This window comes from Simiduia sp. (assembly GCF_058345725.1).
Genome location: NZ_JBTUOC010000007.1, coordinates 1 through 57,449, shown reverse-complemented (window position 1 = coordinate 57,449; position 57,449 = coordinate 1). Strand labels below are relative to the sequence as shown.

55 protein-coding genes and 1 pseudogene (1 of these 56 running past the window's edge) are annotated in these 57,449 nt (G+C 55.9%); 37 read left to right on the top strand and 19 right to left on the bottom strand.

Going from position 1 to position 57,449, the window contains the following annotated elements; translation table 11 throughout:
* A protein-coding gene (locus ACW8F6_RS02025; RefSeq protein ID WP_491574168.1) for an HPF/RaiA family ribosome-associated protein crosses the window boundary here: on the bottom strand, positions 1-54 show its start. It extends 336 nt beyond the left edge of the window; the window shows 54 of its 390 coding nt (coding positions 1-54); the start codon lies at positions 52-54; the stop codon falls past the left edge of the window.
* A gap of 287 nt (positions 55-341) precedes the next feature.
* On the opposite strand from ACW8F6_RS02025, the gene ACW8F6_RS02020 reads away from it, so the two are divergent.
* Both ACW8F6_RS02020 and ACW8F6_RS02015 read left to right on the top strand, forming a co-directional pair.
* On the top strand, positions 342-788 hold the full coding sequence (locus tag ACW8F6_RS02020) for an Hsp20 family protein (RefSeq protein ID WP_491574167.1): 447 nt from the start codon (positions 342-344) through the stop codon (positions 786-788).
* A 140-nt stretch (positions 789-928) separates the two neighbouring features.
* Complete coding sequence (locus tag ACW8F6_RS02015; RefSeq protein WP_491574166.1) at positions 929-1,489, top strand: class I SAM-dependent methyltransferase; 561 nt, start codon at positions 929-931, stop codon at positions 1,487-1,489.
* Here ACW8F6_RS02015 and ACW8F6_RS02010 read toward each other — a convergent pair.
* Positions 1,486-2,472 (bottom strand): GlxA family transcriptional regulator, encoded by a 987-nt coding sequence (locus ACW8F6_RS02010; protein WP_491574165.1) that lies wholly within the window; start codon positions 2,470-2,472, stop codon positions 1,486-1,488. The two genes, ACW8F6_RS02015 and ACW8F6_RS02010, sit on opposite strands and share 4 nt — an antisense overlap.
* A 281-nt stretch (positions 2,473-2,753) precedes the next feature.
* Here ACW8F6_RS02010 and ACW8F6_RS02005 point away from each other — a divergent pair, with 281 nt between their 5' ends.
* A complete protein-coding gene (locus ACW8F6_RS02005; protein WP_491574164.1) occupies positions 2,754-4,688 on the top strand; it encodes a beta-ketoacyl synthase in 1,935 nt (644 codons plus the stop codon).
* Between the two features lie 73 nt (positions 4,689-4,761).
* Here ACW8F6_RS02005 and ACW8F6_RS02000 read toward each other — a convergent pair whose 3' ends face one another.
* Positions 4,762-5,460, bottom strand: coding sequence for a TIGR04219 family outer membrane beta-barrel protein (locus ACW8F6_RS02000; protein ID WP_491574163.1), 699 nt, complete (start codon positions 5,458-5,460; stop codon positions 4,762-4,764).
* Between the two features lie 111 nt (positions 5,461-5,571).
* Positions 5,572-6,450, bottom strand: a complete 879-nt coding sequence (locus ACW8F6_RS01995; RefSeq protein WP_491574162.1) for a LysR family transcriptional regulator — start codon at positions 6,448-6,450, stop codon at positions 5,572-5,574.
* A gap of 187 nt (positions 6,451-6,637) precedes the next feature.
* Here ACW8F6_RS01995 and leuC point away from each other — a divergent pair, with 187 nt between their 5' ends.
* The 19 genes from leuC to ACW8F6_RS01900 all read left to right on the top strand — a co-directional run bounded on the left by leuC (position 6,638) and on the right by ACW8F6_RS01900 (position 29,696).
* Positions 6,638-8,068, top strand: a complete 1,431-nt coding sequence (leuC, locus tag ACW8F6_RS01990; protein ID WP_491574161.1) for a 3-isopropylmalate dehydratase large subunit — start codon at positions 6,638-6,640, stop codon at positions 8,066-8,068.
* A gap of 10 nt (positions 8,069-8,078) precedes the next feature.
* On the top strand, positions 8,079-8,735 hold the full coding sequence (gene leuD / locus ACW8F6_RS01985) for a 3-isopropylmalate dehydratase small subunit (RefSeq protein WP_491574160.1): 657 nt from the start codon (positions 8,079-8,081) through the stop codon (positions 8,733-8,735).
* 129 nt (positions 8,736-8,864) lie between these two features.
* The gene (leuB, locus tag ACW8F6_RS01980) at positions 8,865-9,938 is read left to right on the top strand and encodes a 3-isopropylmalate dehydrogenase (protein WP_491574159.1); all 1,074 of its coding nucleotides are present in this window, start codon (positions 8,865-8,867) and stop codon (positions 9,936-9,938) included.
* A gap of 27 nt (positions 9,939-9,965) precedes the next feature.
* Positions 9,966-11,075: an aspartate-semialdehyde dehydrogenase gene (asd, locus tag ACW8F6_RS01975; protein WP_491574158.1), complete on the top strand. Its 1,110-nt coding sequence runs from the start codon at positions 9,966-9,968 to the stop codon at positions 11,073-11,075.
* 494 nt (positions 11,076-11,569) lie between these two features.
* Complete coding sequence (locus ACW8F6_RS01970; protein WP_491574157.1) at positions 11,570-14,668, top strand: motility hub landmark protein FimV; 3,099 nt, start codon at positions 11,570-11,572, stop codon at positions 14,666-14,668.
* A 75-nt stretch (positions 14,669-14,743) separates the two neighbouring features.
* Positions 14,744-15,616 carry a tRNA pseudouridine(38-40) synthase TruA gene (gene truA / locus ACW8F6_RS01965; RefSeq protein ID WP_491574156.1) on the top strand — a complete coding sequence of 291 codons (873 nt, stop codon included), beginning with the start codon at positions 14,744-14,746 and terminating at the stop codon, positions 15,614-15,616.
* Positions 15,617-15,694: 78 nt separating this feature from the next.
* Positions 15,695-16,357: a phosphoribosylanthranilate isomerase gene (locus tag ACW8F6_RS01960; RefSeq protein WP_491574155.1), complete on the top strand. Its 663-nt coding sequence runs from the start codon at positions 15,695-15,697 to the stop codon at positions 16,355-16,357.
* A gap of 26 nt (positions 16,358-16,383) precedes the next feature.
* Positions 16,384-17,619: a tryptophan synthase subunit beta gene (trpB, locus tag ACW8F6_RS01955; protein ID WP_491574154.1), complete on the top strand. Its 1,236-nt coding sequence runs from the start codon at positions 16,384-16,386 to the stop codon at positions 17,617-17,619.
* Between the two features lie 28 nt (positions 17,620-17,647).
* Positions 17,648-18,457 (top strand): tryptophan synthase subunit alpha, encoded by an 810-nt coding sequence (trpA, locus tag ACW8F6_RS01950; RefSeq protein WP_491574153.1) that lies wholly within the window; start codon positions 17,648-17,650, stop codon positions 18,455-18,457.
* Between the two features lie 38 nt (positions 18,458-18,495).
* A complete protein-coding gene (gene accD, locus ACW8F6_RS01945; protein ID WP_491574152.1) occupies positions 18,496-19,359 on the top strand; it encodes an acetyl-CoA carboxylase, carboxyltransferase subunit beta in 864 nt (287 codons plus the stop codon).
* 6 nt (positions 19,360-19,365) lie between these two features.
* On the top strand, positions 19,366-20,643 hold the full coding sequence (gene folC / locus ACW8F6_RS01940; protein ID WP_491574151.1) for a bifunctional tetrahydrofolate synthase/dihydrofolate synthase: 1,278 nt from the start codon (positions 19,366-19,368) through the stop codon (positions 20,641-20,643).
* A 55-nt stretch (positions 20,644-20,698) separates the two neighbouring features.
* Complete coding sequence (locus tag ACW8F6_RS01935; RefSeq protein ID WP_491574150.1) at positions 20,699-21,253, top strand: SPOR domain-containing protein; 555 nt, start codon at positions 20,699-20,701, stop codon at positions 21,251-21,253.
* Between the two features lie 97 nt (positions 21,254-21,350).
* On the top strand, positions 21,351-21,857 hold the full coding sequence (locus ACW8F6_RS01930) for a CvpA family protein (protein ID WP_491574149.1): 507 nt from the start codon (positions 21,351-21,353) through the stop codon (positions 21,855-21,857).
* A gap of 72 nt (positions 21,858-21,929) precedes the next feature.
* A complete protein-coding gene (purF, locus tag ACW8F6_RS01925) occupies positions 21,930-23,462 on the top strand; it encodes an amidophosphoribosyltransferase (RefSeq protein WP_491574148.1) in 1,533 nt (510 codons plus the stop codon).
* A 30-nt stretch (positions 23,463-23,492) separates the two neighbouring features.
* Positions 23,493-24,731 (top strand): O-succinylhomoserine sulfhydrylase, encoded by a 1,239-nt coding sequence (locus tag ACW8F6_RS01920; protein WP_491574147.1) that lies wholly within the window; start codon positions 23,493-23,495, stop codon positions 24,729-24,731.
* Positions 24,721-25,659 carry an AAA family ATPase gene (locus ACW8F6_RS01915; protein ID WP_491574146.1) on the top strand — a complete coding sequence of 313 codons (939 nt, stop codon included), beginning with the start codon at positions 24,721-24,723 and terminating at the stop codon, positions 25,657-25,659. The genes ACW8F6_RS01920 and ACW8F6_RS01915 overlap by 11 nt, the downstream gene beginning before the upstream one ends.
* A 152-nt stretch (positions 25,660-25,811) precedes the next feature.
* Positions 25,812-26,657, top strand: a complete 846-nt coding sequence (locus tag ACW8F6_RS01910; protein ID WP_491574145.1) for a hypothetical protein — start codon at positions 25,812-25,814, stop codon at positions 26,655-26,657.
* A 62-nt stretch (positions 26,658-26,719) separates the two neighbouring features.
* A complete protein-coding gene (locus tag ACW8F6_RS01905; RefSeq protein ID WP_491574144.1) occupies positions 26,720-27,694 on the top strand; it encodes a DUF58 domain-containing protein in 975 nt (324 codons plus the stop codon).
* Entirely contained in the window at positions 27,684-29,696 is a 2,013-nt protein-coding gene (locus tag ACW8F6_RS01900; RefSeq protein ID WP_491574143.1) for a transglutaminase TgpA family protein, read from the top strand. The genes ACW8F6_RS01905 and ACW8F6_RS01900 overlap by 11 nt, the downstream gene beginning before the upstream one ends.
* Here ACW8F6_RS01900 and ACW8F6_RS01895 read toward each other — a convergent pair.
* From ACW8F6_RS01895 to ACW8F6_RS01860, 8 genes are all read right to left on the bottom strand, one after another.
* Positions 29,680-30,459: a TrmH family RNA methyltransferase gene (locus ACW8F6_RS01895; RefSeq protein WP_491574142.1), complete on the bottom strand. Its 780-nt coding sequence runs from the start codon at positions 30,457-30,459 to the stop codon at positions 29,680-29,682. The genes ACW8F6_RS01900 and ACW8F6_RS01895 overlap by 17 nt on opposite strands.
* A gap of 59 nt (positions 30,460-30,518) precedes the next feature.
* The gene (locus ACW8F6_RS01890; protein WP_491574141.1) at positions 30,519-31,436 is read right to left on the bottom strand and encodes a Rossmann-like and DUF2520 domain-containing protein; all 918 of its coding nucleotides are present in this window, start codon (positions 31,434-31,436) and stop codon (positions 30,519-30,521) included.
* Positions 31,437-31,532: 96 nt separating this feature from the next.
* A complete protein-coding gene (locus ACW8F6_RS01885; RefSeq protein ID WP_491574140.1) occupies positions 31,533-31,952 on the bottom strand; it encodes a CBS domain-containing protein in 420 nt (139 codons plus the stop codon).
* Positions 31,953-32,135: 183 nt separating this feature from the next.
* On the bottom strand, positions 32,136-32,915 hold the full coding sequence (locus ACW8F6_RS01880) for a pyridoxine 5'-phosphate synthase (RefSeq protein WP_491574175.1): 780 nt from the start codon (positions 32,913-32,915) through the stop codon (positions 32,136-32,138).
* Between the two features lie 76 nt (positions 32,916-32,991).
* Positions 32,992-33,555 carry a peptidylprolyl isomerase gene (locus ACW8F6_RS01875; RefSeq protein ID WP_491574139.1) on the bottom strand — a complete coding sequence of 188 codons (564 nt, stop codon included), beginning with the start codon at positions 33,553-33,555 and terminating at the stop codon, positions 32,992-32,994.
* A gap of 11 nt (positions 33,556-33,566) precedes the next feature.
* Complete coding sequence (locus ACW8F6_RS01870) at positions 33,567-34,256, bottom strand: TIGR04211 family SH3 domain-containing protein (RefSeq protein ID WP_491574138.1); 690 nt, start codon at positions 34,254-34,256, stop codon at positions 33,567-33,569.
* 73 nt (positions 34,257-34,329) lie between these two features.
* The gene (locus tag ACW8F6_RS01865; protein WP_491574137.1) at positions 34,330-34,629 is read right to left on the bottom strand and encodes a YciI family protein; all 300 of its coding nucleotides are present in this window, start codon (positions 34,627-34,629) and stop codon (positions 34,330-34,332) included.
* Positions 34,630-34,678: 49 nt separating this feature from the next.
* Positions 34,679-35,425 (bottom strand): VC0807 family protein, encoded by a 747-nt coding sequence (locus ACW8F6_RS01860; RefSeq protein WP_491574136.1) that lies wholly within the window; start codon positions 35,423-35,425, stop codon positions 34,679-34,681.
* A 104-nt stretch (positions 35,426-35,529) separates the two neighbouring features.
* Between ACW8F6_RS01860 and ACW8F6_RS01855 the strand changes: the two genes are divergently transcribed.
* From ACW8F6_RS01855 to ACW8F6_RS01825, 7 genes and pseudogenes are all read left to right on the top strand, one after another.
* Complete coding sequence (locus ACW8F6_RS01855; RefSeq protein WP_491574135.1) at positions 35,530-36,414, top strand: PHP domain-containing protein; 885 nt, start codon at positions 35,530-35,532, stop codon at positions 36,412-36,414.
* 23 nt (positions 36,415-36,437) lie between these two features.
* Positions 36,438-37,064, top strand: a complete 627-nt coding sequence (locus tag ACW8F6_RS01850; RefSeq protein ID WP_491574134.1) for an L-threonylcarbamoyladenylate synthase — start codon at positions 36,438-36,440, stop codon at positions 37,062-37,064.
* Between the two features lie 249 nt (positions 37,065-37,313).
* Complete coding sequence (locus tag ACW8F6_RS01845) at positions 37,314-38,150, top strand: segregation and condensation protein A (protein ID WP_491574174.1); 837 nt, start codon at positions 37,314-37,316, stop codon at positions 38,148-38,150.
* A 2-nt stretch (positions 38,151-38,152) separates the two neighbouring features.
* A complete protein-coding gene (gene scpB / locus ACW8F6_RS01840) occupies positions 38,153-39,217 on the top strand; it encodes an SMC-Scp complex subunit ScpB (RefSeq protein ID WP_491574133.1) in 1,065 nt (354 codons plus the stop codon).
* Positions 39,214-40,062: pseudogene (gene rluB, locus ACW8F6_RS01835) on the top strand (23S rRNA pseudouridine(2605) synthase RluB); the annotation flags it as partial. The gene scpB and the pseudogene rluB, both read left to right, overlap by 4 nt.
* 243 nt (positions 40,063-40,305) lie before the next feature.
* Positions 40,306-42,537 (top strand): YgiQ family radical SAM protein, encoded by a 2,232-nt coding sequence (locus ACW8F6_RS01830; protein WP_491574132.1) that lies wholly within the window; start codon positions 40,306-40,308, stop codon positions 42,535-42,537.
* 1,125 nt (positions 42,538-43,662) lie between these two features.
* Positions 43,663-44,193 (top strand): YaeQ family protein, encoded by a 531-nt coding sequence (locus tag ACW8F6_RS01825; protein WP_491574131.1) that lies wholly within the window; start codon positions 43,663-43,665, stop codon positions 44,191-44,193.
* Between the two features lie 133 nt (positions 44,194-44,326).
* Here ACW8F6_RS01825 and ACW8F6_RS01820 read toward each other — a convergent pair whose 3' ends face one another.
* On the bottom strand, positions 44,327-45,166 hold the full coding sequence (locus ACW8F6_RS01820; protein WP_491574130.1) for a LytR/AlgR family response regulator transcription factor: 840 nt from the start codon (positions 45,164-45,166) through the stop codon (positions 44,327-44,329).
* 117 nt (positions 45,167-45,283) lie between these two features.
* Here ACW8F6_RS01820 and ACW8F6_RS01815 point away from each other — a divergent pair, with 117 nt between their 5' ends.
* The 7 genes from ACW8F6_RS01815 (at position 45,284) to ACW8F6_RS01785 (ending at position 51,687) form a co-directional block, all read left to right on the top strand.
* Positions 45,284-46,510 carry an acyltransferase family protein gene (locus ACW8F6_RS01815; RefSeq protein ID WP_491574129.1) on the top strand — a complete coding sequence of 409 codons (1,227 nt, stop codon included), beginning with the start codon at positions 45,284-45,286 and terminating at the stop codon, positions 46,508-46,510.
* Between the two features lie 121 nt (positions 46,511-46,631).
* A complete protein-coding gene (locus ACW8F6_RS01810) occupies positions 46,632-47,927 on the top strand; it encodes a hypothetical protein (RefSeq protein ID WP_491574128.1) in 1,296 nt (431 codons plus the stop codon).
* A 75-nt stretch (positions 47,928-48,002) separates the two neighbouring features.
* Positions 48,003-48,758, top strand: a complete 756-nt coding sequence (locus ACW8F6_RS01805; RefSeq protein WP_491574127.1) for a hypothetical protein — start codon at positions 48,003-48,005, stop codon at positions 48,756-48,758.
* 1 nt (position 48,759) lies between these two features.
* Complete coding sequence (locus ACW8F6_RS01800) at positions 48,760-49,113, top strand: hypothetical protein (protein WP_491574126.1); 354 nt, start codon at positions 48,760-48,762, stop codon at positions 49,111-49,113.
* 573 nt (positions 49,114-49,686) lie between these two features.
* Positions 49,687-50,379 (top strand): transposase, encoded by a 693-nt coding sequence (locus tag ACW8F6_RS01795; RefSeq protein ID WP_491574125.1) that lies wholly within the window; start codon positions 49,687-49,689, stop codon positions 50,377-50,379.
* Between the two features lie 86 nt (positions 50,380-50,465).
* Positions 50,466-51,194, top strand: coding sequence for a hypothetical protein (locus tag ACW8F6_RS01790; protein ID WP_491574124.1), 729 nt, complete (start codon positions 50,466-50,468; stop codon positions 51,192-51,194).
* Positions 51,195-51,201: 7 nt separating this feature from the next.
* Positions 51,202-51,687 (top strand): hypothetical protein, encoded by a 486-nt coding sequence (locus ACW8F6_RS01785; protein WP_491574123.1) that lies wholly within the window; start codon positions 51,202-51,204, stop codon positions 51,685-51,687.
* A 52-nt stretch (positions 51,688-51,739) separates the two neighbouring features.
* On the opposite strand, the gene ACW8F6_RS01780 is transcribed toward ACW8F6_RS01785, so the two are convergent.
* The 5 genes from ACW8F6_RS01780 to ACW8F6_RS01760 all read right to left on the bottom strand — a co-directional run bounded on the left by ACW8F6_RS01780 (position 51,740) and on the right by ACW8F6_RS01760 (position 55,051).
* On the bottom strand, positions 51,740-52,936 hold the full coding sequence (locus ACW8F6_RS01780; protein ID WP_491574122.1) for a cation:proton antiporter: 1,197 nt from the start codon (positions 52,934-52,936) through the stop codon (positions 51,740-51,742).
* Positions 52,937-53,278: 342 nt separating this feature from the next.
* Positions 53,279-53,728, bottom strand: a complete 450-nt coding sequence (locus tag ACW8F6_RS01775; RefSeq protein WP_491574121.1) for a DMT family transporter — start codon at positions 53,726-53,728, stop codon at positions 53,279-53,281.
* 46 nt (positions 53,729-53,774) lie between these two features.
* On the bottom strand, positions 53,775-53,981 hold the full coding sequence (locus ACW8F6_RS01770; protein ID WP_491574120.1) for a 2-hydroxymuconate tautomerase family protein: 207 nt from the start codon (positions 53,979-53,981) through the stop codon (positions 53,775-53,777).
* 39 nt (positions 53,982-54,020) lie between these two features.
* Positions 54,021-54,410, bottom strand: coding sequence for a nuclear transport factor 2 family protein (locus ACW8F6_RS01765; RefSeq protein ID WP_491574173.1), 390 nt, complete (start codon positions 54,408-54,410; stop codon positions 54,021-54,023).
* Positions 54,410-55,051 (bottom strand): glutathione S-transferase family protein, encoded by a 642-nt coding sequence (locus ACW8F6_RS01760; RefSeq protein WP_491574119.1) that lies wholly within the window; start codon positions 55,049-55,051, stop codon positions 54,410-54,412. The genes ACW8F6_RS01765 and ACW8F6_RS01760 overlap by 1 nt, the downstream gene beginning before the upstream one ends.
* 137 nt (positions 55,052-55,188) lie before the next feature.
* Here ACW8F6_RS01760 and ACW8F6_RS01755 point away from each other — a divergent pair, with 137 nt between their 5' ends.
* Complete coding sequence (locus ACW8F6_RS01755) at positions 55,189-56,079, top strand: LysR family transcriptional regulator (protein ID WP_491574118.1); 891 nt, start codon at positions 55,189-55,191, stop codon at positions 56,077-56,079.
* 223 nt (positions 56,080-56,302) lie between these two features.
* On the opposite strand, the gene ACW8F6_RS01750 is transcribed toward ACW8F6_RS01755, so the two are convergent.
* On the bottom strand, positions 56,303-57,449 hold a 1,147-nt coding region (locus tag ACW8F6_RS01750), incomplete at its 5' end, for a peroxidase family protein (RefSeq protein ID WP_491574117.1).

The following is a 57,449-nucleotide window of genomic DNA, read 5'->3' as shown; positions in this document are numbered from 1 at the left end:
CAATGCCGGTGACGCTTCCAAATCTCTGTACACAATTGTCGCAGCTGACTTCATAGAAGTGCTCCTTGGTTTACGTGACTTTTCTGGACGTCCTGATTTACATATTGTCACTCTTATTCAGAATTACAATAGTTTTTAAAGAAATATTGCGAATATATTCTGGGAACTATTGGTCGTTCAGTAAGTCGTGGGCGGCTGAACCTAATGGGGCGTCAGGCGGGGGTTGAAATACTATTCACGGCCCATATATCTCTAGTGCGCTGCCAGAAACTGGGGCGCACCTACGGCTGGATCAGTGGATCGGCCCCCTTAAATTATTGCTCTGAATAGAGGATAACACTATGAGAAACTTTGATTTGACCCCCTTGTACCGCTCTGCCATTGGTTTTGATCGCCTTGCTGGAGTATTAGATTCTCTGAGTCGCGCTGAGCAAAGCCAGCCGGCCTATCCGCCTTACAATATCGAATTGACAGGCGAAGACGCCTACCGTATTTCTATGGCCGTTGCAGGCTTTTCTGAGCAGGAGATTGATATCCAAGTCGATCAAAATAAATTGACCGTGCTTGGGCAGAAAGCCAGTAGCGCCAAAAAAGGGCAGTATCTGCACCAAGGTATTGCAGAGCGAAATTTTGAGCGCCGCTTCCAGTTGGCAGACTATGTGAAAGTAGAGGGCGCCAGCATGGAAAGCGGGTTGCTGCACATCGATTTAGTCCGCGAAATACCGGAAGCCATGAAGCCGCGAAAGATCGTAATCAGTCAGTCTACGTCAGCTTTGAAAGTTGCGTAAAGGTCGCTGCTGAATTCAACCGGAAAATGCTAAATAGTCAAGGCCGTTGCCCGCTCTGTTATTGGTGCGGCCCTTGTAAATATTTTCAGGACAAGCGCCGAACATACTGGCAGTGTGAGCGCTGCCAGTTGGTGTTTGTCATGCCAGATCAGCAGGTCAGTTGCGATCGAGAAAAAGCCGAGTACGATTTACACGAAAATGCCGAAACCGATGCCGGCTATTTAAAATTTCTTCGCCGTTTAGGTGATCCGCTCGTCGATAAACTGGTTCCGGGTGCACGGGGATTGGATTTTGGTTGTGGGCCAGGGCCTGCGTTGCAGCAGTGGTTACTCGCTCAGGGCTTTCACGTAGCCGTATACGATAAATTTTACGCCCAAGATCCGAGAGTCCTGCAATTAAATTATGATTTTATTTGCGCTACGGAAGTGGTTGAGCACCTGGCGCAGCCAGGCCTCACACTCGTTGCACTTTGGCAGCGGTTAATGCCAGGCGGTTTAATGGCGTTAATGACCAAGCGAGTAATCGATCAACAGGCATTCAGTACTTGGCACTACAAAAATGACCCCACCCATATCGCTTTTTTCTCAGACCCAAGCTTCGCTTGGCTGGCTAAGTCGCTGGGTGCAGAATTGACGTTCGTGGATAGCGACGTGGTTTTCTTGCGTAAACCCGCCGCGCCCGCAAACAATGTCGCCCACTAAACGGCACTAAACAGCTTGGCCCTGACTGTGGTGCGGTATTCCGATGGTGTTGTCGCCAGTAACTTTTTAAATAACCCCGTGAAGTGGCCCATGTCGTGGTAGCCTACTTTAAAGGCAACCTCGCTGATGGAAAGGTTGCTGGTCTTCAGTAGGTCCTTTGCCGTTTCTATTCGAATCTCTTGTAAATACTGAAGCGGCGATTGACCGGTGGCCGCCTTAAAGCGCCGGTTAAAAGTGCGCACACTCATGTCAAAGCGCTCGGCCACTAAGCTGAGCTTTATTTCTCTGCCGTAATTGTCCTGCAACCACATTTGTGCCTGCATGATTTCTTCGTCGGGGTGATGCCGAGTGCCGCCGTCAAAGTAGCTGGTGGTTTCATAAGAGCGCCGAATTTCATGGGAAAAGTGGCGTTCTACGTGCAGCGAAACAGGCTTGCCGTACATGCGCTGAATAAAGTGCACCGTGAGATCTGCCAGCGCATTCACACTGGCCGCACAATAGAGGCTGCCGGCCTGAGATATAAAATACTGTCGCTTTAGGTGGACCTGCGGGTAATCCTTTTGAAACTGGTCGAAGTAGTACCAGTGGGTGGTCGCCGCCTTGTCATTGAGAAGTCCGGCTTCCGCTAGAAAACACACACCGGTGCCAACGGCACTGATGGTTACACCATTTTCGTATTGCGAGCGAAGCCAGGTGAGCAGCGCCTTGTTTTTGCGGATGATTGGCCGGGGATTGCGCCACAGGCTGGGAATAAAAATCATATCGGGTTGCGGCGCAGATGCGAGATCGTACTCGGGCATTAGGGCAAAACCTGCGCGGGTCACCACGGGTGCCTTGTTCACCGCTACGGTGTGAATTGCCAGGCGTTTGACCTGGCGGCTTTGGCTCAGGGCGGCACTTTCGGCGGCCTTCAGCATTTCTATGGGTAGAGTGGTACCGGTGGCGAGCATGTGCTCGCAGAGAACAAAGGCAATTTGGTGCATAAGATTTCACGCGTTGCTGTGGGCTTAGGTCAAGAATCCGGCAAACAAGCGTTTGGCTTATATGCCGGTGAGTTTTGACCGAACAGGCCGCCATCCTAGGCCCTCAAAATGGCCACGGGCAAGGGATAATCTGGTAATTTGGCTAGAAATGCAAAATTTGCGACCAAAATGCCGTAGTATACAGGGCTCTGAGTTTCTACACTCCGCTCATCGACGCGCTGCTTGGCTGAATGACACGGGCCGCCGCAGGCGATCAGTCAATTAAGGAGTTCAGGCACCCCATGGTGAAATTACCCGTTATTGTGGGCTTTGGTGGCTTTAGTGCCGCCGGGCGCAGTTCCGTGCACCACGCCTATCGGCGCACCGTTATCGATAGCCTCGATACCGCTTCGCGCGAAGAGACGCTACTGGGCTTGATAGCCATGATGAAGCTCGTGCGCTACGACGAGGACAGTGGCCTGTGGTTGGATCTTGGCGCACCGCAAGACCAGCTTTTGGACCGCGCGGCTGTGCTGGCCAAATACACCCAGGCAGCGCTAGACGGCACGTTGATTCGCAAGATAGAGCGCCGATATTTTGATGTGGACGCCACCGAGTGGCATAAAAATGTCCCCTTGGCGCCGGAGGGGCAAGTGAGTTTTATTACCCGCGAGCGGGATCTGCCCGAGCCGCTGCCGGCGGCGTGGCAAACGGAGCCCTTGGCCGATGAGCCGGGTCGAGTGCGGGTCATTATTACCGAAACCCTCGAGGCAAAAATTGATAGCACCCGCGAGATGCCTGTTAAAGCGGCGGGTCAGCTGCCTAGCGGTTACGACCCGGCTGATCACTACAATGCCCGGTTCCATCCGCGTGCCCTGCAATTTGCCATCGTTGGCGCCTCAGACGCCGTGCACTCGCTAGGGATTGACTGGGCGCAGGTGGTGGACGCCGTTAAACCCGATGAAATTGGCGTGTATGCCAGCAATGCCATGAGTCAGCTGGATGAAAATGGGTTTGGCGGCATGATGCAGCAGCGCCTGAAAGGCGGGCGGGTCAGCGCCAAGCAGTGCCCGCTGGGATTGAATACCATGCCGGCCGATTTCGTAAACGCTTACGTTTTGGGTAGCGTGGGGCACACAGGAGCCATAGTGGGCGCCTGTGCGACGTTTTTGTACAACCTGCAGGCGGCCGTGAATGACATAGTTGCCGGCCGGCGCCGGGTTGCCGTTGTGGGCAATGCCGAGGCGCCGCTGTTGCCGGAAGTTATCGATGGCTACGGCGCCATGGGCGCACTGGCCAGCGACGAGAATCTACGTAAGCTGGATGGCTTGCCCGCTGACGCAGAGCCTGATCACCGGCGCGCGAGCCGCCCATTTGGCGACAATGCTGGCTTTACCATTGCCGAGTCCACTCAGTATGTCGTGCTTATGGACGATGCACTGGCACTTGAGCTAGGTGCGGAAATACACGGCGCGGCGACAGAGGTGTTTGTGAATGCCGACGGCTACAAAAAGTCCATATCGGCGCCGGGGCCGGGCAATTACATTACCATGGCGAAGGCGGTGGCCAGTGCAGTGGATTTGCTGGGAGCTGAGCGCGTGCGCAAGCACTCCTTCATTCAGGCTCACGGCTCGAGTACCCCCGCCAACCGAGTCACAGAAAGCGAAATATTCGATCGTTTAGCTGCGGTGTTCGGAATTGAAAACTGGCCTGTGGCGGCGGTAAAAGCCTATGTGGGCCACTCACTGGCGCCTGCGAGTGCCGATCAATTGATTTCGACCTTGGGGGTTTTCAAGTACGGCATTATCCCGGGCATTAAAACCATCGCACGGGTGGCTGAGGATGTGCATGCCAAGCGCCTGCACATTCCCTTGGCGGATCTGGATTGTCGCGAGCGCGCGATGGATGTAGCGTTTTTAAACTCCAAGGGGTTTGGCGGCAACAATGCGACCGCCACGGTTGTGTCGCCGCGCATTGTGGAAACGCTGCTAAAAAACCGTTACGGTGAGGCGGCCTTTGCCGCTTATTGCGCACGTCGCGAAGGCACGCGTGCGGCCATTGCGGCCTACGATCAGCGGGCCACGCGCGGGCAGTTTGACACTATCTATCGCTTTGGCGAGGGTATGATCGATGAGGCGGCACTGGAAATTTCCGATACGCAGTTAAAGGTGCCGGGTTTTGCGCAGCCTGTGGAGTTGGTGGTGCCGAGCCCCTACAAAGATCTGCTCAACAAATAGCGGGCACTTTGGTTGCCGACATAAAAAATGGCGCCCTCGGGCGCCATTTTTGTCGCTGCGAGCTTAAAGATAATTAAAAATGAGCCTTCAGTGTAATGTAGGGGCCAGTGTACTCGGCATCGATATCGAGACCTTTTACGCTGGACAGATTCTTCTTTTTGTAGCCCAGTTCTGCACCTACTGAGGGGATACTGTCGAGCATGTAGCTGATACGCGCCGAGTATTCGGTAAATTCCGTATCGTCGTAACTGCCGCCTTGAAATTTTGCGCCCACAGAAAGGCCGGTGAAAGGTAAATCAAAATTGGCATCGCCGTACACCATTGGCAGGTAGGTGTTGACGGTATCTCTGTTAATTTCTGAGCCGCCCAGTTCTACTACGGAGCTGCCATCGTAGCGGCGCACGCCCAGGCCTAAATCCAGGCTAATCCAGTTATCCAACAGCTCGTAATAGCCGATCACGTCGGTGGAACTCAAGTCCGTAAGGCTGGCCGCGGGCACAGTCACCAAGGTGGTGTTGCCTTTGTGAGACAGTTCATCGTATTGAATTCGCACGTTGGGCAGCAGGGGAATAGGGTGTTCAAAGGCCGCGTAAAAAAAGCGGTTGTTGGCCTGCTTGTAATTCAGTTCGTCCATTGAGTAGCTGTACAGCTGGCCGTCTGGATCATTTTGCCACTGGCCAAGGCCCAGATGCAGTCCCAGGGCGTCGGCGAGTGCGACTGATGAACTCAAAGACAAAACGGCGAGCGCGGACAGTGTGCGTGTGTAATTCATGCGGGTCTCCATCAAATGGAACAGTGGGTAGCAATGCGCCAGGTTAAGGGTCGCCTGCCGGTGATAATGGGGCGCATTATAGCCATAGCTGGCGGGAAATTAGCGCGGAATTTACGATAAATGTGATCGACAAAGCGTCAAAAAGGCGCGCGCTGCGTTGCTTTGCGAGCGCTGCGTATGGCGAATGCAGCCTAGCTTGCGCACGATCGGTGTAGTCGGTGCCGGGCTTAGCACGGCCAGGTCCTGGGTGATCAGTGTTTTCGGCAGCAGGCTCCAGCCCAAGCCAATGGAGACCATCATTTTAATGGTGTCTAAGGAATGGGTGGTCATACTGATGGACAGGGTGGCGCGTGCGCGGTCAAACAAAGACTGGATCAGCGCGGTGGTATAGGTGTTGGCATCGGGCAGAATGGCCGGGTGTTGGCTGAGGGTGTTCAGTGATAATTGCGATGCGTGTTGACTTAGAAAGTGGTCTTTGGCGCAGGTAAACACCAACTCGTCTTCCCACCAGGGCTCGGCCTCTATTTGCGGCGTAGTTTCCGGGTTCAGCGTAACGATCGCGAGGTCGTGTGCACCTTGGCCAATTTCCTCATAGGCGCGCTCACTGTCCATAAAACGCAGGTTCAGATCGACCTTTGGGTAGGCGTTGGCAAAGTCCTTGAGTAGGGGGGGTAAGCGGTGCAGGCCGATGTGATGGCTGGTGGCAATGGTTAGTTGACCGCGCACCTCGCCGCCCAGGTCGTCAATCAATCGCTGGCTGTCGGCCACAGCTTGCAGAATACTGCGCGCCCTGGGCAGCAGAAGGTGGCCAGCTTCAGTGAGCTGTATTTTGCGGCCAATGCGATCAAACAGCCGACAATTGAGCTGTTGCTCTAAATTTGCCACTCGCTTGCTGACGGCCGGTTGGGTAAGAAAAAGTTGCTGGCCTGCCTTAGAAAAAGAGCCCAGCTCAGCGACGGCGCAAAATGCCTGTAAACTTTGTGTATCCACCCTGAATATTGCCTCCGTTGCGTTTTTCTTGCACAGACTGTGCGTCTTTCCGTGCATTCTAGAATGGAATTGATTACATGAAAATAATGAATTTGTGTTATTTGGTGGGCACTCTTAAACTGGCGCAAACATTAAGGGCTGTGCTGGCCGTAACGGCCTGGCAGCAAGGGAATCAGTGAGGGAAGTCATGGTAGCCAAAACCCTGTACGACAAATTGTGGGATGCCCACTTGGTCAAACAGCGCGATGATGGGTCGGCATTAATCTATATCGATCGCCATATCATTCATGAAGTCACCACGCCGCAGGCCTTCGAGGGGCTGCGCCTGGCTGGGCGCAAACCCTGGCGCGTGGACTCCATATTGGCGACCCCTGACCACAATGTCCCCACGACACCCACTGAGCGGGCCGCTGGTGTCGAAGGTATTGCCGACCCAGTGTCCAAAATTCAGGTGCAAACGCTGGATGACAACTGCGATGAATTTGGCATTGTGGAATTTAAAATCAATGACCGGCGCCAGGGCATAGTGCACGTCATTGGCCCTGAGTCGGGTGCCTGTTTGCCGGGTATGACGATTGTTTGCGGGGACTCCCACACGGCTACCAATGGTGCTTTGGGAGCGCTGGCGCACGGTATCGGCACCAGTGAGGTGGAGCACGTGATGGCGACCCAATGCCTGGTGGCCAAGAAAATGAAAAACATGTTGGTGCGCGTAGACGGCCAGTTGGGCGCTGGCGTGACCCCTAAAGATGTCGTATTGGCCATTATCGCCGAGATCGGCACCGCCGGCGGTACGGGTTACGCCATTGAATTTGGTGGCGAGGTTTTTCGGTCCATGTCGATGGAGGGCCGAATGACCGTGTGTAACATGGCCATTGAGGCAGGTGCACGCGCCGGCATGGTGGCGGTGGATCAAATTACGCTCGATTACGTCAAGGGCCGAACTTACGCCCCAAGTGCCGAGCAGTGGGATCGCGCGGTGGCGGAGTGGTCGACCTTGCACAGCGACGCGGGTGCGCATTTTGACAAGGTGGTTGAACTGGACGGCAGCAAAATTGCGCCGCAGGTCAGTTGGGGCACGTCCCCTGAGATGGTATTGCCGGTGGGTGCCTCGGTGCCCGATCCCGTCGCGGAAACTGACCCGGTCAAGCGCGAAGGCATTGAGCGCGCCCTGCGCTATATGGGCCTGCGGGCCGGTCAGCCCATTGCAGAAATTAAAGTCGACCGCGTCTTTATCGGCTCTTGCACCAATTCGCGCATTGAAGATATCCGTGCAGCTGCGGCTGTGCTGAAAGGGCGCAAGGTGGCCAGCACGGTTAAGCAGGCGATGGTTGTGCCCGGCTCGGGCGTGGTGAAAGCACAGGCGGAGGCCGAAGGGCTGGACAAAATTATCCTCGCGTCGGGCGTGGAGTGGCGAGAGCCGGGCTGTTCTATGTGCCTGGCCATGAACGCCGATAAGTTGGGCAATGGCGAGCACTGCGCCTCTACCTCAAACCGCAATTTTGAAGGTCGTCAGGGCTACGGTGGGCGCACCCATCTGGTCAGCCCCGCCATGGCTGCCGCGGCAGCAGTTGCTGGCCATTTTGTGGACGTGCGCACTTTCGATATTCAAGGCTAAGGAGTAAACCATGAAAGCATTTACCACTGTGAGCGGTGTGGTGGCGCCAATGGATCGCGCCAATGTCGATACCGACATGATTATTCCAAAGCAGTTTTTGAAATCCATTAAGCGCACGGGTTTTGGAAAAAACCTGTTCGACGAACTGCGCTATTTGGACGAGGGATTTCCCGATCAGGATTGCAGCAACCGGCCGTTAAACCCCGACTTTCCGTTGAATCAGGCGCGCTATCAGGGTGCCAGTATTTTGCTGGCGCGCAAAAATTTTGGTTGTGGTTCCAGTCGCGAGCACGCGCCCTGGGCACTGGATGACTATGGTTTCCGGGCGGTGATAGCGCCAAGTTTTGCGGACATTTTCTATAACAACTGTTTTAAAAACGGTCTCTTGCCGATCGCTTTGCCCGAGGCGGATGTAGACGCTCTGTTTGAGGCGCTCTACGCCGAGCCCGGTTTTTCGCTGACCGTTGATCTGGCCAGCCAGGAAGTGCGCGCGCCCGACGGCAAGGTTTACGCTTTTGAGGTAGATACCTTTCGCAAGCAGTGTTTGCTGCAGGGGTTAGATGATATTGGACTGACTCTGCAGGAGGCCGATGCGATTAAGGCTTACGAAGCGCAACGCAGAGTGTCGGCGCCTTGGTTATTTGATGCGATAGTGCCCGGCCGCTAGCGGAGGCTTGTTGGGCGATCGGGCGTTAAGTGATGGCGCCGTTGTCGGCAATATTGTAAGGCGCCAGCAAAGATTAATTACGCAAAATGAAGGCCCAAATCTTGTTGGGCATACAAAAGGAAATGAGTTGTGTCAAAACACATTTTAGTCTTGCCCGGTGACGGTATCGGGCCCGAAATCGTCAAGCAGGCGCGCAAGGTATTGGACCGGATCAACGGTCAGTTTGACCTGGGCTTAGAGTTCACCGAAGGCCTGCTAGGCGGCGCTGCAATTGACGCCTGCGGCGTGCCGCTGGCCGATGACACATTGGCCCAGGCGGCGGCCTCGGATGCCATTTTAATGGGCTCAGTGGGCGGCCCCAAGTGGGATAAGCTCGATCGATCCATACGTCCCGAGAAGGGCCTACTAAAATTGCGCTCTGAACTTAAATTGTTTGCCAATTTGCGCCCAGCGCTACTGTATCCGCAGTTGGCTGACGCCTCCACGTTAAAACCCGAAGTGGTTGCAGGTCTCGATATCCTGATTGTGCGCGAGCTCACCGGCGGTATTTATTTCGGAGAGCCCCGCGGTATTCGCACGCTGCCCAACGGCGAGCGGGAAGGTTTCAATACCTACAAATACTCGGAAAGCGAAATTGAACGCATTGGGCGCAATGCCTTTGAAATGGCCATGAAACGCAGCAAGCGCTTGTGCAGTGTCGACAAGGCTAACGTGCTAGAGGCGACTGTATTGTGGCGCGAAGTCATGGACCGGTTGGCGCCCGAGTACCCGGAGGTGTCACTTTCGCACATGTACGTGGACAATGCGGCCATGCAGCTGGTGAAAGCGCCTAAACAATTTGACGTAGTGGTTACGGGCAATATGTTTGGTGATATCCTCTCCGATGCTGCGGCTATGTTAACGGGCTCCATTGGTATGTTGCCGTCGGCATCGTTGGATAAAAACCGGCGGGGATTATTCGAACCCTGTCACGGATCAGCGCCGGACATCGCCGGTCAAGATCTGGCAAACCCCCTGGCGACGATCTTATCTGCGGCCATGATGTTGCGTTACTCGTTGGATCGGGAAGACGCAGCGCTGGCCATTGAGCAGGCTGTTTCAAAGGTTTTGGATCAGGGGTTGCGCACCGGCGATATTATGTCGGCGGGTATGACTCAGGTGGGCACTGAAGCTATGGGCGACGCAGTTGTCGCGGCACTTTAATTTACTATTTACAGGTTGAAAACGGAAATGCGAGTTGGATTTGTTGGTTGGCGTGGCATGGTGGGCTCGGTGCTCATGGAGCGTATGGTGGCAGAGCAGGACTTTGCCCACATTGAGCCGATATTTTTCACCACATCGAATGTGGGCGGTCAGGGACCGGATATTGGTAAATCGATCCCCAGCTTGAAAGATGCTACCGATATTGATTCGCTCAAGGCCATGGACGCCATCGTTTCCTGTCAGGGGGGCGACTACACCAACAGCGTCTTCCCCGCGTTGCGCGAAGCCGGCTGGGAAGGCTATTGGATTGATGCGGCCTCAAGTCTGCGCATGGCGGAGGACGCCATCATCGTGCTCGACCCGGTCAACCTGAATGTGATCAAAGACGGCCTAAGCCGCGGTGTGAAAAATTTCATTGGCGGTAATTGTACTGTCAGCTTAATGCTAATGGCCATCGGCGGTTTGTACCGCGAGGGGTTGGTGGAGTGGGTGAGCTCCATGACCTATCAGGCGGCCAGTGGCGCCGGAGCGCAGAACATGCGCGAGTTGATTGCGCAAATGGGGCGTATTCACCAGGATGCCCAATTGCTGCTGGATAACCCCGCCTCGGCAATCTTGGACATCGATCGCCAGGTGGCTGCCAGTATGCGTAGCGAAGATTTCCCTGTGGCGAATTTTGGCGCGCCGCTGGCGGGCAGCCTGCTGCCCTACATCGATAAGCAATTGGATAACCGCCAAAGCCGGGAAGAGTGGAAGGGGCAGGCCGAGACCAACAAGATTCTTGGTCGCTCTGCCAACCCGCTGGCGGTGGATGGCTTGTGTGTGCGCGTGGGCGCAATGCGTTGTCACAGTCAGGCATTAACTATCAAGCTGAACAAGGATGTGCCGCTGACAGACATCGAGCAGATTCTAGCCTCGGCGAACGATTGGGTCAGTGTGGTGCCCAACACGCGCGAGGCAAGTCTGGCGGGTCTAACGCCGACGGCGGTGACTGGCACACTGTCCGTGCCAGTGGGTCGCCTGCGCAAAATGAACATGGGGCCCGAGTACCTGTCGGCGTTTACAGTGGGCGATCAATTGCTGTGGGGGGCTGCGGAACCGCTGCGGCGCATGTTGCGGGTCTTGCTGGAAAAATAGCGGATTGTCGTCAAAAATGAGGAATCTAAGGGTCGCAGTTGCGGCCCTTTGGCATTTGGTGGGTAGTGAATCCCAGAGTCCCCGCCTTAGGGCGAATTTTTAGTTAAAAGCCTGTGTAATCAGCGAGTTAGCATATTGCGTCCCATTGCCACAAGGTGTGACCTCTGCCTCAGATGCCGCGAGTGCTTAGCACTATAGTGCCGGCCTGAGCCACACCGACGCCGCGTCTCTGGTAAAGCTGTGGGTGTTTCTGCGCTTGGCTATCGGGTCAAATGTTGATAAAAAGCTATTTATAATGCAGACTTACGAGCACTATTGAAGATATATTCTAGGTTTGTAGTCTAACTTCATGACCGTTTTGGCTCTCTGAGACTTAAGGCCATCGCCAGCCATGGGTTTCAAGGTGCAGTATCGCGACGTTAACCAGGTGCACTTGGCACTCAAGGTATACAGCGGTGGGGCAGGAGTCGGGGAGATAATAAAAGGATCGTCATATGCGTCTTCGTAAGTTGGCTTTATCAATTGGGGTGTCAGCCGCGCTGGTCTCCAATCTGGGTTTCGCCCTTGGACTGGGTGAGATCAAGCTCAACTCGGCATTGAATCAACCGCTCGATGCTCAAATTAAGCTCCTTCAGGTGCGCGATCTGAGTGAAGAGGAGATCATCGTAAGTTTAGCTTCGCGCGAAGCTTACGAGCGCGCCAATGTGGAGCGCTTGTTCTTCTTGAGTGGCATGAAGTTTGAGGTGGTACTCGACGATCCAAACAATCCGCATATCCGCGTCACCACCAGCGACAATGTGCGCGAGCCCTATTTGAATTTCTTGTTGGAAACCCAGTGGCCCACTGGCCGTATGCTTCGTGAATACACGGTGCTGATGGATCTCCCGACCTTTAGCGAAAAAAACCAAAAGGCCGTTGCAGCGCCTAGCCAGACGGCGCCGGCAGCTCAGCCCGTGCGTCCCCGGCCCACCGTGCGCGCGGCCCAGCCAGCACCCGAAGCGCGCCCCAGTGCTCAGCAGCCAGCGGTATCTCAGACTGCAAGTGGCGGTGACTACGCCGTGCAGGCCAACGATACCCTGTGGAATATTGCCTTGGCCGCGCGACCCGACCGCAGCTATTCAGTGCAACAAACCATGCTTGCCATTCAGCGCTTGAACCCAGACGCCTTTATCAACAACAACATTAACCTGTTGAAAAAAGGCCAGGTATTGCGCCTGCCCAGTGCCGATGAAATTAGTTCTCTGAGCACCCGCCAAGCCATTAACGAAGTGGCCTATCAAAATAGCCAGTGGAGCGGCGGTGCTGCGCTGGAAGCTAGTCGCCGAAGCGGCGCCGTGTCCGGCCGCGAAAGTGGCCGCGAAGGTCGCGTGCAGCTCAGCAGCGGCGGTGCCCGTACAGATGCAAGTACCGGTGGCGGCCGCGGTCGCAATGTCGAGGTGCTGGAAAATGAGCTAGCCATTGCGCAGGAAGAGTTGGGCGCGGCGCAGCGTCAAAATGAAGATTTGCGCACCCGTGTCACCGATCTGGAAGACCAGATCCAAACCATGGAGCGCTTGCTTGAAGTTACCAATGAAGAGTTGCGAGCGCTGCAGTTGGCAGCCGGCCAGGCCGTGGACAGCGAGCCCGCGCAGCCCGAAACCACGCCGGCACCCGTAGAGCCGACGCCTGCGGCCACCCAGGAACAGCCCAAGCCAGCGGCCAGCACCGTGGTTCGCAGCAGCCAGCCAGAGCCGTCGCTAATCGACACGCTGATGGACAATATTTTGTACATCGCCCTGGCATTGGCGGCTTTGCTGGGCGGTTTGTTCTTCTGGAAGCGCAAGCAGGCGCAAGAGGGCGAGCAGGACGACGAGCTGGATTTCTACGAAGAGCCGGAAGAAGAGCAGGAAGATGACAATCCCTTCGCGCTGCCTGATGACATGCAGGACGACGCCGAGGAAATGCCCGAAGAACCAGAGCCCGAAACCTTCGAGGAAGTGGAAACCGCAGAGGCGGAGACCGCAGATGTTGCTGCAGAGGCCGATATTTACATAGCCTACGGCAAGTACGATCAAGCCGAGGAGATGCTGTTAAAGGCGCTGGCGCGCGAGCCTGGGCGCAGCGACGTTACGCTCAAACTGCTAGAGGTTTACGCAGAAACGAAAAACCTGGAGGCCTTCGATCAACACTACGCGGGCTTGTTGGAGCACGGTGATCAGCTGAGTCAGCAGCGCGCTGAGGAATTGCGCGATTCAATACCGGGCGCCGGAGAGTTTGATCGCACACAGGTGCAACCTGTGGCCGCTGCCGCCGCCACGGCAGCAGTAGCCGGCGCGGCCATGGCCGACTCCGCTGATGAAGTCGACGACGTTGACCCGCTGCAAAGCTTGGCGCAAGAGGGTGCTGAAGACGGAGAGTTTGATGCGCTTGAAGGGCTAGAAGATTTGGACGCAGGCTTTGGTGAGCTTAGTGAGTCAGACGATGTGTCGCTGAGCCTGGACGAAGACTTAGAGGATCTGGATTTCAATCTGGATGGCTTAGATGATGCTGAGCCTGCCGAAGAGGACTCGCTGTCGCTGGATTTAGATTCGGCGCTGGAAGAGAGTGGCGACGAGGAAGCGTTCAGTTTGGATTTGGGCGACGCGGAGGATGATGAAGATTTTGCGCTTGACCTGGAGCTAGATTCCGCCGATGCAAGCGCTGAACCCACCGAAGATCTAGAGGCGCTGGCCGAATTGGATCTCGATGGAGAGGACGACTTTGCCCTGTCGTTAGATGGCGATAGTGCAGAGAGTGATGCGGGTGGTCTACAAGACGCAGCGCCCGAGTCGCAAGCCGAGGAATTTACCTTGAGCTTGGACGATGCTACCGCAGAGAATGCGGCCGTCGAGGACGAGCCTTTTGATTTAGGTGACTTGGAGGCGCTGTCCGACGAGGCGCCGGCTGATGAGGCGGACGATGATACCTTCACGCTCAGTCTGGACGGCGACGATGGGCTAGATGCCCCGCTTGCCGAATCGCCTGTTGTCGAGTCGGCGCAGGACGAGGTGTTTGATCTGGCACTGGATGACGAGTTGACCCTGACCGAGGCGACCGGGTCAGTGGCGTCCGACAGTGCGAGTGACGATGAGGAGTCAGAGACGCTGACCGTCGAGGCCGACGATTTTGACAGCGCGGGCGATTTTGGCGATGTGGATCTCGAAGCGCTGGATCAGGAAATGGAAACCCTCTCGGCGGATCTGGATTTGGATGCTGACCTGGCGGCGCTGGACGATGAGGGGCCTGAAGCCCCCGCGGAAGAGCCCGAGTTTGATATCAGTGCCGACCTTGGTATCGAAGAGGGAGCCGATGAGTTGCCGCCGTTAAATGCGGACGACGATGTGTTTGAGCAGGCCATGGCCGATACGCCGGAATCCGATGAGGATGAAGGTGTGGATGCAGAACTGGGCTTCTTGGCAGACAGCGACGAAGTGGCCACCAAGCTCGATTTGGCCCGCGCCTACATAGATATGGGCGACAGCGAAGGTGCGCGCGATATTCTGGACGAAGTGCTCGAAGAGGGCGACGATACCCAGAAAGGCGAAGCGCAGGAACTGATGTCGCGTATCGGCTGATCTCAACTTGCCAAAAGGCCCTGCAGGCGTTAGCGTGCAGGGCCTTTTTTATGGGCGCGGCGCCAGGGGTAACACGTGCAAAAACTCTATACACCTAACTGCGAAATTACCGGGGGCCTACAGCTCCCGGAGGGCGTGCGCAGGGTGGCTTTGGCGGTGGAATACCACGGCGGCGCCTTTCGCGGATTCCAGCAGCAGGAGTCGGGCGTGCCCACAGTCCAGCTGGCGCTGCAGGAAGCCCTGTCGCAAGTGGCGAATGAGCCCATTTCCCTGGTGTGCGCCGGGCGCACAGATGCCTGCGTGCATGCCACCAATCAGGTTGTGCATTTTGATACGCGCGCGACTCGCAGTGCCAAAGCCTGGACTGCCGGTGTAAATGCCAATCTGCCTGCCGGCGTGGCAATCAAATGGGCGGCCGAAGTGCCAGCCGAGTTCCACGCGCGTTTTAGCGCACGCGATCGCACCTACCGGTACATTATTTTCAACTCGCCCTTTCGGCCGGCGCTGTTTAACGATCAATTAACTTGGTGTCGCGAGCCGCTAGATGTGGGTCGAATGCGCGCCGGTGCCGCTCACCTCATCGGCGAGCACAACTTTAACGCTCTGCGGGCGGCGCAGTGCCAGGCGCGGCATCCAGTGCGTCACATCAAGCGTATAGATTTGGCCCAGCGCGGCGATCTGATTGTGATGGAGGTCAGTGCCAATGCATTCTTACACCATATGGTTCGCAATATCGCCGGTGTGCTGATGCGCGTGGGCAAGGGCTGGGCTGAACCCGAGTGGGTGGCGCAGGTTTTGGCCTCACAAGATCGCACTCAGGCGGCTGAAACGGCGCCACCTTACGGGCTTTATCTGGTGAGCGTTGCCTATCCAAGTGAGTTCGGGATTCCAGAGTTTAGCCCCGGCCCGTGTTTTCTGGCCGAAAAGCTGGGTGGTTTTAGCCGTTAACCTGCAGTGTTGGCGGGTCTTTTCTGCTAGTATTCGGCCTCGATTTCAGAGGTCTGCTCGCCGGGACGGGAAATAGCTTTGAGCCTGAGTGGAATACCCCAACAGCGCACGCGTATTAAAGTGTGCGGTTTAACTGAGCCGGCCAATGCGCGGGCCGTGGAAGCCTGTGGGGTCGATGCCATCGGCTTGGTGTTTTACGAACCCAGTCCGCGGGCGGTAACCCCCGAGCAGGCCGCCGTCATAGCGGCGCAGCTGGGTCCCTTAACTCATCGCGTAGGCCTGTTTGTAAATGCCACTGGCGCGATCGTGCGGTCCACCGTAGCGCGGGTAGGGTTAACGGTTTTGCAGTTTCACGGCGATGAAACCGAGGCATTTTGCACAAGTTTTGGACTGCCTTATTTTAAAGCTTTACGCATGAAGCCGGGGTTAGATGTGGCGGCGGCCATGGCCGGCTTTGAAAGTGCGGCGGGTTTTTTATTGGACGCCTACCGGCCCGGCGTGCCGGGTGGCACCGGCGAGCAATTTGATTGGGGCCGCGTACCGCAAGCTGCTCCACGTCCCATCCTGCTGGCCGGCGGCCTGACTGCCGAAAACGTGGCCCAGGCGATAGCGGCCACGGGTGTTTACGGGGTGGATGTCAGCGGTGGCGTAGAGTCGGCGCCCGGCGTGAAAGATATCGCCAAGGTGCAAGCATTGGTTGCCCAGGTGCAGCGGGCAGATGGACAGCGCAAGCAAATTTAGAACGTCTTTTGGCAACGGAGTTGAATGTGTCAGACCTAGAAAACAAGCAAGTGGATTTCGATGCGGTACCGGATGCTAAAGGTCGGTTCGGCGACTACGGTGGGCGCTTCGTCTCCGAAACGCTGATACATGCGCTGGATGAACTGGACGCCATGTATCGCCGCCTGAAGAATGATCCAGATTTCCAAGCGGAATTTGACCGCGACTTGGCGCACTATGTGGGCCGACCCTCGCCCTTGTATTTTGCCGAGCACCTCACCGCCAAAGTGGGCGGCGCGCGAATTTATTTAAAGCGCGAAGACCTTAATCACACGGGCGCGCACAAGGTGAACAACACCATTGGTCAGGCGCTACTGGCTAAGCACTCGGGTAAACAGCGGGTGATCGCCGAGACCGGTGCTGGCCAGCACGGCGTGGCCACTGCGACAGTTGCCGCGCGCCTCGGGCTTAAGTGTCAGGTGTACATGGGTGCCGAGGATGTGCGCCGGCAGGCGCTGAATGTTTACCGCATGAAACTGTTAGGTGCCGAGGTCATCGCCGTCGAGTCTGGCTCGCGCACGCTCAAAGATGCCATGAATGAAGCCATGCGCGATTGGGCTACCAATGTTGACGACACCTTTTATATCATCGGTACAGTGGCAGGCCCTGCGCCTTATCCGGAATTAGTGCGGGATTTTCAATGCGTGATCGGCCGCGAAGCGCGGGCGCAATCGCTCGCGCAAATTGGCAGGCTGCCGGATGCGCTGGTGGCCTGTGTCGGCGGTGGCTCTAACGCTATTGGCTTGTTTCACCCCTTCTTGAAAGACAAAGATGTCGCTATCTACGGTGTGGAAGCGGGTGGTGATGGTGTTGAAACAGGGCGCCATGCGGCGCCATTAAACGACGGAATTCCCGGTGTATTGCACGGCAATCGCACCTACCTAATGGAAGATGAAAATGGCCAGATCATCGAAACCCACTCGGTGTCGGCCGGCCTGGATTATCCGGGCGTGGGGCCAGAACATGCGTTCTTGAAAGATGCGGGGCGCGCGCAGTATGTCGCCATTAACGACGACGAGGCGCTGGCGGCATTTCGCACTTTAACGCGGGTGGAAGGCATTATGCCCGCGCTGGAGTCCAGCCACGCCGTGGCCTATGCCATGAAGTTGGCGCGCACGATGGACAAAGATCAAACCATTGTGGTCAATCTCTCTGGCCGCGGTGACAAGGACATTTTAACGGTGGCCGATATCGACGGCATCACTGTGTCAGGCGTGAAGTAGCCGCTGTTAATTTTAGATTGGAATGACTATGAACCGCATAAATGACTGCCTGCAGCGCCTCAAGGCCGACGGCAAAAAAGCCCTGGTAACCTATATTGTTAACGGAGATCCCGAGCGAGGCGCCACCTTGGCCACAATGCATCAGTTGGTGGCACAGGGCGCCGACATCATTGAATTGGGTGTGCCATTTTCAGACCCTATGGCCGATGGTCCGGTGATTCAATTGGGGCACGAGCGTGCGCTGGCCCATAACACCAGCTTGCGCGATACCCTGGCCGTGGTGGCGGAATTTCGCAAGGACAATAGCCAAACGCCGGTTGTGTTGATGGGTTATGCCAATCCCATTTTGCGCATGGGTTACGTGCAGCTAGCTGATGCCGCACAGCAGGCCGGTGTCGATGGCTTCCTGACGGTGGATTTGCCGCCCGAAGAAGCCGAAGAATTTAACGGTTTGCTCAAGGCCCGCGACCTCGAGCATATTTTCCTGCTGGCCCCCACTACCCAGGACGCACGTATTGGCAATATTGCGTCCCTGGCAGGCGGTTTTCTCTATTATGTGTCTTTAAAAGGCGTGACCGGCGCAGGCCATTTGGATATCGAATCGGTGACCGCTAAAATCAGCGACATTCGACGCCACTCGACGCTACCGCTGTGTGTAGGCTTTGGTATCAAAGATGCCGCCTCTGCCAAGGCGGTGGCCGCCGTTGCCGACGGCGTGGTAGTGGGCAGCTTGTTGGTTGCAAAGATGGGCGAGCTAGCCGGGCAGCCGGTGGACGCCATTGCCGCGCAGACGGCGGCGTTAATCGCGCCGCTGCGCGCGGCACTGGATAGCCTGTAAACATTCTGAATTTAACTTAGACAACTGGGTAAAACACAATGAGCTGGTTAGACAAAATTGTCACCAATGTGGTGCGCAAAGACAGCAAGCGTGCCGAAAGCAAAGTGCCTGAAGGCCTGTGGAAAAAATGCTTGAAATGCGCGGCCGTTTTGTACCGGCCGGAGCTGGAGCGCAATTTGGATGTTTGCCCCAAATGTGATCACCACATGCGCATTGGCGCCAGACGTCGACTGGATATATTCCTCGATCCACAGGAGCGCCACGAAATTGGCGCAGACGTGCTGCCAATCGATCGTCTGAAATTTAAAGATGTTAAAAAATACAAAGATCGCCTGACCCAGGCCCAAAAAGACACAGGTGAAAAAGACGCGCTAGTGGCCATGCAAGGCTTGCTAAAGGGTATGCCGGTAGTGGCCGTTGCCTTTGAATTTGCCTTCCACGGCGGCTCTATGGGCTATGTAGTGGGCGAGCGCTTTACCCGCGCCGCGCAACTGGCGTTAAAAGAAAAAATACCGTTGGTGTGCTTTTCGGCCACGGGCGGCGCCCGTATGCAGGAGGCGTTAATCTCGCTGATGCAAATGGCTAAAACCAGCGCCGTGATCGAGCGCATGAAGCAGGCTGGCGTCCCTTATATTTCAATTATGACCGACCCTGTCTACGGTGGTGTGTCGGCCAGTTTGGCATTGTTGGGCGATATTAATGCCGCCGAGCCAGGTTCGCGCGCCGGCTTTGCCGGGCCGAATATTATCGAGCAAACCATTCGCCAGAAACTGCCCAAAGGCTTCCAGCGCGCCGAGTTTTTGCTGGAGCACGGCGCAATCGACATGATTATTCCGCGCGACAAAATGCGCGATAAAGTGGCCGGCTTGTTGGCAAAGTTTACTAACAGCAAGGTGGCATAATTTACTGTGCGTTTCAGCTGCCTGTCCGATTGGTTGAGCTGGCAAGAACAGCATCATCCCAATGCGATCGATTTAGGGTTGGAGCGGGTGCGCACGGTGGCGTCGCGCCTTGGGTTATTGGCACCCGAGGCAAGTCGCACAGTAATTACAGTGGCAGGCACCAACGGAAAGGGCAGCACCGTTGCCACCCTGGCCAGCCTGCTGATCGACCAGCAGTGCACTGTGGGCGCGTATACCTCACCGCACCTGCTGCGCTACAACGAGCGTATTCAGGTCAACGGTGTCGAGGCCGAAGACGCGCTCATCTGCCAGGCCTTTGCCGCGATCGATGCGCAGGCGCAGGATATTAGCCTCACCTATTTCGAGTTCGGCACGCTGGCAGCCCTGTGGATCTTTCACACCCTGCAATTGGAGTACTGGCTGCTGGAAGTGGGGCTGGGTGGGCGTTTGGACGCCGTTAATATTATCGATGCAGACCTGGCCATCGTGACCAGCATTGCCCTGGACCACCAGGACTGGCTGGGCAGCGATCTGGCCGCAATCGGGCGCGAGAAAGCCGGTATTTTTCGCAGCGGTAAGCCGGCTATTTACATGGACGCCGAGCCCCAGGCCTCGGTGCTGGAGACAGCGCAAGCCCTTGGCGCGACGCTGATGCTGGCTGGCCGCGATTTCCAGTGCCGCGAGCAAGGGGCTGATTGTGAGTTGCAGATTGGCTCGGTTCGCATAGCCTTTGGTCGGCCCCAGCTGCCGCTGCCGAGTGTTTGTGCCGCCTTGGTCGCTGCCCAACAACTGGGCTTAACCCTAGCGCCAGAGTGGTTGGCAGAATTGCCTCAGTTGGGCGTGCCGGGGCGCTTTCAGCGATTACATGTAAACGGGCGGCAATGGCTGTTGGATGTTGCCCATAATCCCGCGGCGAGTGCCTATTTTGTAGCGCGCGCCAGGCCCGCAAGTGTGGGTGGCCAGGTGCATGCGGTCATTGCCATGATGGCTGACAAAGACCAGCAGGGTGTACTGGCGCCACTGCGCGATGTAGTGAATTGCTGGTATTTTGCCGACCTACCAGGCAATGCGCGAGCCGCTAGTGCGCAGGCATTGGCGGCACAGGCGGGTGCTCCCGGGAGCCAATGCTGCGATTCGGTGCCAAGCGCGCTGGCGCAAGCCATGCAGGGCAGTCGGCCCGGTGATACTATCTGGGTGCTGGGGTCATTCTTCACTGTGTCTGCGGCGCTAGCCTGGCTGGCCAATAGCGGGTCAATGGGCGAGTCAACGATAACGCCCGGGTAAGCTGACGCGTCGCATTGGCGCTGGCAAGGTACACACAAATTGAAAGGTAGTGTCTGTGGATGACAGTGTAAAACAGCGATTGGTCGGGGCCGTGGTACTGGCGTCCGTGGCCGTCATATTTTTTCCCAGCCTGTTTGATGAGCCGGACAACCGCTATATCGGCGGTCAATCACAGATACCGCCGGCACCCACCATAACTCCGCAAGTTATCCCCGAGCCCGAGCGGCCCGAGGGTATAGAGCCCGCCAAGGCACCAGAAGCCATGTACACATTGGTGGATGAGCCTGCGGCGCCTGCAGAACCGGCAGCCTCTGCCGAGCCCCCAAAGGCCACCAGCGCGCCGGCGGCTTTGAACGAGCAGGGCGTGTTGCAGGGCTGGGTACTGCAAGTGGCCAGCTTCAGTGAAGAGGCGCGTGCCAACGATTTGCGCGAGCGACTGGAGAAGGCCGGTCACACCAGTTTTACCCGTCCGCTGGTGAATAGCAAAGGCCAGCAGGTTGTGCGGGTGTTTGTGGGCCCAAAAGCCGACAAGCAGGCGATGCTCAAGGTGAAGCAGGAGCTGGATGCAAGCTTGAAGGTCAATGCGTTGCTGCGCGAGTTTAAGCCCTGAGTTGGGAAATACACCTACCGCTCACTGGTTACAGTTGTTAGAATGCGCGCCTCGAATCTCGACCGCGTACCATCGTACGACACCAAAGGAAGCTTCCATGAATTGGGCCGACTGGATGATCCTTGCGATCCTGTTTGTTTCCAGCGTCATCAGCATTTATCGAGGTTTTGTTAAAGAAGCGCTTTCTCTGGTTGTTTGGGTGCTCGCCATTAGCGTGGCGCTCTGGTTCGACGATCGCCTGGCGCCCTTGTTGGAGGGCGTGTCTGAAACCCCGTCGGTGGTTCACTCTCTCGCATTTGCGCTTCTATTTCTCGGCACTCTAGTTGTGGGTGCCATGGTCAACTACCTGATCAGTCAGCTGGTGAAAATGACCGGCCTCACCGGAACCGACCGGCTCTTCGGCATGTTTTTTGGCCTTGCCCGTGGCCTGGTGGTCATTATGGCGCTGCTTATTTGGCTGCCCCATTTTTTACCCGTCGACCAGGACCCCTGGTGGCAGGAGTCGATGTTGATCCCCCAGTTTCTGTCCTTCGAAGGTTGGGCCAAACAATTGGCCAGCGATGCGGGTGATCTGCTAAACCGTATTTTTAGCGGCTTTAGTTAGTCGCGGGTACAGCCCTGGCTCTCGGTTGGGGTAGAGATTGTTAAACTAGCGTATGCGCTAAGGTGAAAAACTATGTGCGGTATTGTAGGAATTGTCGGAAAAGGTAACGTCAACACCCAGTTGTACGATGCCCTAACGATGCTTCAGCACCGAGGCCAGGACGCCGCTGGAATTGTGACATGCCACGAGGGCCGGTTGGCACAGGTCAAGGCCAATGGCCTGGTGCGCGACGTGTTTCGCACCAGCCATATGCTGCGCCTGGTGGGCAACATGGGTATTGGCCATGTGCGCTACCCCACGGCGGGCAGCTCGGGGCCGGCACTGGCGCAGCCTTTCTACGTCAACTCTCCCTACGGCATCGCACTGGCACACAACGGTAATCTCACCAATGCCGCCGAGGTGAGCGAGCATGTGTTCCGGGCGGATCTGCGCCACATCAATACCGATTCCGATTCGGAAGTATTAATTAACGTCTTTGCCCACGAACTGCACCGGCTGAATAAGCTCACGCCCTCGGCCGATGATTTTTTCACCGCCGTAGAAGCGCTGCACGACCGCGTTAAGGGTGGCTATGCAGTGGTGGCACTGATTGCCAATTACGGCGTTGTGGCCTTTCGCGACCCCCACGGTATTCGGCCGCTGGTATACGGCAAGCGCAGCACTCCCAACGGCGACGAATACATGGTGGCATCGGAGAGCGTGGCGCTGGATACGCTGGGCTTTACCCTGGAGGGCGATGTGGCGCCGGGCGAGGCGATTTACATCAATATGCACGGCCAATTACACCGCCGCCAATGCGCCAAGGCGCCAGCCCTGCGCCCGTGTATCTTCGAGCACGTTTACTTTGCCCGTCCCGACTCCATCATGGACGGCATTTCTGTCTACAAGGCGCGTCTGCGCCAGGGCGAGAAGTTAGCCGAGAAAATTCTGCGCGAAAGGCCCGATCACGATATTGACGTGGTGGTGCCCATCCCCGATTCATCGCGCGTGGCCGGCCAGGCGCTGGCGCAAACGCTGGGCGTTAAGTTCCGCGAAGGCCTGGTAAAAAACCGCTACATCGGCCGCACATTTATTATGCCGGGCCAGCAGCAGCGCAAAAAATCGGTGCGCCAAAAATTGAATACCATTGAGCTGGAGTTCAAAGGGAAAAATGTGCTGTTGGTGGATGACTCCATCGTGCGCGGTACGACCTGTCAGCAAATTATTCAGATGGCCCGCGAAGCGGGCGCCAACAAAGTATATTTTGCCTCCGCCGCGCCGGCAGTGTCCTACCCGAATGTGTACGGTATCGACATGCCCTCTGCCAAAGAGCTGATCGCCCACAATCGCTCTACGGAAGCCATCTGCAGCGAAATCGGGGCCGACTGGCTGATCTATCAGGAGCTGGAAGATCTGATTGCCGCCTCCAGCGAAGGCAACCCCGAAGTGGGTCAGTTTGATTGCTCGGTGTTTACCGGCGAATATGTCACCGGCGACGTGGACGAGGCCTATCTGGCCAAACTCGACGCGGCGCGCAACGATGCGGCAAAGGCGGGCAAGATCAAAAAAGCAGGCGATGGCGACACCGTAATTGGCCTGCACAATGACATGCACGAACTGGGCTAATTAATTTTTTCAAGCAAAGGCGACCAACGCATGGCGAAAAAGGACTTGGGTTCTGCAGCTTATTTGGATCAGCAGCGCAACTTGTTAAACGAGGCATTGTCCGACGCCGGCTTGGATACCCTGGCCGTGCGGGCTGGCCAGCTACGCGGGCCAGAAGGCGAGCACGGCGAGGCCATGTTCCTCACCTCCAGCTATGTGTTTGACTCGGCTCAGGCGGCGGCAGCGCGTTTTTCCGGCGAAAACCCTGGCAATGTCTACTCGCGCTACACCAACCCCACCGTGCGCTATTTTCAAGAGCGCATGGCGGCCTTGGAGGGCGGTGAGGCGGCGGTGGCCACGTCGTCGGGTATGGCGGCAATTCTCAGTACCTGCATGGCACTGTTGAAGGCGGGCGACCACGTGGTGTGCTCGCGCAGCGTTTTTGGTACCACCAATGCGCTCTTTAATAAGTACCTGGCAAAGCTGGGTATTCAGACGACCTTTGTGAATTTAACGGATCTAGACAGCTGGCAGTCGGCCTTAACACCGGCCACCAAAATGTTGTTTCTGGAAACACCATCCAATCCTTTGTGTGAAGTGGCAGATCTGCCGGCCATTGCTGCACTGGCAAAAAATCACGGCGCTTTGTTGGTGGTAGACAATTGTTTTTGCTCGCCAGCATTGCAAAAACCCCTCAGTTTGGGCGCCGATATCGTGGTGCACTCGGCCACCAAGTACCTAGACGGTCAAGGTCGCTGTGTGGGCGGCGTGGCGGTGGGCAGCCAAGCCCACATGGACGAAGTGTTGGCCTTTGTGCGCACCGCGGGTCCCACCATGAGCGCCTTCAATGCCTGGGTTTTCGTCAAGGGTTTAGAGACCCTGCGTTTGCGTATGGACGCCCACTGCGCCAGTGCCCTGGCCCTGGCTGAGTGGTTGCACCAGCAGCCGCAAGTGGCGCAGGTGTATTACGCCGGATTGCCCAGTCACCCTGGCCACGAGCTGGCCAAACAGCAGCAGCGAGGCTTTGGTGGCGTGCTGTCCTTCAAGGTGCAAGGGGGGCGTGAAGCGGCGTGGCGGTGTATCGACGCTACGCGAATTTTTAGTATTACCGCAAATCTGGGTGACGCCAAAAGCACCATTGTTCACCCGGCGACCACTACCCACGGGCGTCTGTCCGAGGCCGACAAGGCCGAAGCTGGCATCACGGAAAACCTCATTCGTCTGTCGGTGGGACTTGAAAATGTCGAAGATCTCAAAGCAGACTTGCAGCGAGGCCTAAATGCCCTTTAGTAAGCTGCTGGAGCCCGTGGCTGCCGCCTGTGAACAGGTGGCCAGCGTGCTGCTGGGCAAAGACGAGCAGATCAAACTGGCGGTGACCTGCCTCATCGCGCGCGGCCACTTATTGATCGAAGACTTACCCGGCATGGGAAAAACCACCCTGGCACACGCCTTGGCCCAAGTGCTTGGACTTTCCTATCAGCGCATACAATTCACCTCCGATTTACTGCCCAGCGACATATTGGGCGTCTCTGTGTTTAATCAGACCGACGGCCAGTTCAGTTTTCATCCGGGGCCCGTGTTTTCGCAGATATTGTTGGCCGACGAAATCAATCGCTCTACGCCCAAAACCCAAAGTGCTTTGCTGGAGGCCATGGAAGAAGGGCAGGTGACTATCGACGGCGAGTCCCGTCAGCTGCCAGACCCATTTTTTGTGATCGCCACGCAAAACCCCCTCTCGCAGGCGGGAACTTTTCATCTACCCGAGTCGCAGCTGGATCGTTTTTTGATGCGCATCAGTTTGGGTTATCCCTCTGAAGCAGCCGAGCGCGCGCTGTTTCAAGGCGAGGACAGCCGCACACTGCTCACCCGTATCAAACCCGCCCTGACGCCTGCACAATTGAACAAATTGCGCGCGGCCATCGACGAGGTCAAAGTCTCGGACGCAGTGCTCGACTACCTTCAGCGGTTGGTGAACCACACGCGCACGGCCCCGCAATACAGTTATGGCTTGTCTCCACGCGGCGCTCTGGCACTGTTGAAGTCGGCCAAGACCTGGGCGCTGTTACACCGCCGTAAATACCTACTGCCAGAAGATCTGCAAACGCTGTTTGCACCGGTGGTTGCCCACCGCGTTAAAGGTACGGGCGAACAAGGTGACCACCAAGGTGACAGTCTGGTGCGCCTCACATTGGACTCTGTGGACGTTCTACAGGGCTAAATCCGGGATATTTCCTCAGGTGCCGACCGGTGGTCGCCGCGCCGCGCGTTTCTGGACTATAACTTATCATTGGCAGGCGCCGAATCTATGGCGCTGCAGTGCCTGCTAAACGATAACAGCAAGTCGACAGCAATGAGTCAGAGAGGGCACCGATGACACCGGCATTATTCGGCCAGTTTTTGCAAGAGCAAGGGCGGTTGGATGGTATGCAGCTGCGCTGTGGCATTGACCTGTTGCGGCGACGCAACAAGTCCTTGGGCGCCTTGGCGGTAGACAGTAACCTGCTAACCCGGCGCCAGGTGGCCCAGCTCAATCGGCTGCAGCGCAGTACAGACCTCATGCTGGGTGAACTAGCAGTAAAGCAAGGTTTTTTGTCGGAGGCTGATCTTGAGCGGTTGGTGATATTGCAACAGGCCACGCACGTGAGTTTGGGCAGTATCCTGGTCGAGCTGGACTATCTCAACCAGGCGGAGTTGATTGAACTCGAGACAGCTTTTACCCTTCAACAAAAGCATTACCGTGATGCCAGCCAGGCGGCCTTGGCGCAACTGCCGCAAGCTGAGCAGTTGCAGCTGTGTTTAAATGAATTGGTTAAGGGGCTACAGCGTATCTGTCGGCAAACTGTCAGCGTTCGGGCCATTCATTGTCAGCGCGAGTTGCAGCGGCGATTGCCCTATATCGTTATGCAGCGCATTTTTGGCGAGGCGCAATTCCATTTTGGCCTGGCGCTGGCGGCGCAACAGGTGCAGCACATCTCCAGTTCGCTCAGTGGCGAGCCCGCCGGAGAGGGCTATATTCCCGTTGCAGCCATGGAGCGGTTCTCCGACATTGTGGTACAAAATGCCTGTGAAAAATTCTCTCTGCAGGGGCGTCACTTTGAGGCCGATAGGCCCAAGGCCTTTTATGTGGGCGACCAAATGCCCGCCAGCAAGGATCTTATTGGCGTCCACCTGGTAACGGAAGACGGAGATTTTGACGCCGTCTTTATGGTCTCCTGAGCGCTTTCGCGTTACCCTTCCGTGCACACTTCACCACTGTTTGCCTCACCTGGGAGAAAGGGTTGAATCGCTTAATGGGATTCTGGCACCAGCGCTTTCACGCCTGGATAAAGCGCCGAATCAAACCTGCCCGCCAAATTCAACTTGGCCAGCGCAACGTGTTTATTTTTCCAAGCGTCGGTGGCCTAGCCTTTGTATGCCTGCTGCTATTGCTGTGGGTATTGGGCACCAATTATGAAAATTCGCTGATCTTGGGGCTGGCATTTTTACTGCTAAGCGCCTTTGTCGTGGCAATTTTGCACACCTACCACAATCTCGCCGGACTGGTATTGACGCTGGCGGACGTAAAACCTGTGTTCCTGGGCGAGCGGGCGGCGTTTCGCCTGCAGCTCGCGCGAAAAAGCGGTCAGCAAAAGGGGCGTATGTTAAGCCTGCAATGGCTTGGCGAGGCGCCCATAGCCGCCGATATGGACGGCGACGAAATCACCCTTACCCTGTGGGCGCAAAGTCGCGCGCGCGGCTGGCTGGTGCCGGGTCGACTAAAGGTGGAGTCGGTGTACCCCTTGGGCATTGTTCGCTGCTGGACCTGGCTCGATTTAGACGCCCGCGCGCTGGTGTACCCGCGTCCGGTGGCCTCCGATCAAGCCCCTTGGGCCGATGCCGATGGCGAGCTTGACGCCCATTTTCAGCGCACCGGTAGCGATGACTTTGTCGGGCTGGAGGCCTACCAGCCCGGCCAATCGTTGCGCCGTATCGCCTGGAAACAGTATGCGCGGGGCCAGGGGTTGATGCTCAAACAATTTGCCCAATCCGAGGGGCAAGCACAGGCCCTGGACTGGGATTTTTTTGCCGGAATGGATACGGAAAGTCGATTGAGTCGTCTGTGTTATTGGGTGCTTTATTTAGATCGGCGCGGGCTGCCTTTTTCGCTGACACTGCCCGGACAGTCGCTGGCCATGGGGCAGGGCGATGCGCACCGCGAGCGGTGTTTACAGCAGTTGGCGCTGTTTGGCCAAGAGGCTCGTCATGCTGATTGATCAGATTCCGCGCAACAGTCAGCTGTGGCTTTTCTTTGCGTTGATATGGGCGTTGGCGCCGCACCTGGGGCATTTGCCCATGTGGGTGTTGCTGGCGGGCGCAGTCACCTTTTTGTGGCGCTGGCGCATTTATTTAGGGCGCTGGGCCATGCCGGGTGCCATCATTAAAACCCTGTTGGTGGTGGTGTGCGCCTTTGGTATTTGGCGGGGCTACGGCAGCTGGCGCGGGGTCGAGCCCATGACCGGCTTGCTGCTGGTGGGAATGCTGTTGAAATTACTGGAAATGAAAACCCGCCGGGATGCGTTGCTGGTGGTGTTTTTGGGGTATTTCGCGGCGGCTGCACAACTGTTGTTTTCTCAGATGATTCTAGAGTCGGTGTACAGCTTGGTGTCTATCTGGCTGCTACTCGCCGCTCAACAGTTGTTGTTTAGCGGCACGCAGGGGGTGGTGAAACGCGCCTTAAAGCACAGCGGTTTGCTGTTGCTTCAGGCAGTGCCGCTCATGTTGGTATTGTTTATGATTCTGCCGCGTACAGGGCCGCTGTGGGCCATGCCGATGCAGAAGCACGCGGCCAAAACAGGCATTAGCGATTCGCTTTCGCCCGGCGATGTGGTGAATTTAACCAAGTCCGGCAAGCTGGCTTTTCGGGTGGATTTTGACGGCGACTTACCGCCTCCATCCGAGCGCTATTGGCGCGGATTGGTTATGAGTAAATTTGATGGCCGCACTTGGCGCGCTCGCTCCTATGATTTCAATCCGGGCGGCCGAGCCTTTGATGTGTTTAATCAGACGCCGTCGCCTTGGCGGATACAGCGCAGTGATATCCAGCCCGGAGAGCCGCTGCTCAACTACCGCATTTTGATGGAGCCCAGCCACCAGCGCTGGCTGTTTACCCTCGGGCTGCCCGTTGCCATTGACAGCACTAAGCGTTGGGCGATTACTGTGGACCAAACGGTGCAGGCCTTGACGCCTTTGTCCGAGCGCAGCCGGTTTTCGGTGACCGCAGTGGACAGACCCGTGGTCGACGAGCTGCATCCGGTTATGCGCCGGCACTACTTGGTTCTGCCCGAGGGATTCAACCCGCGCACTCAAGCGCTCGCCGACCAGTGGCGCTCGGAAGGGCTCGCCCCCGAGGCGTTGATCGAACGCTTTTTGGCCCTTGTTCAGTCGCGTTTTGTGTACACGCTGCAGCCGCCGGCGCTGGGCGAACACAGCGTGGATGACTTTTTGTTTCAAACACAGCAAGGTTTTTGCGAACACTTTGCCAGCAGTTTTGTGGTGTTTGCGCGCGCCGCTGGTATTCCTGCGCGCGTGGTGACGGGCTATCAGGGGGGCGAGCCAGGCTTGTCAGGTGATTATTTACTGGTACATCAAATGGATGCCCACGCCTGGGCCGAGGTTTGGTTAACTGATCACTGGCAGCGGGTAGACCCCACCGCGGCTGTGGCCCCCACTCGTATTCGCGACGGCCTGCGCGCAGCCATGCAAGACAGCGTCGATTTGCTGGGAGAGCCTTTATCCTTGATGCGCTACAGTCACATCAATTGGCTCAATCAGGCGCGCCTGCAGTGGGAGGAAATTAACTACCGCTGGCAAAACAGCGTGGTGGGTTTTGATACCGAACGCCAATCCTCACTGCTTAAAAATCTGTTGGGCGGCTTGGAGCCCTGGCGGCTAGGTGTGTTTTTTCTGGTGGGGGCAGTGGGGCCTGTGTTGTTGATTGCCCTGTGGTTTGCCTGGCGCAATCGCCCCCGACCGCTGCCAAAGCTTCATAAAATGTTGCGACAGTTTGAGCGCAAAGCCGGCATGGCCCGCCAGCCAGGGGAGGCAGTTGGCGATTACTTTGCTCGTGTTGTGGCGCGCTACCCAGCATATACCGGGCAAGTGCAGCGGTTGGCCAGGTTATTTGAACAGGGCTTGTACGGTGCTCAAGAGGCCGACGTCAGCGCTTTGTTAAAAACTCAGATTCGCCTGTTTAAGCCGCCTAAAGTTGATGCCTGAACGCCAATAAACTGGCGGTAATGGCGACATTCAATGACTCGACGCCGTTGGCCATAGGAATGCGCAATTGGGTGTCGCACAACGCGTTGGTAATAGCAGACACGCCGTGGGTTTCATTGCCAAGTACAAAAATTGTCGGCGCTGGCGTGTTAAACGCTTGCACAGTTTGCGAGGCATGGGAGCTTAGCGCGCAAATGCGCGCGCCTCTCGCTTTAAAAACCGTTAAGCTTTCAGCCAGATCGTCACAGCGAATAATCGGACAGCGAAATAACGCGCCCGCGCTCGCTTTAATGACCAATGGATCGATTTGCGCACAACCTTTTTTAGGCAGTAGTACGCCTGCGATGCCGCTCGCGGCAACGCTGCGTACTATCATGCCCAGGTTTTGAGGGTTGGTGATGCCATCCAGAGCGATCAACTCGTAGCGGTCTGGTGCTTCGCGCAGAAAGTCGCTATCGCTTTGATAGCCTTGCATCAATAAATCAACGGCCACGCCTTGGTCTTGTTTGCCATTGCGCGAAATGCGCGACAATGCTTGTTTGCTGTGGGTGCAAATTTCTGCGCCCTGCTGGCGGGCAATCTCAATAATTTCGTCAATAACGGCTGCCGGCTTGTTGCTGTCGGCCAGGTGCAGCCGGTGTATTTTTATACCAGGCTGTTGCAGTGCTTCCAGCACGGGTTTGCGCCCGTAAATCGTCAATAGCCGATCAAAAAACTGCTTTTTCTTTTGATACTCTTCAGAGTCTTGCGGGCCTTTGGGCATGGTGTTGTCTTCACTTCTGAGTGGGTTTGCGCGCTGCCGGATTTACGGGGGACAGCGGTTTATTCGATTTCTGGGTGTTGTTGCTGGAGTAGCTGCGTCAGCGAAGCCAACTGTGTATCGCTTGCAAGTTCCTGCTGCCGAGCGATTGCCAGAGTCGCCTCGGCCAGCGCTCGGTAGAGCCTTTGGTCGTCCGGGTGCGGTGCCAGCGCGTCCAGGTGTGCCGCGACGGTGGTTTGATCGCCGCGACTGATTGGGCCAGTTAAGGCTTGAACCGCTCCCGATCGAAATACGTTGTGCAAATTCTGCTGGGCCAGCGGTTGCAAGAGCGCGGCGGCATCCTCAGCGGCCAGCCCCGCGCGGGTGGCCAACTGCTGCGCTTGCGCCAGTAGGCTGACCAGGTGATTGCTGGCGGTAACGGTGGCCGCATGATACAGGGCTTTGGCCGCGGGTGTCGCGGTAGGCAGCGCTAACCAGCGGCCGCCCAGGGCTGTAAACAGCGGTTTGAGTACGGCTAAAGCCGTCGCCTGTCCCTCGGCGACACAGTAGCTGCCGGCAAAGTTTTTGACCGAATGCGCCGGCGACGCAAAGGCGTGCACCGGATGAATGCTGGCTAAACCTGCCGGATGCGCCGCGGCCAGCGCTTGGTGCGAGAGGCTGCCGGCACAGTGAAACACCTGCTGCGCGGCGTTTAGTTGCGTGTGGTCGCGCAGCCAGGCAGCAGCCTCGGCAATGTGGGCATCGGGGCAGGCGATGAGCCAGATGTCGCAATCTGCGGGTGGGTCTGCTGGGGTGCAAGGCTGCCCACTGCCGATAAACGCAGTGGCCGCCGCTGCGCGCGAGGGCGTGCGACAGATTACCTGCGTGATGTGCACCCGCTGGAGCTGATGCCAGAGGCGCCCTAGGCTTTGGCCAAGGCGTCCCGCGCCGTAAATGGACAGGCGTGGCAGAGGCTGTGTTGGGGGCGATGTTTGGGTCATGTGGCGTGCAGGTTGCGGGCAAAATAAAGGCGCACCCTAGTGCGCCTTGCGTTACAGGTCAATGGTGGCGTGTAACGCGATGAATATTGCGCGCTGTTAAGCGGGTTTGCGCAAGTAGCAGTCGTCGTCATTGGCGAGTAGCGCGCGCAATACGTGCTGGCGGCTAATCAAACCCACCAGCTTGCCGCCCTCGATGACCGGATAATTTTTGGGCTTGTTGGCCAGCATGGTCTGGGCAACCTCGACAATGCTGGTGGTAGGGCTCACGGTTAGCACGTTTTTATGCATGACTTTGGTGACGCTGGCGGGCTCCTCGCAGTAGAAGGCATCGTTAAGCATTTCTTTAATGCAGTCCTGTTCGGACACAAAGCCCACTAATTGGCGTTGTTGGTCGATCACGGGCGCGCCAATGACCTTGTGTTCCAGCAGTTTGGTGACGACGGTGCGGATGTTGTCGGTATCGTTGACCACCAAGGGTTGGCGGTTCATAAAATCCTGCACGAGAATCGATTGCATAATGCACTCCTTACCGGTGGCCGGGGCGGTTGCCAGAAGCCCCGACGGCGCGTTAGAAACAGCCGTCGCAGGACGCGCTGCAAGCCTGTACCTCAGGGCTTGGGTATTATTTTGTGGGCGGGTGGCAACTGCGGCCAGTCGCTGGCCCGTTAAATCCACCTTAACCCAGCCTCACCGGTAAGACTAGCCAATATTTTCGCCCGTGGGAGCGCCACAACGCTGCAAATAGGCGCGCAGTGCCGCTGGCATGCCTAGCGCAATGCAATCCACGGTAAAGGCGTGACCAATGGAGACCTCCAGCAGCGGTTGCACTGCGGTCCTAAAGTCCGCCAGGTTGTCGAGGTTCAGGTCGTGGCCGGCATTCACCCCCAGGCCCAGTTCGGTGGCCACCTGTGCGGCCTTGGCAAACTGTGCGAGCAATGCCTCCAAATTGGCGTCCTTGGCCTTGTGGGCGGCAGCGTAAGGGCCTGTATAGAGCTCAATGCGATCGGCGCCAAGCTTTGCCGCCAGTGCTATTTGGGCAGGATCTGGGTCCATAAACAGGCTAACCCGCATGCCCTGGTCTTTCAGTTGAGCAATGATGGGTGCCAGCGATTGGCCCGACTGTATTAAATCAAAGCCGTGGTCCGAGGTCAGTTGGGCGTCGCTGTCGGGTACCAATGTGCATTGGGCCGGCCGCGTGGCTGCGACTAACGCCATAAAACCTGGGTAGCTGCCCTGTGCCGGCGCAAAGGGGTTGCCCTCCACATTGAACTCCACCTGGTTGCCAATACGCTCTGCCAATTCGTGCACGTCGCGCGCGCGTATGTGCCGCTGGTCGGGGCGTGGGTGCACGGTAATGCCATTGGCGCCCAGGTCGATACACTGTTGTGCATGTGCGCAAACATCGGGGTAGTTGCCCTCCCGCGAGTTGCGAATCAGGGCAATTTTATTCAAATTGATACTCAGGGCTGTGGGGCGCAGGTTAGTCACGGCGAATCTCTAAAATTAGGAGTGAAAAATGTGCGCGGACAAGTACAGGTGTCCGCGCTGTGCGCCCTCAAAGCCGGCTGGCTTTCAGGATGCGCACCGGGTTGTTGGGCGCTTCCGGATAGGCTCGGTATTGGCCGCGCGGTTCGCGGGTAATGGCGTCCACCACGTCGATACCTTCTATAACTTTAGCGAAGACGGCATAACCCGGTTTGTTATTGCTGGCGTCCAGGTGGATGTTGCCGCGCAAGTTGACATTGATAAAAAACTGCGATGTGGCACTGTCCGGGTGGGCGGTGCGCGCCATCGACAGGGTGCCGTAATGATTTTTTAGGCCGTTGTTGGATTCATTTTTCACCGGCTCGCGGGTGGGTTTGTTGACAAAGTCGAAGGTCAAACCGCCGCCTTGCACCACAAAGCCCGGAATCACGCGATGAAAAATAGTGCCATTGTAAAACCCGTCGTCCACATAGCTCAAAAAGTTGGCGGCCGTGGCGGGCGCCTTGTCGGCAAAAACTTCCAGCACAATCACCCCCAGGTCGGTTTCCAGTTTTACCTTGGGGTTGGCGGCCAGCGCGGGCAAGCATAGGGTTAGCCAGAGGGTTGCAACAAGTACTAAGCGGCAGCTGCGCATGAATAAAACTCCTAGTTAATCCACTCGGATTTCCGCTTCCGGCCGCTTAACCCCTGAATTAATAGGGTAAAGAGCATGCCGACACCTAAGATGCTGGCGCCAAAAATCCACTGGTTATAAGCTTTGTCGCTCTGCAGGCGCTGGTTGCTGGCCTTTAGAATATCGGCTTCAGTTTGCAGCATTTGGTGTTTTTCCAACAAGCTTTGGTAGCGCTCGTTTAACTCCACGGCACCGCTGGACAATTGTTTGATATCGGCCAGCTCTTGGGCCAGCTGATCGCGTTGGGCGGTTAAGCTCGACAGGTTGTTTAGCACGCTGCTTTTATCGCCGCTCAGTTCGCGGTAGTCGTTTTGTAAATTCGCGTAATCGGTGCGCAGTTTAGCAAGTTCGGCTTGATTGCGTTCTAATTGCACCGACGCCGTGGGTGCTTCTAACAAGTATTGGTTGCGAATCCAGCCCTGGTCGCCATTTTTCACCTCTACCAGGCTCCATTCACCATCTTCACTTTGCTCGATGAATTTCACCGCCGTACCGGAGGGCAGTCCGCGGTGAATAATGCGGTATTGATTGCCCTGGCCACTGCGCAGCGGCACAAACAGTTGGTCCGATATATAGCGTGTTTCCTGACTGAAACTGCTGGGTGCCCAAAGACCGGCAGTGAACAAGGTGGCGAGCAATAGGAGCGTTGAAGTTTTAATCACGTGCATGGGTTCCGCTGTTAAATGTGTGGCAGTGTAACGGCTTCATTAATCGCGTGCTGTTGGCGACGTCACGTTAGGGTAATACTTTTTTAAAGGGTTTCACGACGACCTTTTCATAAACCCCGGCGCTGATGTAGGGGTCGGCATCGGCCCAGTGCTGCGCTGCCTCTAAATTTGCAAATTCTGCCACCACCAGGCTGCCGCTAAAACCCGCTTCGCCGGGATCATCTGCATCTATGGCCGGGCAGGGGCCCGCGATGAGCAGTCGCCCCTGTTCTTTGAGCGCCTCCAGTCTGGCCAGATGGTCTGCCCGCGCTTTTTTGCGCAGTGGCAGGGAGTTGGGTACATCCTGGCTGATAACAGCGTAATACATGGGGTTTCCTTTAATTATTGACTAACGTTGTGCGCGATTCTGCGCGGCATCAAGCGTCGTTAAGCAAATCTTCAAAGTTTAGGTGGGTCAATTTTTTAATGTTTTTGAACAAATAAAACAGTGCAAACATCATGATGGCCATGGCGGGTACAACAATTACTGGGTAGCTGAGGGCGGTCATTTTTCCCAGCTCTTCGTTAAAGGCTTCGGTGCCGGGTGCGCTAACGACAATCCATTTTGCCAGCAAGTAGTTCAACGTCGAGCTAACGAAAAAGGAACAAGCCAGCAGGTAGGTTGCATTGCGCAGCACGCGCTCAAAGGCGGCGTGGTTGTTGTAGTCATCTAAGGCTTTATCGACCACGTCTACTTTTAACAGTTGGTCGTTATAAATAAAGGTTCGCACCAGCGGAAATCGGGTTTTTAGCGATAGCAAGGTGGCAATACCCAGTAGGCCGGGAATGGCGGCCTCCTTGATAGCAATATACTTGGGGTCGAGCTCCATTAGACTGATGCCGCCCGTTAGCGTGACGCTGACAATGCCCAGGATGGAGAAAAAATTGAATTTGCCGCGTTTTCTGAAATCGCGCAGTCCGTACAGCAGTGGGAAAGACAGTGCCACCACCAGGCCTATTTTAGTGCCGAGCCAAGCGTCGTTGCTGAACTTGGTCAGAATCACGGTGGGGATGATGATGTTAAACAGCAGGTTTATCAGCAGATTTTCGCGCTCGGGTTTCTGCGGTGCGCCCAAATTATCTTTGGGGGCGATAGTGCTGGATTCGTTTTGTGCTTGGGTCATCGGCGTCTCAGTGGCAAAATGGCGGATTACATCGGCCCATTATGGGTTAATTAACATGGCTAAGGGGGCTGCGTGCTTCCCGCCTGGGGGTCCATATTACTTGCTTGTTTGATTTACATACACATACCAGCGCATCGGACGGTATTTTACGGCCTGAAGCGCTGCTGTCGAGAGCCAGTGATAAGGGCGTGCAGGTTCTGGCGGTAACCGACCACGATACCCTGGCTAGCTACCCGGAGGCGCGGGCGGCGGCTGCAACCTTTGGCATAGGGTTAGTGCCGGGGATTGAGGTGTCGAGCACTTGGCGCGGGCGCGGTGTGCATGTGGTGGGGCTTGGCCTCAACCCAGATTGCGCCACCCTGCAGCGGCAGCTGCAAACCATGGCCGAGGTGCGCGAACAGCGCTCTGTGCTGATTGCCAAGGCCTTGGCCAAAGCCGGCTTGAGTGGCGAGCAAGATATTCTGCGCCAGGCGCGGCTGGAGGCCAATGGCGGCAGCATAGGCCGGCCGCATTTTGCCCGCGCGCTGGTGGCTCTGGGCAAGGTAAAGTCTCAGGCTCAGGCCTTTAAGCGCTATTTGGGTAATGGCAAGCCCGGCGACGTTAAACAGCAATTTCCCGACTTGGCAGAGGCCATTGCACTGATTCGCGCGGCCGGCGGTGTGGCTGTGCTGGCGCATCCGCTGAAATACGATTTGACGCGCACCAAGTTGTGCGAGCTCTTGGCCGACTTTAAGGCCGAGGGCGGCGAGGCCGTTGAAGTGATCAGCGGTGCACAGGAGGCAAAAGCCACCCAGGATTTAACCCGTCTGATTCAGCAATTTGCGCTAGCGGCTTCCATCGGTAGCGATTTTCACCTGCCCGATCAGCCGTGGCAGGAGCTGGGTTGCGCGGGCCACCTGCCGGCGGCACTCACGCCGGTGTGGGAGTTGCCGGGGCTGCTACCTTGGCTCGAGAAACAGGACGGGGCTCAGTTGGGTCCAAACCGATAGCTTAATAACCGCAAGGAGGCCGTGTGGCCCAGTTTTTCCAGATACACGCAGAAAACCCCCAGCACCGATTAGTGGCACAGGCCGCCGAGATAGTGCGCAAAGGGGGAGTGATTGCCTATCCCACCGACAGTGCCTACGCCATCGGCTGCCATATCGGCGACAAAAATGCGCTGGACCGCATTCGCGCACTGCGCCAGCTCGACAAACACCACAATTTCACCCTGATGTGCCGCGATCTGTCCGAGCTGTCTACCTACGCGAAGGTGGATAACCAGGTGTATCGCATGTTGAAAAACCACACGCCCGGCCAGTACACCTTTATTCTTGAGGCAACCTCCGAAGTGCCGCGCCGGTTGATGCACCCCAAGCGCAAGACCATTGGCTTGCGCGTGCCCGACAACGCCATCGCCCTGGCGCTGCTAGAGGAGCTGGGCGAGCCGTTAATGAGCGTCACCCTGCAGATGCCGGGCGACGAATACCCCATGACCGATCCCTACGACATTCGCGACAGCTTGCAGCACCAATTGGATTTGGTGATCGACGGCGGCTATTGCGGGCTAGAGGTCACCACCGTAGTTGATTTAACGGGCGATGTGCCGGCGCTGGTGCGGCAGGGGATTGGCGATTTCAGCCCCTTTGAGGCGAGCTAGCCGGGCACCTGCGGGCCCGGCGTAGCGTCTGGGCTAAGCTGGGGCACGATTGCGATTGCAGCCACCCAGCTGGGGCCTCATAATGTGTCCCTTTGACTGCCCGATTAGCCTGCTGAGAGAGCAACCCGTGCTGAGAGTGACATTGTGAGCCCCGAAAGCCCCGATTTAGTGAGCCCCGATCTAGATACCTTGCCCGACGAGACCCAGGCAGACACCCCCGAGCCCGCTTCGCCTGCGCCCGACGCCGAATTGCAGGGTGCTCAGGAGGCGGCCGACGGGCAGGAGGCACCGGCACAGCGACCCGATCAAGCTGAAATGCCCTTCGCCATAGTGCAGGGCAAGGCGTTTACCGATCTCCCAAAAGACCTCTACATTCCGCCAGATGCCCTGGAGGTGATCCTGGAGGCCTTCGAGGGCCCGCTGGATTTGCTGTTGTACCTGATTCGACGCCAGAATTTAGACATATTGGAAATCAATGTCGCCGAAATCACGCGCCAGTACATGGCCTATGTGGAGATGATGAGCGCCATCCAGTTCGAACTGGCCGCCGAGTATCTGGTGATGGCGGCCATGTTGGCGGAAATCAAATCGCGCATGTTGTTGCCCCGCTCCAGCAATGAGGAGGAAGAGGAAGAGGACCCCCGCGCCCAGCTTATCCGCCGCTTGCAGGAATATGAGCGCTTTAAACAGGCCGCTGAAGATTTAGACGAGCTGCCGCGCGTTGGACGCGATGTGTTTCACGCCACCGCCCAGGCTCCCGATCGCAATTTAACGCGCCCAGAGCCGGATGTGGATCTCAAAGAACTGCTGCTTGCGCTATCTGAAGTGCTGCGCCGCGCCGATATGTTCGAGAGCCACCACGTGACCAAAGAAAAGTTGTCTACCCGCGAGCGCATGGGGCAGGTGCTGGACCGCTTGGCGCACAAACAATTCATGCCCTTTGTGCAGTTGTTTACCGTGGAAGAGGGCCGGTTAGGTGTGGTTGTAACCTTCCTGGCCGTGTTGGAATTGATTAAAGAATCCCTGGTGGAAATTGTGCAAAACGACAGTTTTGGCGCAATCCACGTGAGAGCGAGAACGCAGTAGCCATGGCTGATACCCCAGAACACACATCCCCCGAGCTTACCGAAGTTGCTGCGGCAGACGACGCAGCGCCCGAGGTGCAACCGGCTGTCGTCGATACCGAAGACGCCGCTGAGGCCGAGGCGGCCGAAGAGACAGCGGCACCCATGGATCGCACGCTGTTGCGCAAAATTGTAGAGGGCGCGCTGCTGGCCGCCGGGCAGCCGCTCACAGTGGCAAAACTGTCCGAGCTGTTTGTGAGCGAGGAGGGCGCAGAGCCGGTACCCAAAGACGAAATTAAAGCGGCCCTGGAAGATATTCAGGCCGACTGCGACGGGCGAGGCTTCGAATTAAAAGAAGTGGGCTCCGGCTGGCGCTTTCAGGTGCGCGCAGAGACGGCCCCCTGGGTCAATCGCTTGTGGGATGAAAAGCCGCAGAAGTATTCGCGGGCGCTGTTGGAAACTCTGTCGCTGATTGCCTATCGTCAACCCATCACCCGCGGCGACATCGAAGAAATTCGCGGTGTGGCCGTAAGCTCACACATTATTAAAACCCTGTCTGAGCGCGAGTGGATCAAAGTGGTGGGGCACCGCGATGTGCCGGGGCGCCCGTCGCTGTACGCTACAACTCGACAGTTTTTAGATTATTTCAACCTGAAAAGTTTGGACGAGCTGCCCTCGCTGAGCGAGCTGCGCGACCTGGATGAATTAAACAAAGAGCTGGATCTGGTGGATGATCCCGACACAGAAGAGCGTGAAGGCATCGAAGAAGCCATGGCCGAAGTGGCCGGTATAGACCCGGAGGCTGCTTTGGCTGAGGCAGCAGCGCAGGAAAGCGCGCCCACGGACGGCGAGAGTCATGCAGAGGCGGATTTACTGGCGGCAGGTGCCCCCGCGCCAGCCGACGGTGGCGCAGAAGAAACTCACGCCGACGCACCAGCCGACGAATCGGCCGGTGAGCACGAGGCGAGCTTTGCCGAAGTGGATATGCTGGCCGCCGAGGCCGAGCCACAGCAAACAGATCCAGCCATTTCAACCGCCTCTGAATCAGACGCGGCCGACCCCTTTAATGAAGACCCGAATGCGGTATGAGTAAACACAAAGAACACGCCCAAGTCCCCGGTGACGAAAAATTGCAAAAAGTGCTGGCCCGCGCCGGGCTGGGTTCGCGCCGAGAAATGGAGCGTCTGATTGACGCCGGCCGGGTAGAAGTCAACGGCAAAACGGCCGCCCTTGGTGACCGCGTTGGCGCTGATGCAAGCATCCGCGTAGACGGAAAAAATGTCACTTTCAGCGCCGGCGAAGTGACCCGGCGCGTATTGCTGTACAACAAGCCAGAGGGCGAAATTTGTTCGCGCTCCGATCCAGAGGGCCGTCGCACCGTGTACGACCGACTGCCCGCCTTGAAGGGCGAACGCTGGATTTCTGTGGGCCGATTGGACTTTAACACCAGCGGCTTATTGTTGTTCACCAACGATGGCGAGCTGGCCAACAAGCTGATGCACCCGTCCTCGGTGATCGACCGCGAATACCTGGTGCGCATTCAGGGCGATGTGGACGACGATATGCGCAAGCGCCTGAAAGAAGGCGTGTTGCTCGACGACGGCGTGGCGCAGTTTACCGATATCGTGGACGGTGCCGGCGAAGGCCGCAACCGCTGGTTTTACTGCGTAGTCATGGAGGGCCGCAACCGCGAAGTGCGCCGTTTGTGGGAGTCGCAGGGCGTGCGCGTTAGCCGCTTAAAGCGGGTGCGCTACGGCAACTGTTTTATCCCCTCCCATGTGCGCGTGGGCCAGTGGGTGGAATTAACCGACAAAGAAATTGGCGACCTGTGCGCCACGGCTGGCATCGAACACCGACCCCAGTCAGAGGCGGTGGAGACCCGCGAAACCCGCGAGCGGCACGAGCGCAAACTGCGCGTGGGGGCGGCGAAACGCCCGCTTGCCCGCCAGTTGAAAAAGCCTCGCGCCGAGGGCGCAGAGGCCAATGACTACACCGATCACGCCAAGCCCAAAAAGGCCCGTCCGGCACTGGCGCCCCTGAGTAAAGCGTCCACGCCAAAGCCCGCGGCCAAAAATACCGGCGGCAAGTCTGGCCCGAAAAAACCGCGCACCTCCAAAACGGGTGCCAAGCCCCGCAGTGGCTCTGGTCGATCCGGGCCGAGCCGGTAGGAACTAGCCATGGCGCATTCTACGCAAGCAACACCGCTGTTTTCCTATCCACGCTACTGGGCCGAATGTTACGGCCCAGCGCCGTTTTTACCCATGTCGCGGGCCGAAATGGACCAGCTGGGCTGGGACAGCTGCGACATCATCATCGTGTGTGGCGATGCCTATGTGGATCACCCCAGCTTCGGTATGGCGGTAATTGGTCGCTTTTTAGAGGCGCAGGGTTTTCGTGTGGGCTTAATTTGCCAGCCCGATTGGACATCGGCAGATCCCTTTAAAGCCCTGGGCAAACCCAACCTGTTTTTTGGGGTTTCCGGCGGCAACATGGATTCCATGATTAACCGCTACACCGCCGATAAAAAAGTCCGCAACGACGACGCCTACACTCCCGGTGGCGTGGGCGGCAAGCGCCCCGATCGCTGTGTACTGGTTTATTCGCAGCGCTGCAAAGAAGCCTACAGCGACGTGCCCGTGGTGCTCGGCGGTATTGAAGCCAGTCTCCGACGCATCGCCCAGTACGATTACTGGAGCGATCAGGTGCGCCGCTCGGTGTTGATCGATGCCACGGCCGATATTTTGTTGTACGGCAACGCCGAGCGCGCCATTGCCGACATTGCCCACGGCCTGGCGGCGGGTAAAACCATCGAGCAACTCAGCAATTTGCGCGGCACGGCGGTGGTGCGCAAAACCCCACCGGGCGGCTGGACCGAAATAGATTCTTCGCGTATCGATTGGCCCGGCAATATCGACAAATTGCCCAACCCCTACGAGTACCAGCAAGACAGCGCCGGTGACGCGAACAATACTCAGGTGGGTTTAAAGGCCGGTGGTGATCAATTGCAGGCCAATGCCGCGCCCTGTCAAACTGCCCAGTCGCAAAATGCCGATGATGACGTGCAGCCAGTGCGCATTATTCCCATGCCCTTGGCCGGCCGCAGTAACAAAGATCCCAATACCTACATTCGCCTGCCCAGCTTTGAAAAGGTGCGCAACGACCCGGTGCTCTACGCGCACGCGTCGCGCGTATTGCACCAAGAGGCAAATCCCTTCAATGCGCGCCCGTTGATTCAAAAACACGGCAACCGCGAAATCTGGGTTAATCCGCCGCCCATGCCGCTCGAAACCGACGAGCTGGATGGCGTATTCGATTTACCCTACCAGCGCAAACCGCACCCCAGCTACGGCAAGGCAAAAATTCCCGCATTTGAAATGATCAAAACGTCGATCAATATCATGCGGGGTTGCTTTGGCGGCTGTACCTTCTGTTCCATTACCGAGCACGAAGGCCGCATTATTCAGAGCCGCTCAGAGGCCTCGATCTTGCGCGAGATAGAAGACATCCGCGACAAGGTGCCGGGCTTTACCGGTCACATTTCTGACTTGGGCGGCCCCACGGCCAATATGTACCGGCTGCAGTGTAAAGACCTGCCCACGCTGAGCGCCTGTCGGCGCCTGTCCTGTGTGTTTCCCACTATTTGTAAAAACCTGGGTACCGATCACAAGCACACTACGCAGTTGTACCGCAAAGCGCGCGCCATTCCCGGCGTAAATCGCGTGTCGATTGCCTCGGGCTTGCGCTACGACCTGGCCGTGCGCGACCCGGAGTACGTGAAGGAGTTGGTAACCCACCATGTGGGTGGCATGCTCAAGATTGCACCGGAACACACCGAGGGCCGGCCGCTCGACATGATGATGAAGCCGAGCATGGAGAGCTACTACGCGTTCAAGAAGCTGTTTGATAAATATTCGAAAGAAGCCGGTAAAACTCAGTATCTGGTGCCATATTTTATTGCGGCGCATCCGGGTACTGAAGATGAAGATATGCTCAACCTGGCGCTTTGGCTTAAGAAAAACGACTTTGAGGTGGATCAGGTGCAAACCTTTTATCCGTCGCCTATGTCGCTGGCTACTGCCATGTATTTCTCTCAGCGCAACCCCCTGAAGAAGCTCAGTTACAAAAAGGGCAGCCTGTATATCCCCCGCGATAAAGATCAGCGCAAGTTGCACAAGGCGCTGCTGCGCTATCACGATCCAAGCAATTGGGGTTTTTTACGTGAATCGCTGATCAAGATGAACAAAGCGCACATGATCGACAAGCTGCTGCCCTCGGAAAATAAACCGGGCCGCAAAAAGTTTGTGCAGGGTGGCGCGCGGCAAAAGGCCAGCGGCAATAAGTTCGATAAGATTCCTGCGCGCACGCCGCAGAATTCCCGCAAAGGCAAGCCCCGTTTTAAGGGTAAATAATCCCACTCCCGTTATATTTTCCTCTTCGCAGCCGCCGGTTTGGTTTCCCAAACCGGCGGCTGGGCTTTCCTTGGTTTTAAATTTGAGCGCTATAAGTAACGCAAACGTTTTGTGCTGGCTTTAATGCTGCATTTGGTTTGCAGGTGCAAGGTGTTTCCCTCGTGTCTGGTATTGTGGGGGCGAGAAGCAAGGCAAACACCTTTCGCCTTTCTGCCACTGCATTGCGAGTATCGGGCAGTGTGTTGCGAATAGATTTCGCAATTGGCCTACAGGCACAAGGTGTTTGCCTCGCTTCTAGTGGTGTGGGGAGTGAGCTGGCTTTTGGTTGGTTGGTGGGGTTGTGTTTGGTTGTTTGTTGGGGCTCGTGGAGTGTGGAGTTCAGGGGTTGGGTGCGTGAAGCAAGATAAACACCTTGTCCCTCTCGGCCACTGCGCTGCAAGTTGTGGGTATTGTGATCTGTATAATTCTCGCAATTGGTCTGCAGGCACAAGGTGTTTATCTTACTTCTTGTGACCTAGGATAGGGGCCTGGACGTTGGCCCGTTCGCGGGGCTGCCGTAGTTTGTTGGGATTTATGGGGCGTGTCTATTGGATGTAAGAAGCAAGGCAAACACCTTGCGCCTTTCGGCCACTGCATTGCGAGTATCGGGCAGTGTGTTGCGAATAGACTTTGCAATTGGCCTGCAGGCACAGGATGATTGCCTCGCTTCTAGTGGTGTGGGGTGTGAGCTGGCTTTTGGTTGGTTGGTGGGGTTGTGTTTGGTTGTTTGTTGGGGGTCGTGGAGTGTGGAGTTCAGGGGTTGGGTGCGTGAAGCAAGATAAACACCTTGTCCCTTTCGGCCACTGCGTTGCGAGTATTGGGTTATGTGCTGCGTATAGATTTTGCAATTGGCCTGCAGGCACAAGGTGTTTCTCTTACTTCTTGTGACCTAGGGGCCTGGATGTTGGCCTCGCTTCTAGTGGCGTGGGCTGGATTTTGATTGGTTTGGGAAAGGGCGGTGACTGGTACTGAAGTGGGGTGTGGGAGTTACATTCGGCAGTTTATCGGTGGGGTGCGTCGCTTTGCAATTAACCGGGTGCTGCCCTATTCTATTCGCCTTTTTTGTCACCGCTAATGTGAGTCCTAATGGCCCTTAAGCCCACTATATACAAGCTCTCGCTCGAGCTTGCCGACAGCGATCGCCACCACTATCAGAGTTACCAGCTCACCCTGGCGCAGCACCCCTCGGAAACCGCAGAGCGCATGGTGGTGCGCATTTTGGCGTTTGCCCTTAATGCCCATGAACGGCTCGCGTTTACCAAGGGCTTGTCAACGGCAGAGGAGCCAGACCTCTGGCTGAAAGAGGACCACGGCGCTATTGCGCTTTGGATTGAGGTGGGCCAACCCAAGGCCGATCGCCTGCGCAAAGCTGTCAATCAAGCTCAATCGGTCAAACTGTATGCTTTCAGCAAAACCGCCGATACCTGGTGGGGTATAGAAAGCAAAGACATGCCCCAATCGGACAAGCTCGCAGTGGCGCGCTTTCAGTGGGCCGACATCGAACAACTGGCCAAGGCACTGGACCGCAATATCCGTTGGAGTGTTAGCATCGCTGGAGGCGAACTTTACGTGGATACGGGTGCTGAGACTGTGCATCTACAGGTGGGTGGCTTTTAACTGCTGTAAAGTGAACGCTTGATTGGGATAGGTAATTATCGAGCTAATAGGTTGGCTAGCTACGTCTTGATGTTGGCGTGGGGTTTTATAAAAAAGTGCCTGGTTTTCTAGCCCCACTATCCTAGGCTCGAACTTACCCCAATACCGCCTTCAAATTCGCCCGGTACCGGCGTGAGCAATTCACCTTGGCGCCGTTCGTTAAATTGATCACGCCATCGCCATTGTCCTGGGTTTCAATAGAGGCGATATGGTCTAGGTTGACGATGTAGGAGCGGTGCACCCGGCAGAAGGGGTGGCCGGTCAGTCGTTGTTCCATGCTGGCCATGGTTGCGCGCACGGGGTAGATGCGTTCTCCCAGGTGCAGGTTCACATAGTTGCCGCTGGCTTCCATCCAATCGACGTCTTTGAGTTGCACCACAAATTCTTTGCCCAGCTTCTTCACCAGAAAGCGCTCGCTCACCGCCGGGGTGGCTTCTTCGCTTTCGGCCACAAAGGCCGCCTCGCCCGATAGGCGGCTGATTACAAACTGGTAGGTGTACACCACACTGAGAATCAGCAGGTAAACCATCAGGTCTTTGCGGTATTCGTAGGTCAGTATCCAGCTCCATTGGCCGGGGTTGTAGTCAACTGCGGCCAACCGGTAGACCAGCTCACGCAGGCCGTGCATGAGTAACACGTGGACCACCGAAATCGGCAGGCTGAAGAGCAGGTGGTAGAAGCCGTGGCGTCTGAAGGTGCCCCAGGCCAGTGGCCAGCGCGCATTAAATCGAACGATGGGGTAGAGCAGGGCGGTCCAGGCCAGGGCGCTGCTCACTTCCCACAAAAAGGGCTCCCAGGGGCGGATTGACCGGCCGGCTCTGGCGTACTCCATTAATTCGGTGGTGGCGTTGACGGTGACCACCATGGCCAGCAATAGCGCCCAGGCCAGGCTGTCCCAGAGCGCGGCGCGGCGTTGGTAGTCGGCAAAGGTCATAATTTTCGTCCCTGTTTAGCGGCCGCTAATCACAGTGGCCCTGTGATTAGTCACATGTGCCTTGGCGGTGTGGCAGAAGGTCGCCAGAGTAGCAAAAAAAACCACGGAGGTTTACTTGTGCGACGCTACGATCTGGATTGGCTGAGAAGCCTGGCTTTTTTACTCTTGATTCTCTATCACTGCGGCATGATGTACGTTAGCTGGGATTGGCATATCACCAGCCAGTACCAAAGCGAGTCTTTAAAATTGCTCATGCTGCTTGTTAATCAGTGGCGCTTGCCGCTGTTGTTTTTTATTGCCGGTGCCGCCCTGTACTTTGCCCTGAGTCGGCTCAGCAGTCCGCGCCTGCTGACATTGCGCAGTGTGCGCCTGGGCGTACCGTTGGTGCTCGGCATTCTGGTGATAGTGCCACCCCAGCTGTTTTTTGAGATGCGCCAGGCGGGTGAGCCCACGGGCGGTTATCTCAACTTCTGGTTCGCCTATTTAACCCCCAATCACCCGCTGTTTGAGCTGCATCGCACGCCGCTATTTGGCCAGATGACTTGGAATCACCTCTGGTTCTTGCCCTACCTCTGGTGTTACTCGGTGGTGCTATTACTGATTGCGCCCGGGCTTAAGCGCTTGCTGCCGCTGTTGCCCGAGGGCCTGCGCTTTTGGTTTTGGATGCCCTGGCTGTTGCTGGCCAGCGTGTACTGGCTTTTGCGCGATGATTTTCCCACCACCCATGCACTGCTGGACGACTGGTTTAATCACGGCATATCGCTGTCGGTGTTTGTGCTGGGCTATGTTATGGCGGCCAAGCGCCGCTTGTGGCGCACCTTGCGGGTACATTGTTTCGATTTCTTGGTTGCGGCAATGTTTAGCTACGCACTCTTGGTAGCCATGTACAGCCTGCCCAGCGATACCGGCATGGGCGCACAGGTTGAATATTGGGGCGACAAGTGCGTGCGGGCACTGCAGGCGCTCAACCTGTGGTTGTGGATTTTGGCCCTGTGTGGCCTGGCGCACCGCTTTTTAAACCGCGACTCGGCTCTGCGCCGCTACAGCACCGAAGCCGTCTACCCCTGGTATGTATTACATCAAACCATTACCGTCTGCGTTGGTTTTTATGTGAGTCAATGGCAGTGGGGGCCCTTGTGGGAACCGTTGGCGGTAGTGAGTGCAACAGTAATTGGCTGTGCCTTGGGCTTTGAGCTGATACGCCGCCACAATGGGCTGCGCTGGCTATTTGGTTTGGCGCCTCGGCGCGCGGCCCGCAACTCGCCGGCGGCTGTATCAGCGGTTGGCCACCAGTTGGCGCCCAAAACGCCCGCCGTAGCCGAGGTGCCGGCCACGCGGGGTTAACTGGGGCCAAAGTAGGGCAGGCGGTTGTTACCCTGGTGTCGGCGCAGGTGTCTGAATTAGTATAACGTTGCGCAGCTGCGCTAGCGTCAACGAATACTATAAAAACAGGAATCATTTGCCCATGCCGTCTGTGGTCCCAACCGCTTTTGCCCTATTACTTTGCCTGATCCCCGTGGTTGCCCAGAGCTGGACAAACCACGCCCCTGGATCGGCCCTGTCACTCGCGCCGCTAGCTGGTCTGTCGACACAACAGGTTCAGGTAACCTCATTGGAGGATTTTTTGCGTGCAGAGCGCCAGCGTTTGGTGGCGCACTTAGAGGCCCAGGAGCGTTTCACCCGCGAGCATTTTCCGCAGGTGCCGCCCACACCCAAAGACTTACAGTGGGCCGGTACCGACAGCGGCTCCGCGCTCACACCGGCGTTTTTAAGAGCCCTTAGGCTCAACCCAGATATTCGGTTGGCCAATTTTATTCAGGCGGTGCCCGGTGCGGATGACGTGACCCAGCTAACGCCCCTGCCGCTCGCGCAAGTCGTCGTATTTAGCGATCTGGACAGTTGGGGCGATTGGCAGTTTTACGGGCTGGCGGTTGGCCAATCGGTAAGCGCCTTGTCGGTTGTTGCCAGCGCCGCCGACGAGCCAGACTACGGCCACGACATCAACCTGTTTGAAGACAATCCGGGTTCAGTGGGAGCGCTTTATCAGTTTGGGCTGCAGCCCATTGGCGACAGTCGATTTGAGCACTCGTCACAGGCGCCGTTTCACATGGGCTTTTACCACGAACACCCGGTCATTTTTGCCGCCGGCGGTTTTCTAAAAAATACCTTTGCCGACTGGCGCGCCTACCAGTTTTTCTCGTTGGCGGCCTTCGCCTTTGAAAACGGCCACGATTACTGGGGCTACCGGTTTATGGGTTGGGGTTTGCACTATGTGCAGGATCTCACGCAACCCTATCACGCCACTGTGTTGCCGGGTGTCGGCACGGCGGCCATGCTGTGGATTTACGTAAAAGATGTACTTGGGTTTAGCCAGGCGAAAACAGCGGCCATTACCCGCAATGCAAATTACCATACCTTTATTGAAAGCCTGCAGTATGCACAGCTCCGGCGCCAGCTTGCACAGCCAGCCAGTACACAGGCCTTGGTGGACGCCTATCGCACCCTGGCCCAGGATGAGCGCTATCCATCCTATGGGCCCAGTTACCTGCGCCGCACAATAGCGGCACAAGCCCGCGCATCGGCGGCGGCGCTAGCTGCACTGATAGACCCTCTTTATTCGGAATCACCGGCGCAAGTAGCGCTGACAGAAGATTCAGAATTGGCACGACTGTTGGTGCAGCTAACGGGCCACTTTGGCGCCCACACCCGCAATGCCGTGCGCACCACATGGGTTAAACCAGAGGCAGCTTCTGCTCCGTAAATTAAGATTGATACGCGCTTTAAATAGGTATGGCAGTAATTTCGTGCTCGCCGGTAGGTGTTTAAAGGAAAAATAATGACGATTGACTTAAGTTTTACCGAAGATCCAGCGTGGATTGCGAAGCGCGAAAAAGTCTGGGCGCCGATTGAGAGTGGACTAAAGGCCAAATTAAGAAAGAAAGACCTGGAATCGCTGAAGACGTATTTTTTTACAGGGGTTATTCCTGAAGGGCGGCATATGAATGACCGGCCAAAGCTTATCTATTTCCCCCTAACCACCCCTGAAGGTTGGAATTACGTATTCCAGCACCTCGCCCGAGATGGGGCGGCGCTCTATAAATCAGAATACTACCTGTCGATTAACGATTCCTTGGCCTTATTGGGCGATATGGACGTTAGGCTACGTTATTTCGACTACTTTCATGGCGATCAACCGGTCTCTACGGAAACTACGCCTGTGCCTGTTACCCCAAAAGGTGAGTTGGTTACTTTTGACGTTGATACAATGAAAAAATTTCAGAGGTTATGTTCAAATGCACTCTCATTTGTGGAGGATAATCGATACGAATTAATTTATCTTCGAAGAAATGTATTTTTCAACATGCTTGAGTCGATTGGGCAAGAGCCCAAGTTGGAAGGAAGTTCATCGCATAATTTATTAATTTGGTTAATGGAGCACATCATTAGATTTAACCCTAAGGCTGATATTAAATCGTTCGAATCACAGAAAACACTGCTGTCTGAATTCAGAGGTGCTCTAGAGAATCTTGAAGACAACAATGTCATTAAACAATATTGGCTTGATGTTCAGAAATCTGGATTGGATGGTTGACATGTCAGATTATAGATTAACTATTACCGTAAAAACGCCCACCGCAGATCATGCTCAATGGAAACAGCTCATTGAAGGGATGTGCAACGGCGAGCTGGGGGCTTATTTCGAAGAGCGTATCGCCCATTTTGGGCCTGCTGCAGAAGCGGCAGCCGAATCCATGCTTGATGACTGGTATGAATTCAACACTGCCCCCCTGTTCGAAAACTATCGGGAGGAGGGTAGTACCCTGCGTTTCACCATAGAAGACGGCAGCTCCATACGTGAAAGAACTAAAATGTTAGTTAATTTGTTTCGTTTGTGTGGCGCCGAAGAAGCCTATGTGGAAGGGAAGCTCCTAGAAGAGTATGAGTAAAGTGGGGTCAAGAGTTAGGTGAAGAGGAGATAAACCGGCAGCGTGCTTATAGAGCTCTTTTCGGTGGGCATATTGATAGCCGGCAGATTCAAGATGTTCGTGACGCGGTAAACAAGGGAATGGCTCTGGGTGATTGGCGATTTAAGGATGAAATTGAACGGTTGCACGGACGAAGAGTTCGGCCGGCAAAAATGGGGCGGCCGGTGATTGATGCGCCATAAGTTTCATCTGACCCCGCTTTCCAGAGGCAGTTTCTGCTCCGTAAATTAAGATTGATACGTGCTTCAAATAGGTATGGCAGTAATTTCGTGTTCGCCGGTAGGTGTTTAAAGGAAAAATAATGACGATTGACTTAAGTTTTACCAAAGACCCAGCGTGGATTGCGAAGCGCGAAACAGTTTGGGCGCCCATAGCGGCCGACTTAAAATCTGGATTGAGAAAAAAGGAGTTGGGTCAAGTGGGGTCATGGTCAAGTGGGGTCAGATGAAACTTACGGCGCTGTATTCATCATTGTTGATGTCCGCTTTCTCGTTATAAACTGAAAGTTCCAGTTACGGTTAAAAGGATTTGGCCATGGCGAGACTTCATCGTATCAGCCCGTTGGGCATCCCCCAGCATATTATTCAGCGCGGCAATAATCGCCAGGTCTGCTTTGCCTCTGAGCAAGACTTAGGTGTTTATATAAACTGGCTGGACGTTTATGCCCGCCAGTTCGATGTTTTAATACATGCGTGGGTCTTAATGACGAACCATGTGCATCTACTGGTTACGCCAAATGCAATTGCTGGTGTGTCGAGCATGATGCAGGCATTAGGTCGGCGGTATGTCAGGTACTTCAACCGAGAATACCGTCGGTCGGGAACTCTCTGGGAGGGGCGGTTCAAGGCAAGCCTGGTACAATCCGAGACTTACCTTTTGGTCTGCCAGCGCTATATCGAGTTAAATCCCGTCAGGGCAGGTATGGTTGATGATCCCGCAGAATATGCTTGGTCAAGCTATCAGGCCCACGCATTGGGTAAGCAGATACAAATACACTCACCCCATGCGGAATACCTAAAGTTAGGTGAAGCGGGGATAAACCGGCAGCGCGCTTATAGAGCTCTTTTCGGTGGGCATATTGATAGCCGGCAAATTCAAGATGTTCGTGACGCTGTAAATAGGGGAATGGCTCTGGGTGATTGGCGATTTAAGGATGAAATAGAACGTCTGCATGGACGAAGAGTTCGGCCGGCAAAAATGGGGCGGCCGGTGATTGATGTGCCATAAGTTTCATCTGACCCCACTTTCCCTTTCCTGCGGCGGAAATAGAATTTAACCCAGACACCTTCCCAGATCTTTGCGAGGCTCCATAGATGATTGAAGTAAAGACAGCGCAACTTGAACCCTTTAAACACTTTTGGCAGCTGGATAACCCCGCCTGGGTAGCCCAGCGCGAGCAGGAGTGGAAGTTGCTGGCGCACGCCTTTACCGAGAAGGGCATGGCGCGTGCCGAGCGCCAATCGGTAAAGGCGTTTTATTTGCGTGGTGAAGTTAAATCTATACATTACCCCCCCCTTTCGTACCTGCTCACCCCGTTTTCAACACCCGAAGAGGCTAGTGATTTTTACTATTCAAAATTTTATTCAGACTCGGGGAGAAATCAGATCCATACTGGTTTTTTGGCGACGAGAGAGGCCCATTTCACCCAGCTCCCATGGTTTCGCGATAAAATGAAGGCATATATTGCAGGGGTGTTGGGGCAGACCTATCAACAAAAATTCGATCCCTTCTATCCAAATAGAGCAATCACCTCAAATCCGGGTTTCTGGTCGCAGGACTATTTACTGTCCATTAATTGGGTGTTAGCGGGCAGGGGTTATGTGGGGATACTCGACGCCCTGCCTTATTTCATCAGTTGTCTAGCAAACAATACCGAGGCAGAATATCGAGAGAATATGGATATTGATCAGCTTTTTATCACGGCAGCGCAGGCTCTCAAGCAACCGCCCGACCCCTATGCGTTGGAAATGGCCACAAAACTGTTTGAAAATGAACAAGCCCTGCGCGACGCATGGGCTTTAAATGCGCACCTGGACAAGTAGGTGGATTATGGAGTTTTTAATTAAATTACCTTTTCCATGTCATGACGATATGGATGATGTTATTGACTTAGATGATGATGAATTGGCTGATTGGTTTGTCGCGCTTTTTGGTAAATTAAAGTTTGAGGTGACACCCGCTGTTCTTGCCATAGACGATTTAAAGTTTTTGTCGCTTCATGGCAGCTGGTTAAACATTAGGACTACTGGCAGTAGCTGGTTAAGCATCGCAAAAAGCTTCATTGAACAACCGTTAGCCGCAGAGCAATCACCCACAGAATGGTACGCCACCTACGCCGATGAGTATGGGGGCATTGCCTTATTCGCCTGTACAAGTTCTGGCGACCGATTGGCCTTCCAAGGCGACCAAGAATCTGAGACCGTAAAAATCATAACCAGCCCAGAGCAGGGCACCCTCGCGCAGCTTACGGAAAAGTGGGCTGCACTTGTGCCCGTTGAGGTATCTAAGATGTTTCATGATTTCTATGAAGACTAGAAACGATCGGAAAGATCACCTTAAATCTATTAGTCAATCATAGCCGTGGCATTTACTTTATACCTTTTAATCTGCTAGCGCTCAGGCAGGGCATGGTGAGCATGGTGCTGGCCAGCGCCATGAGTAGCAGGGCGGTAAAGCTGTTGCTGCTGATGACGCCTTTGTCCAGCAGCACGTTGGCAAAGATAATCATGATCAGGGCTTTGGTTTGTAGCAGCCAGCCGATTTGCCAGGCCTCGCCGGGTGCCCAGCGTAGAATTTTACCCGCCAGCTGCACGCCCAGTAATTTACCACCCACCGAGGCCGCCAATAGTAGGGCCGCCGCGCACAGTACCAGCCAGCCGCCGAGTTCCCAGTGGGTGCGCAGGCCCGTGCTTAAAAAAAACACGGGCATAAGTGTGAGCAGTACGGTATTGCGCAAGTTATCCAGGGCCTCGTGGCCGAACCATTCGCTATCTAACACCACGCCGGCCAAAAAGGCGCCCACCATAAAATGCAGGCCTGCCCAGTCTGCAAACAGCGCCATGGCTACCAGCCAGACAAGCGAAAGATACCAGCGATCTATGGTGCGCACGCGTTGGAGCAGGGCCCGAATGAGTAGGCTTAAGGGCAATAGGCTAACCAAAAACAGTAACTGCTTACCCAGCCGCTGCCAATCTAACAGTATCAGGGCCAGCACGGCCCAAATGGCGATATCGTCCAAGCTGGCGTAGCGCAGTATGCGCTGCCCGAGTGGGCGGCGCAGCAGGCCCAGTTTTTCCATGAACAACATTAAAATGGGCAGGGCAGTCACCGCACAGGACATGCCAATACCCACAACAAACTGCCAGCTGCTGCCGCTTGGCCCCAGCCAGCCACTTTGCCACTGCAGCAGCATCAGCGCGGCAGCCATCCCAAACAACAAGGGCATGATTAGCGCGAGGCCGGCGGTGGTGACACTTTCGCGCTTGTGCAGCCAGGCCTGGCGCAGGTCGAGCTCGACACCCGCCAGCCAGACAAACAGCATGACTGCCCACAGGGCAATGCCATTGAGTGCCTGAATCACCGGTGCCGTAAACAGCGCTTGGTGCAGCGTCGGTAGCCAGCTGCCGAGCAGGCCCGGGCCCAGTAGGATACCGGTGGCAATTTGCACCACTACCAGTGGTGCCCAACTGTCGCTGCGCAGCAGCCGCCAGAGCCCATAGGGCAGGGCAAATATCAGCAACAGTACGAGTAAAAAAAGCTCAGTAGTTGAAAACGCCGCCAGCACCTGTACCGCCCTCACACCCGCTGAAAAAACGCGAGTGTGTCATAATTTTAGATTGGCACGTAGAGACGGCAGCGCTTTTTTTGTGCCCATGGGGGAGCAGCCCAGAGACTTGGCGACTGTGCATCCATAATTGGCGCGCGTGGAATGCGTCTACCCGAAGTGCGGTAATGGCACTCTTTAAGCGCACCATTGCTAGCGTAGCCGGGTTTTTAAGGTGGCTGGCACTGGGGCAGGACCTAAACCCAAGCCCTAAACCCAAGCCCCAGGGCGATGTGCGGGAACAGCACTGCGCGCAACGGGAATTTTCCTGGCTTGCGACAGTGGCTTGCTAGGGGCCAGGGATCATTGCTTGGCGAGTACCAGTCCCGCCACCATCATCAAAAGCCCCACGGCTTTCTGGCGGGTTAGGGGCGAAACATTGGCGCCCAACCAGCCATGGTGGTCTATGCATGCAGCGGCAATGATCTGCCCGGTAACAATGAAAATGATGGCGTTGCCCACGCCCATGCGCGGCGCCAGGTAGGTGATGGATAGCACATAGAAGGCGACAATGGCGCCCCCGGTGTAGCCAAAGCTGGGGGCGGTTAAAAAACTTTTTATATTGGGCAGTGGTGCAGATTGCAGGGCGAGAACGCTCATCGTGCAAATTAACCCAATGGTAAACAATACCAGTGCCGCGTAGGCCACACTTTGCAGCGCCTGACTCAGGGCGGCGTTTGCCGCAGCTTGAAAAGGGATGAGGGCGCCGGCACCGAGTGCCAGCAGTGGCAAGAGCAAGGCAAAAGATTTCACAGAATATCTCCAAAGCCACCGGGGCCTGTGGCCCCGGTGGGGAAAGCTAGCGGTTTTTTTGCTGTCGCAGCTGGGTGACGGTGTCGTAACCCAGGCCCCAGTTATCGGTGTTGACCTCTTCAATGAGCACAAAGGTTGTGGCAGGGTTTTTACCGAGCACATCCACGAGTAATTGCGTGGTGCCCTTTATAAGCTGGTGTTTTTGTTCCTGTGTTACATTTTCATCGGTAATCTTTATGTTGACGTAGGGCATGACTTTTTCCTGGGTAGTGAATTTTATGGGGTTTTGAATTTATGGTGATTGGCATGCTGACGGCTGTGGATGCTCTGCATAAAGCTTGTGCACAATTTGCCAGTTGTTGTTTTCTTTCAAACAGCTTAAAAAATCAAAATAGTTGTGACCTAAAAGCGGGCAGTAAACGCTTACCACGGCCTGATCGCCAAGCATTTCGATGGCGCGGACAGAAAAGTTGAAAGGCTCGCCGCGCAATTTGGGAACGCTTCGATTTTTGACTTTGGCAAGCCATGTGTCGCGGTCCTGATGTAATCCCGGTGTACTTAAGCGCGCATTTGGGTGGAAAATTCGCGACAGTTTTTCGGTATCCGCTTCATGCAACCCCTCAAAATACGCCTGGGCTAAGGCCAATAGCTGCTCAAAATCCTCCTGCTGTTGTGTCGGCATCACCCTGCTGCCCCCGCCAGTTTTGACAAAGGCCGTTGAGATAGCAGCGCGTCTTGCTCCTGCAGGGCACGTTGAAAGCTAGCCAGTGCGGCTACGGCCTTTAGCATGCGCTGCGTGCTGCGGCCCAACTCGATGTGAACGGGAAAGTACTCGCCCCAGCGGGCATACACGGTCAGCATGATATCGGCGGCGCAGTGCTGTGCTCCGCCCAGAAACGGCTGTTCGGCCAGGCGCTGCTCCACCACGGCCCATAGTTTGGTTATGGCCTCTGCCGCGCGTTGCAGGGTTTGGCTTTGAATCACAGGGTCTGCAATGTTGGCTTTGATAAAAAACAGACGGCTATAGGCGGGGTGGACGGTGGCATTGGCAAACAGCATGTCCTCTATGGCCCGCCGTTGGCCGTCGGCTTGCGTGGGCCAGAGTGCGCTTGGGTGCTGTTGCAAAAGGTACAGGTTGATGGCCGCGCCTTCGGTGAGCAGGCCGTCTTTGGTTTGCAACGCAGGCACCGAGCCCACGGGGTTGATCTGGGCAAAATTTGGTGCATCGTCGCGATGTACCAACGCCACGGGCTGGCCCAGCTCAATGAGCAGCGTATGGGTGGCCAGCGAGCAGGCATTGGGGAGACAGTAAAGTGTGTACATGGGCGCTTCCTTGTAATCGATGGCAATAACAGCTTCAGCATGGGGTGAAGCTCTGAGTCGAGGCGCCAGTGTAGGGCTGGGTATTGTTAATAAAAATATCTACAATGTGGATAGTCTGTTTACGCTACGGAAACAAAGTGGATAAATTACGTGCAATGGCGCTGTTTGTGAAAGTGGCCGAGCTGCAGAGCTTTAGCCGGGTGGCGGAGGCGACGCAGCTTTCTAAGTCTATGATTAGCAAGGAAATAAGCCGGTTAGAGACGCATTTAGGGGCGCGTTTGCTGCAGCGCTCTACCCGGCATTTGGCGCTGACCGAGGTGGGTGAGGGCTACTTGGCGCGCTGTCGCGAGCTGTTGCTAAAGCTTGAGGATACGGAAAGCTATATTCAGCAATCCCAGCAGCGGCCAACGGGAAAATTAAAAGTTAATGCACCCATGGCGTTAGGGCTTTTGCAGCTTGGCCGTCTGTTTGCCGATTTTATGCAGGCCTACCCGGAAATTGAGTTAGATGTTCACCTCAGTGATGAGCCGCTGGACTTGATAGATCACGGCTTTGACGTGGGGTTTCGTATTAGCAGCCGGCGCTTGGACTCTAACTATATTGGCAAGCCATTGGCGCGTTTTACCTATCGCGTGTGCGCCGCGCCCAGCTATTTGCAAACGCACGGTCACATTCGCCAGGTTGACGATCTAAAGCAGCACAACTGTTTTGTGTACAGCTATTTCCAAGGCAAAAATGTGTGGCCATTGGGTGACGGCGTTGCCATTGGTGGCAACTTGCGCGTCAATAATACGCTGTTCATGTTGGACATCATTCGTGCGGGCCTGGGTGTGGGCTTTGTGCCGGATTTCATTTGCAAGGCAGATTTGGAATCGGGTGCGGTGGTCGAGGTGTTGCCCGATGTCGAAAGAACCGATCTCACCCTGTTTGCCCTTTATCCGGCACGCGCTTATGCACCGCCAAAACTGACGCAGTGTGTTGCGTTCTTTGAGCGCTGGTATCAACAAAATCAACATGCTGAAGTATAACTACAGAGTTTAAACATGGGTGTTCTCAAGTACTCAAGCCGATTTTTAAAGCAATGCTTAATTACACTTCCAGTCGATGAAATCTCATGAAATACCGCGCTGTTATTAGGCTGTTATTAGGCTGATTCTGGAATAGTTTTGTATAAATTCAGCAAAGGTTTTGCGTTCTAAAAAAAACGCCGCGTGTAAGCGGCGTTTTTTGTATCTAGCTCGCGCGTATTAGCTAGCGCAAATCAAAGCGATCGGCCTCCATTATTTTTACCCAGGCGCTGACAAAATCCTTCACAAAGGTTTTTTCTGCACCTTGAGTTGCATACACTTCGGCTATGGCTCTGAGTTGTGAGTTTGATCCGAAAATCAAATCCACCCGCGTGCCAGTCCACTTGCGCTTGCCCGTTTTGCGATCCGTGCCTTCAAACACGGTGGCGTCTTTGTCGGTAGGTTGCCAGAGCGTATTCATATCGAGCAGATTAACGAAGAAGTCGTTGGTGAGCGTGCCAGGCTTGTCGGTGAACACCCCGTGTGCCGATTGGCCAACATTGGCGTTAAGTGCGCGCAGGCCGCCTATGAGTACGGTCATTTCCGGTGCGGTTAGTGTCAATAGCTGCGCGCGGTCGATGAGCAGCTCTTCGGCGCTAACGCTGTAGTGGGCTTTTTGAAAATTGCGGAAGCCATCGGCCTTGGGTTCCAGTACGGCAAAGGCCTCCACGTCAGTCTGCGCCTGTGTGGCGTCGACGCGGCCGGGGCTAAAGGGCACTTTGATTTTGTGGCCGGCCTTGGCCGCAGCGGCTTCGATGGCGGCGCAACCGCCGAGCACAATTAAGTCGGCCATGGAAACGCGCTTTTTGCCCGTTTGCGCTTTGTTGAAGCGTTTCTGAATAGCTTCCAGTGCACTGAGTACCTTCGCCAGCTGCGAGGGTTCATTGGCGGGCCAATCTTTTTGTGGCGCCAGCCGAATGCGCGCGCCGTTGGCGCCGCCGCGCTTGTCGGAACCGCGGAAGGTGGCGGCCGAGGCCCAGGCAGTGGCCACCAATTCTGATAGCGAGAGTTTACTGGCCAAGATTTTTTTCTTGAGCTCGGTGACGTCTTTGCCGCTAATTAACGCAAAGTCGCGCGCTGGTAAGGGATCTTGCCAGAGCAATTCTTCGGCGGGCACTTCGCTGCCCAGGTAGCGGCTAACCGGGCCCATGTCGCGGTGGGTCAATTTGTACCAAGCGCGCGCGAAGGCATCGGCAAAGGCGTCCAGATTTTGGTGAAAGTGTTCAGAAATTTTGCGGTAGGCCGGGTCGGCGATGAGCGCCAGGTCGGTGGTGGCCATCATGGGCGCGTGGCGCTTGCTGGGGTTGTGGGCGTCGGGCACGGTGCCCTTG

Excerpts from the sequence above, each read along its gene's own strand:
- ACW8F6_RS01805 (WP_491574127.1), top strand. The coding sequence starts at position 48,003 with ATGACGATTGACTTAAGTTTTACCGAAGATCCAGCGTGGATTGCGAAG.
- ACW8F6_RS01915 (WP_491574146.1), top strand. The coding sequence starts at position 24,721 with ATGCCCTTTAGTAAGCTGCTGGAGCCCGTGGCTGCCGCCTGTGAACAG.
- ACW8F6_RS01830 (WP_491574132.1), top strand. The coding sequence starts at position 40,306 with ATGGCGCATTCTACGCAAGCAACACCGCTGTTTTCCTATCCACGCTAC.
- ACW8F6_RS01885 (WP_491574140.1), bottom strand. The coding sequence starts at position 31,952 with ATGCAATCGATTCTCGTGCAGGATTTTATGAACCGCCAACCCTTGGTG.
- ACW8F6_RS01785 (WP_491574123.1), top strand. The coding sequence starts at position 51,202 with ATGGAGTTTTTAATTAAATTACCTTTTCCATGTCATGACGATATGGAT.
- ACW8F6_RS01825 (WP_491574131.1), top strand. The coding sequence starts at position 43,663 with ATGGCCCTTAAGCCCACTATATACAAGCTCTCGCTCGAGCTTGCCGAC.
- ACW8F6_RS01970 (WP_491574157.1), top strand. The coding sequence starts at position 11,570 with ATGCGTCTTCGTAAGTTGGCTTTATCAATTGGGGTGTCAGCCGCGCTG.
- trpA (WP_491574153.1), top strand. The coding sequence starts at position 17,648 with ATGAACCGCATAAATGACTGCCTGCAGCGCCTCAAGGCCGACGGCAAA.
- ACW8F6_RS01790 (WP_491574124.1), top strand. The coding sequence starts at position 50,466 with ATGATTGAAGTAAAGACAGCGCAACTTGAACCCTTTAAACACTTTTGG.
- ACW8F6_RS02020 (WP_491574167.1), top strand. The coding sequence starts at position 342 with ATGAGAAACTTTGATTTGACCCCCTTGTACCGCTCTGCCATTGGTTTT.
- ACW8F6_RS01810 (WP_491574128.1), top strand. The coding sequence starts at position 46,632 with ATGCCGTCTGTGGTCCCAACCGCTTTTGCCCTATTACTTTGCCTGATC.
- ACW8F6_RS01800 (WP_491574126.1), top strand. The coding sequence starts at position 48,760 with ATGTCAGATTATAGATTAACTATTACCGTAAAAACGCCCACCGCAGAT.
- ACW8F6_RS01910 (WP_491574145.1), top strand. The coding sequence starts at position 25,812 with ATGACACCGGCATTATTCGGCCAGTTTTTGCAAGAGCAAGGGCGGTTG.
- asd (WP_491574158.1), top strand. The coding sequence starts at position 9,966 with ATGCGAGTTGGATTTGTTGGTTGGCGTGGCATGGTGGGCTCGGTGCTC.
- purF (WP_491574148.1), top strand. The coding sequence starts at position 21,930 with ATGTGCGGTATTGTAGGAATTGTCGGAAAAGGTAACGTCAACACCCAG.
- ACW8F6_RS01920 (WP_491574147.1), top strand. The coding sequence starts at position 23,493 with ATGGCGAAAAAGGACTTGGGTTCTGCAGCTTATTTGGATCAGCAGCGC.
- ACW8F6_RS01865 (WP_491574137.1), bottom strand. The coding sequence starts at position 34,629 with ATGTATTACGCTGTTATCAGCCAGGATGTACCCAACTCCCTGCCACTG.
- ACW8F6_RS01820 (WP_491574130.1), bottom strand. The coding sequence starts at position 45,166 with ATGACCTTTGCCGACTACCAACGCCGCGCCGCGCTCTGGGACAGCCTG.
- ACW8F6_RS01795 (WP_491574125.1), top strand. The coding sequence starts at position 49,687 with ATGGCGAGACTTCATCGTATCAGCCCGTTGGGCATCCCCCAGCATATT.
- ACW8F6_RS02000 (WP_491574163.1), bottom strand. The coding sequence starts at position 5,460 with ATGAATTACACACGCACACTGTCCGCGCTCGCCGTTTTGTCTTTGAGT.
- ACW8F6_RS01900 (WP_491574143.1), top strand. The coding sequence starts at position 27,684 with ATGCTGATTGATCAGATTCCGCGCAACAGTCAGCTGTGGCTTTTCTTT.
- ACW8F6_RS01765 (WP_491574173.1), bottom strand. The coding sequence starts at position 54,410 with ATGCCGACACAACAGCAGGAGGATTTTGAGCAGCTATTGGCCTTAGCC.
- ACW8F6_RS01760 (WP_491574119.1), bottom strand. The coding sequence starts at position 55,051 with ATGTACACACTTTACTGTCTCCCCAATGCCTGCTCGCTGGCCACCCAT.
- ACW8F6_RS02010 (WP_491574165.1), bottom strand. The coding sequence starts at position 2,472 with ATGCACCAAATTGCCTTTGTTCTCTGCGAGCACATGCTCGCCACCGGT.
- leuD (WP_491574160.1), top strand. The coding sequence starts at position 8,079 with ATGAAAGCATTTACCACTGTGAGCGGTGTGGTGGCGCCAATGGATCGC.
- ACW8F6_RS02005 (WP_491574164.1), top strand. The coding sequence starts at position 2,754 with ATGGTGAAATTACCCGTTATTGTGGGCTTTGGTGGCTTTAGTGCCGCC.
- accD (WP_491574152.1), top strand. The coding sequence starts at position 18,496 with ATGAGCTGGTTAGACAAAATTGTCACCAATGTGGTGCGCAAAGACAGC.
- scpB (WP_491574133.1), top strand. The coding sequence starts at position 38,153 with ATGGCTGATACCCCAGAACACACATCCCCCGAGCTTACCGAAGTTGCT.
- ACW8F6_RS01875 (WP_491574139.1), bottom strand. The coding sequence starts at position 33,555 with ATGCGCAGCTGCCGCTTAGTACTTGTTGCAACCCTCTGGCTAACCCTA.
- ACW8F6_RS01890 (WP_491574141.1), bottom strand. The coding sequence starts at position 31,436 with ATGACCCAAACATCGCCCCCAACACAGCCTCTGCCACGCCTGTCCATT.
- ACW8F6_RS01895 (WP_491574142.1), bottom strand. The coding sequence starts at position 30,459 with ATGCCCAAAGGCCCGCAAGACTCTGAAGAGTATCAAAAGAAAAAGCAG.
- ACW8F6_RS02015 (WP_491574166.1), top strand. The coding sequence starts at position 929 with ATGCCAGATCAGCAGGTCAGTTGCGATCGAGAAAAAGCCGAGTACGAT.
- ACW8F6_RS01930 (WP_491574149.1), top strand. The coding sequence starts at position 21,351 with ATGAATTGGGCCGACTGGATGATCCTTGCGATCCTGTTTGTTTCCAGC.
- ACW8F6_RS01770 (WP_491574120.1), bottom strand. The coding sequence starts at position 53,981 with ATGCCCTACGTCAACATAAAGATTACCGATGAAAATGTAACACAGGAA.
- leuC (WP_491574161.1), top strand. The coding sequence starts at position 6,638 with ATGGTAGCCAAAACCCTGTACGACAAATTGTGGGATGCCCACTTGGTC.
- ACW8F6_RS01860 (WP_491574136.1), bottom strand. The coding sequence starts at position 35,425 with ATGACCCAAGCACAAAACGAATCCAGCACTATCGCCCCCAAAGATAAT.